Origin of the sequence: Clostridium guangxiense, assembly GCF_021043395.1 — a bacterium.
GTDB lineage: Bacteria > Bacillota > Clostridia > Clostridiales > Clostridiaceae > Clostridium_S > Clostridium_S guangxiense.
In genome coordinates this window covers 1-47846 of the sequence record NZ_JAJNKE010000034.1, presented here as the reverse complement: position 1 = coordinate 47846, position 47846 = coordinate 1, and the positions used below count along the sequence as shown (strand labels likewise).

38 protein-coding genes and 1 riboswitch are annotated in these 47846 nt (G+C 31.6%); of the genes, 7 read left to right on the top strand and 31 right to left on the bottom strand.

From position 1 onward, the window contains the following. Positions 1–248: 248 nt before the first annotated feature. The 3 genes from thiT to LQK79_RS16210 all read right to left on the bottom strand — a co-directional run bounded on the left by thiT (position 249) and on the right by LQK79_RS16210 (position 6040). Positions 249–878: an energy-coupled thiamine transporter ThiT gene (thiT, locus tag LQK79_RS16220; protein WP_053240735.1), complete on the bottom strand. Its 630-nt coding sequence runs from the start codon at positions 876–878 to the stop codon at positions 249–251. Between the two features lie 53 nt (positions 879–931). After that, positions 932–1035: riboswitch (TPP riboswitch) on the bottom strand. Between the two features lie 52 nt (positions 1036–1087). Next, positions 1088–3091 (bottom strand): methyl-accepting chemotaxis protein, encoded by a 2004-nt coding sequence (locus tag LQK79_RS16215; RefSeq protein WP_231017197.1) that lies wholly within the window; start codon positions 3089–3091, stop codon positions 1088–1090. A 297-nt stretch (positions 3092–3388) separates the two neighbouring features. Then, positions 3389–6040, bottom strand: a complete 2652-nt coding sequence (locus LQK79_RS16210) for a GAP1-N2 domain-containing protein (protein ID WP_053240737.1) — start codon at positions 6038–6040, stop codon at positions 3389–3391. A gap of 250 nt (positions 6041–6290) precedes the next feature. On the opposite strand from LQK79_RS16210, the gene LQK79_RS16205 reads away from it, so the two are divergent. Beyond that, positions 6291–7616: a replication-associated recombination protein A gene (locus LQK79_RS16205; RefSeq protein WP_053240738.1), complete on the top strand. Its 1326-nt coding sequence runs from the start codon at positions 6291–6293 to the stop codon at positions 7614–7616. 164 nt (positions 7617–7780) lie between these two features. Next, a complete protein-coding gene (locus LQK79_RS16200) occupies positions 7781–9541 on the top strand; it encodes a penicillin-binding transpeptidase domain-containing protein (RefSeq protein ID WP_231017196.1) in 1761 nt (586 codons plus the stop codon). Positions 9542–9609: 68 nt separating this feature from the next. Here the strand turns inward: LQK79_RS16200 and LQK79_RS16195 are convergent, their stop codons facing one another. The 9 genes from LQK79_RS16195 to bcp form a co-directional block, all read right to left on the bottom strand. Continuing rightward, the gene (locus LQK79_RS16195; RefSeq protein ID WP_231017195.1) at positions 9610–10401 is read right to left on the bottom strand and encodes an ABC transporter permease subunit; all 792 of its coding nucleotides are present in this window, start codon (positions 10399–10401) and stop codon (positions 9610–9612) included. Positions 10402–10437: 36 nt separating this feature from the next. Further along, on the bottom strand, positions 10438–11241 hold the full coding sequence (locus LQK79_RS16190) for an ABC transporter permease subunit (RefSeq protein WP_053240739.1): 804 nt from the start codon (positions 11239–11241) through the stop codon (positions 10438–10440). Positions 11242–11246: 5 nt separating this feature from the next. Further along, positions 11247–12128 (bottom strand): ABC transporter ATP-binding protein, encoded by an 882-nt coding sequence (locus tag LQK79_RS16185; protein WP_053240740.1) that lies wholly within the window; start codon positions 12126–12128, stop codon positions 11247–11249. Positions 12129–12140: 12 nt separating this feature from the next. Then, on the bottom strand, positions 12141–12761 hold the full coding sequence (locus LQK79_RS16180; protein ID WP_231017194.1) for a TetR/AcrR family transcriptional regulator: 621 nt from the start codon (positions 12759–12761) through the stop codon (positions 12141–12143). 231 nt (positions 12762–12992) lie between these two features. After that, entirely contained in the window at positions 12993–14216 is a 1224-nt protein-coding gene (locus LQK79_RS16175; protein ID WP_231017193.1) for an MFS transporter, read from the bottom strand. After that, on the bottom strand, positions 14203–14370 hold the full coding sequence (locus tag LQK79_RS16170) for a hypothetical protein (RefSeq protein WP_231017192.1): 168 nt from the start codon (positions 14368–14370) through the stop codon (positions 14203–14205). Before LQK79_RS16170 ends, LQK79_RS16175 begins: the two co-directional genes overlap by 14 nt. A 2-nt stretch (positions 14371–14372) precedes the next feature. Continuing rightward, positions 14373–14846 (bottom strand): MarR family transcriptional regulator, encoded by a 474-nt coding sequence (locus tag LQK79_RS16165; RefSeq protein ID WP_053240742.1) that lies wholly within the window; start codon positions 14844–14846, stop codon positions 14373–14375. Between the two features lie 94 nt (positions 14847–14940). Beyond that, entirely contained in the window at positions 14941–15645 is a 705-nt protein-coding gene (locus LQK79_RS16160; protein ID WP_231017191.1) for a M48 family metallopeptidase, read from the bottom strand. A gap of 44 nt (positions 15646–15689) precedes the next feature. Further along, positions 15690–16148 carry a thioredoxin-dependent thiol peroxidase gene (gene bcp, locus LQK79_RS16155; RefSeq protein WP_231017190.1) on the bottom strand — a complete coding sequence of 153 codons (459 nt, stop codon included), beginning with the start codon at positions 16146–16148 and terminating at the stop codon, positions 15690–15692. 183 nt (positions 16149–16331) lie between these two features. Here bcp and LQK79_RS16150 point away from each other — a divergent pair, with 183 nt between their 5' ends. The 3 genes from LQK79_RS16150 to LQK79_RS16140 all read left to right on the top strand — a co-directional run bounded on the left by LQK79_RS16150 (position 16332) and on the right by LQK79_RS16140 (position 20979). Beyond that, positions 16332–17489, top strand: coding sequence for a M20 family metallopeptidase (locus LQK79_RS16150; protein WP_231017189.1), 1158 nt, complete (start codon positions 16332–16334; stop codon positions 17487–17489). A gap of 1053 nt (positions 17490–18542) precedes the next feature. After that, complete coding sequence (locus tag LQK79_RS16145) at positions 18543–19745, top strand: hypothetical protein (RefSeq protein WP_053242260.1); 1203 nt, start codon at positions 18543–18545, stop codon at positions 19743–19745. A 61-nt stretch (positions 19746–19806) separates the two neighbouring features. Further along, complete coding sequence (locus LQK79_RS16140) at positions 19807–20979, top strand: M20 metallopeptidase family protein (protein WP_231017188.1); 1173 nt, start codon at positions 19807–19809, stop codon at positions 20977–20979. A gap of 130 nt (positions 20980–21109) precedes the next feature. Here the strand turns inward: LQK79_RS16140 and LQK79_RS16135 are convergent, their stop codons facing one another. The 8 genes from LQK79_RS16135 to LQK79_RS16100 all read right to left on the bottom strand — a co-directional run bounded on the left by LQK79_RS16135 (position 21110) and on the right by LQK79_RS16100 (position 31970). Beyond that, positions 21110–21322: a hypothetical protein gene (locus tag LQK79_RS16135; protein WP_231017187.1), complete on the bottom strand. Its 213-nt coding sequence runs from the start codon at positions 21320–21322 to the stop codon at positions 21110–21112. Positions 21323–21692: 370 nt separating this feature from the next. Beyond that, positions 21693–23009, bottom strand: a complete 1317-nt coding sequence (locus LQK79_RS16130; RefSeq protein WP_053242262.1) for a gluconate:H+ symporter — start codon at positions 23007–23009, stop codon at positions 21693–21695. Between the two features lie 674 nt (positions 23010–23683). Continuing rightward, the gene (gene ilvD, locus LQK79_RS16125) at positions 23684–25402 is read right to left on the bottom strand and encodes a dihydroxy-acid dehydratase (RefSeq protein WP_231017186.1); all 1719 of its coding nucleotides are present in this window, start codon (positions 25400–25402) and stop codon (positions 23684–23686) included. 258 nt (positions 25403–25660) lie between these two features. Continuing rightward, positions 25661–26338, bottom strand: coding sequence for a FadR/GntR family transcriptional regulator (locus tag LQK79_RS16120; RefSeq protein ID WP_053242264.1), 678 nt, complete (start codon positions 26336–26338; stop codon positions 25661–25663). Between the two features lie 38 nt (positions 26339–26376). Beyond that, positions 26377–26796, bottom strand: a complete 420-nt coding sequence (locus LQK79_RS16115; protein WP_231017185.1) for a GNAT family N-acetyltransferase — start codon at positions 26794–26796, stop codon at positions 26377–26379. 143 nt (positions 26797–26939) lie between these two features. Continuing rightward, entirely contained in the window at positions 26940–28247 is a 1308-nt protein-coding gene (locus LQK79_RS16110; protein ID WP_231017184.1) for a glycoside hydrolase family 27 protein, read from the bottom strand. 158 nt (positions 28248–28405) lie between these two features. Then, positions 28406–29239: an AraC family transcriptional regulator gene (locus LQK79_RS16105; protein WP_231017183.1), complete on the bottom strand. Its 834-nt coding sequence runs from the start codon at positions 29237–29239 to the stop codon at positions 28406–28408. 730 nt (positions 29240–29969) lie between these two features. Next, positions 29970–31970, bottom strand: a complete 2001-nt coding sequence (locus LQK79_RS16100) for an alpha/beta hydrolase family protein (protein WP_231017182.1) — start codon at positions 31968–31970, stop codon at positions 29970–29972. Between the two features lie 214 nt (positions 31971–32184). Between LQK79_RS16100 and LQK79_RS16095 the strand changes: the two genes are divergently transcribed. Together LQK79_RS16095 and LQK79_RS16090 are read left to right on the top strand one after the other, a co-directional pair. Then, positions 32185–33297, top strand: a complete 1113-nt coding sequence (locus LQK79_RS16095) for a YibE/F family protein (protein WP_053242267.1) — start codon at positions 32185–32187, stop codon at positions 33295–33297. Positions 33298–33316: 19 nt separating this feature from the next. Further along, positions 33317–34084: a YibE/F family protein gene (locus LQK79_RS16090; protein WP_053242268.1), complete on the top strand. Its 768-nt coding sequence runs from the start codon at positions 33317–33319 to the stop codon at positions 34082–34084. A 165-nt stretch (positions 34085–34249) separates the two neighbouring features. Here LQK79_RS16090 and LQK79_RS16085 read toward each other — a convergent pair whose 3' ends face one another. From LQK79_RS16085 to nifH, 11 genes are all read right to left on the bottom strand, one after another. Continuing rightward, positions 34250–36070 carry an LTA synthase family protein gene (locus LQK79_RS16085; RefSeq protein ID WP_231017181.1) on the bottom strand — a complete coding sequence of 607 codons (1821 nt, stop codon included), beginning with the start codon at positions 36068–36070 and terminating at the stop codon, positions 34250–34252. A gap of 159 nt (positions 36071–36229) precedes the next feature. Beyond that, positions 36230–37615 carry an NADPH-dependent glutamate synthase gene (gene gltA / locus LQK79_RS16080; protein WP_231017180.1) on the bottom strand — a complete coding sequence of 462 codons (1386 nt, stop codon included), beginning with the start codon at positions 37613–37615 and terminating at the stop codon, positions 36230–36232. A gap of 2 nt (positions 37616–37617) precedes the next feature. Next, positions 37618–38487: a sulfide/dihydroorotate dehydrogenase-like FAD/NAD-binding protein gene (locus LQK79_RS16075; protein WP_231017179.1), complete on the bottom strand. Its 870-nt coding sequence runs from the start codon at positions 38485–38487 to the stop codon at positions 37618–37620. A gap of 165 nt (positions 38488–38652) precedes the next feature. Beyond that, the gene (locus LQK79_RS16070; protein WP_053242271.1) at positions 38653–39300 is read right to left on the bottom strand and encodes an RDD family protein; all 648 of its coding nucleotides are present in this window, start codon (positions 39298–39300) and stop codon (positions 38653–38655) included. A 113-nt stretch (positions 39301–39413) separates the two neighbouring features. Continuing rightward, positions 39414–41456: a PAS domain-containing sensor histidine kinase gene (locus LQK79_RS16065; protein ID WP_231017178.1), complete on the bottom strand. Its 2043-nt coding sequence runs from the start codon at positions 41454–41456 to the stop codon at positions 39414–39416. A 193-nt stretch (positions 41457–41649) separates the two neighbouring features. Then, positions 41650–42888 carry an EAL domain-containing protein gene (locus tag LQK79_RS16060; RefSeq protein ID WP_231017177.1) on the bottom strand — a complete coding sequence of 413 codons (1239 nt, stop codon included), beginning with the start codon at positions 42886–42888 and terminating at the stop codon, positions 41650–41652. A gap of 112 nt (positions 42889–43000) precedes the next feature. Beyond that, positions 43001–43213 carry a DUF2922 domain-containing protein gene (locus LQK79_RS16055; RefSeq protein WP_231017176.1) on the bottom strand — a complete coding sequence of 71 codons (213 nt, stop codon included), beginning with the start codon at positions 43211–43213 and terminating at the stop codon, positions 43001–43003. Positions 43214–43227: 14 nt separating this feature from the next. Further along, complete coding sequence (locus LQK79_RS16050) at positions 43228–43452, bottom strand: DUF1659 domain-containing protein (protein ID WP_053242274.1); 225 nt, start codon at positions 43450–43452, stop codon at positions 43228–43230. A 111-nt stretch (positions 43453–43563) separates the two neighbouring features. After that, positions 43564–44844: a nitrogenase component 1 gene (locus LQK79_RS16045; RefSeq protein WP_231017198.1), complete on the bottom strand. Its 1281-nt coding sequence runs from the start codon at positions 44842–44844 to the stop codon at positions 43564–43566. 53 nt (positions 44845–44897) lie between these two features. After that, positions 44898–46415 (bottom strand): nitrogenase component 1, encoded by a 1518-nt coding sequence (locus tag LQK79_RS16040; protein WP_231017175.1) that lies wholly within the window; start codon positions 46413–46415, stop codon positions 44898–44900. A gap of 495 nt (positions 46416–46910) precedes the next feature. Next, on the bottom strand, positions 46911–47738 hold the full coding sequence (nifH, locus tag LQK79_RS16035; RefSeq protein ID WP_053243636.1) for a nitrogenase iron protein: 828 nt from the start codon (positions 47736–47738) through the stop codon (positions 46911–46913). Between the last annotated feature and the right edge of the window lie 108 nt (positions 47739–47846).

Here is a 47846-nt window from a genome sequence, read left to right as displayed (position 1 = left end):
GGAACATCATTGAAGGAATAGTTTAAATAAAATTTTATAAATCTTAGTGGCAAATTGTTAAAAGCTTTAGAGATTTCAATCTGTTTGAGCATTTTTTCAGCTAGTTATTGAAAGCTCTTAAGATTTTAACAATTTGACGCTTAGATTTATTAATTTTATTTAATATTCCAAGATGATGTTTCTTCGCAATATTTTTAAATCATGATTTAACAATTTTTAGTGCGATTGCCCCTTTTATTTATAAACGGTTAAACCGCATGATTTTTTACAGCTATAGAATACAATTGTTTTACTGGAAGTACAGCCATAATTACAAGGCATATTGCTCCTTCAATTGCTAGGAAACCACCATTTACTAAAAATGAATATACAACTGGTGATTGTCCCTTAGGAGCATAACTTCCAAAGAACACTACCCCAGAAATAAAGTGACATATAAATCGTCCAAAAACAGCAACTATAGTTGCAACAATTTTTTTATCTTTAAAATATCCTGCGAGTCCAAGTGCCATAAATGGAAGTGGGTAATCAAATAAAACCTGTACAGGTTGAAGAATATAAGGATCCATTATAAGTGTAATAATTCCGTAAAGAAAGCCCGTTAAAAATCCAACTTCAGGACCATAGAAAAGTGCCATTAAAAGAATTGGTATCATACTTCCTAACGTTACGCTTCCCCCTTGTGGAAGATGATAAATTCTAAATACTTTAAGCACAGTTGCAAGAGCTAAAGCTATACCTATTTGCGCTATCATGTGAGTATCAAGTTTTACCTTTCTCACCTTTATAGCCACTACTACAAGTATTATTAAAGCAAGAAGTGCTGCGAGCGATGTCGGGTGTTTTAATATTTCCTCCATATTTTTTGAAAAAGACATAAAAAAAACCTCCTAAAATTCGTGCTTAGGAAGACCTTTCGAAAACAATCGTTATATTACAATAATTGCTTCCCTACGCTGGTATTATCCAGATCAGGTATAAGGGTTATAAAGCAAAACTTTATATCTCAGCCTAAAGGCACCCCTAGCACTTTATTAATTCATATTATATTATACTCTTTTTTGTATTATTTTAAAGCACCATTTTTTTAAGACTTTTCTATTTTAAATTTTTCTACAAAACTATTAAGGCCTGCTGCCATTGCACTTAATTCTTCTGCACTAGCCGAAAGATTTTCAATTACTCTTGATTGTTCCTCTGCTGCTTTTGCTACTTCCGTGGTGTCATTAGCAGTATTTTTTGCTGTCTCAGCAATAGAAGATGTAAGTTCTACTATAAGCTTAGAATTATTAACTTCATCCTCCGTTATATCTACTGTATTGTCAACTGCTTTGGTTATATCTTGAACGGATTTTATTATGTCTTTAAAGGATTCATCAGTTTTGCTTACAGCTATAACGCCATTAAGTACAGTTTTCTTTCCGATTGCAGCTGATTTAACTGCCTTATCTATTTGCTCAACCATCTCAATTATAAGATTACTTATTTCACTAGCATTTGAGCTTGTCTGCTCTGACAAATTTCTTACTTCTTCAGCTACTACTGCAAAACCCTTACCATGTTCTCCTGCACGTGCAGCCTCTATTGCGGCATTTAATGCTAATAAATTTGTTTGAGAAGACACAGCATTAATTGTGTCTACAATACCTCCAACCTGCTGTGACAATTTATGCAGCACATTTAATATATTTTCAGTTTCAGTTGTAAATTTGCTTATATCCTTAATTGTCATAACTGTGTTTTCAAGTTTTATTCTTCCCTCTTCCGCCGTTTTTCTAGTATAATCAGAATTTTTCTTTGATTCTAAAGCCTTATCCTCCGCAACTTTTACAAGGTTTGATAATTCATTAATAGCCTTAGAGGTTTTAACAACTAGCTCGTTTTGTTCATCAGCATTGTTTGATACCTCCTGCATACTTGAATTAACTTGCTGATTCGACGCACTTATTTCTTCACTTGAAGCAGAAAGTTCTTCTGAAGAAGCTGCAAAGTTTCCTGCACTTTCCCTTATCTTGCTTATTATCTCTGACTGATTTTTAATCATTTTATTGAAATTTTCTCCTAATGCCTGAAGCTCATCCCCAGTATTTATGTCGGCTTTAACTGTAAGATCCCCATTTCCTGCTGTATTCATAAGTCCCATCAACTTCTTTATTGGAGCTATTATCCCCTTATTAGTTATTCTCAAAGCAAGTAAAACGCATATTACAGCAGCTACAATAGCTATTACTACTGTTCCAATTTGAATTAGTTTTAAGGTCTCCATACTTTCATTGTAATTAGCTACAGCAACCACTGACCAACCATTTACGGATTCAAAATAAACCCTCTCTTTACCCTTTTCATCAGTATACGTCCCAAAACCACTCTTACCACTTTTCATTTTAGCTACAAGTGCTTTTAATTGAAGATTTGGAGTATTAGATAAATTTTGTATAAAATTTTTAGTCTTATCTGGACTATACAGGATAATCCCTGTTTTATCGATCATGTACACATAACCTTTTTTACCTATTTTTATATTTGAAACATATTTTGATATATCCTGAAACTTTATTGTACCTATTACAGTTCCAACTATGTGATTGCCCTGTTTTAAAGGATACGCAATAGCAATTACATTTTCACCAGTAATTTCGGATATTTTTAATTCACTTCTTGATGGCATGCCATGCAGCGCATCTTTTATATAACCATCCCTATTAAGAACAATCTTTGCGTTTCTAATATCATTATTAACTATCTCCTGACCATTAATATCTGTTACAGCAAGCATTTCTATTTCGTCTCCATTTTGATTTTCTAAAGCTGCAAGATATTCATAAACCGAGTCTCTTGCACTCTCATCTCCACTTGCAAGAGCAGCAAGCTGAGGATTATTACTTAGCTGTTGAATATACTTACTCGCAGACTCTATATCCGCTCCTATGGCACTAGAAGCCCTATCTGCTGTAGCTCGAGTTAATTCATCCATTTTATCATTCAGTGATCTTGATGCCATAAATTCTGAAAATACTCCAAGTATTATAAGTGGTATAAATATAAACACAAGAAATAATAAAATCAGCTTGTTCTTTAAACTTTTTTTCATCTATGTTCCCCCCTATAACTTTAGTAATTCGTTTTATATGAATTCTATTTTATTAATAATGTCGCATATTTTTTTAATAATAATAAATATATTTGTCTTATTTTTTACCATAATGTTTATATTATTACTATTATAAGATAAAATCAAAAAAAATGCCATATAAAAAATGCGTAATATAAATTATCACGCATTTTTCTAAAATTACTTTTAATTTTTAGGCTTTGCTTTAAATGAGTACTGATTCCTACACTTATTTAATTCCTGCACTTTGCATTTCCTCTCCAACAATTCCAGCAATCACTCACCAATTTTACGTTTATATATCTTTTGCAGTTTATTGAGTATATATTTTCTCTTAATACTATCATTTAAATTTTTGTAGATTTTTTGCCACTCTCTTTTCATTCTTCTGGCTTCTTCACTTTTACTACTATTTATAATTATATTTTTCATATATTTATCATAATTTTTAAGGTAATCTAGATCTACTTTCTCTAAAGTTTCAAATATAAACTTTTCTATATCTTTAAATTGAGTTTCAGTAAACAAAGTCTTGCATTTCATTATGAAATAAATAAAGTCACAATACAATTTATAGGACTTTTTATTTCCAGAACTTCTATCACTTGTAGTAAAAATGTCACCCATAGTATTTATATACGTATTAAAATAAATAATAAAAAACTTATCATACATAAGTATATTCTTCATTTTTATATGAGCCGAGGTACTATTGAGTTTAGGACATATAATTTCAAACATAAGCTTCAATACTTTTACATACTTCTCCTCACCAATACCATGGAATTCAAATTTTTTCTCATCGCATAAAAACTTTTCTACTGAAATACTGCCAGTAAAAAGAAGCTGTGCATAGTGTATCATTTCAGAAATATTAGGACTTACGTTTATACTATAATAATTGTTTAAGAAGTTCATTTCCTCTATAACTGATTTTTGCTCTTCATCTGGTATTTCTATCAAGACTAAGTCCTGGAACCTATTTACAAGCCTAGTTGCAATAAATTTTCCTATATATTTTTCTAATTTCCTTTTTTCAATGTATTCAGTAAATTCATTATAAAATTCCATGTTAAAATCTTCAGCTTTAAAACCTAACATAAGCTCCTCAAGCGCTAAAGAAAAATACTTTCTTCTGTATTTAGGATTTTCGTCAAACACACTTAGACAATATCCTCTAAAGTAGGTTTTTCTTTTGCTGATTTTTTTCATCTTAAATTTATAAGCAAATATAAGAATTTCTCCACCATTCTCTTTATCAAGTATCTTTTTAACTAAATGAGATGCTTTATATATAGAAACTCCCTCTAAAATTTCATTATAAGCTGCTATAACAATATCATAACTGCTTTTTGAAGTGCAGATATTAGCACTTAAACTTACTAAATTTGCAAAATAATCATCATCTTGAGATACTATTTTATATAAGAAGATTAATGCATTTTTTGATTGTACCAATACTTTTAGTGAGATTTTTGTTATATCTTCAAACGCACCAATTCGCATTATGATTTCCCAAGGTATTTTTGAGTTTTGCTCTCTATCTAAGAAAATAAAATTTCCGAATACACTGCACATATAAAACAAAGCATACCGAACATTCTTGCCATTTAAGTATGCCTTAGCATCCTCAAGCCTTTTATCTTCAATAGATTTGCTTATAAAATCCTGTATATTATTTTTATTATAACTTCTTATATTGCCATAGAGCTTTATTATATCCTCTATATCTATCTCTTCAGCATTAACTACCATAAACTGAATAGCATTAAAGAAAAATTCATATGCCTTATCTATATAATCCTTTTTTTTGGTAACCTCAGCTATATTAAATAAAAACTCAAACATTACTTGAAGCATATTTAAATCTAAACTCAAAATTACAGTTCCTAAGGTTTCTTCATTTAATCTTTCCATTACCCCTTCAAGAACAGGCTCTAGAGCATATTCATTTGCAAAACTTACAGCCTTTATAACCTCTTCATTACTTAATTTTTCAAGTCCTTCATTAATTATGCTTAGCAAATTAACATAATCATCAATTCTTTCATCGACTTTTGTATAATTAAATAATTCCATAAATTCTATAATGGACCTTCTGTAATCTTTTATAACGGTATATTCAAGCGCTGCCTTTTTTCCAAATTTGCTTTTTAGATTAACTTCGGTACTCATACTTGTAAATAAATCGAACATATTAAAGTTATAATTTTTTTCCGTACCGCTTATTTTAAACTTTGTTCCTTCAGCTGCAGCACCACATAAAAATTCACTATCACTTTCAGCATCAAAATTATAGGTATTAAAGGTTATATTGTTTGCAATAGAAATCGGAAATATCATAGTTGCCGCTGCAATCCACATATGCAGGCTTGCTGCCTCATCCGCCAAAATAACTTTCTTGCCATTTATTTTAGCATCTATAATTCCATCTATTAATTTATTTAAGCCTTCTTCTCTTTTTTTATTTAAATTTGCTTTGAGGAATCGTTCAATACTGGAGGTTTGTATAAATTCTTCTTTTGGTATATTATTTAATATCGGAAGTGGTTTTATTTCTTGTGCATTTTCCTCCTCTTCAGTTAGCTCATCTTTAAATATTTTAGATGTATAAAGCTGAATTGGATAGAAAGGCAGCTCTTTATTTTCCCATATAAGTACATGGCAAAAGTAATTTCCAACCTTAGCCGAATTGTCAATTCCCCTATATTTCGTTCTACAAATACATGGTTTTCCGTTTTTCAATTTAAAGAAGGAAAATGACACTGGAGCACTAGAAAGACCTTCCGGTCGTATATAAAAACAGTGTCTTTCTATTTCACCCTTTTCTTTTTCACTTATACCAGAAGACATAGAATAAGTTTGAAAAACCTTTCCTGAAGACAATCCTTTTTTGCAGAATGTATAATACAATTGATATATCTTCATAAGTAAACTACCACTTCCTCTTTCTGCTTTTGCAAATTTATATTCTGCCTTTAATTATAAATTTATTTGATTATGTTGTCTACTTCAAAGCGCTGTAAAAGCCAAGCAAAATAGCCATTTTCGCGTTACTAATTTATTAACTTTTCATTAATTTTAATATAACAAAATTCAAGTTGAATTAATTACCTTACAATAGTATACTTTTCTTAAACATACGTTCGAGAAATTTTTATATAAAGGAGCATTAAAAATGAATTATATACAGAGTTCCTTATTTGAAAAAAGAGTTAATAATCCTCTTGCAAATCGTGTAAGGCCTAGAAACCTTGATGAATATATTGGACAGCAGCATCTACTTGGAAAGGGAAAAGCTCTTAGAAATATGCTAGAATCTGGTAAGCTAACCTCTATGATATTTTGGGGTCCTCCTGGCGTTGGGAAAACCACCCTTGCCATGATAATTGCCTCAATGACAAAGTGTAATTTTATTGAATTTAGTGCAACCTCCTCTGGCATAAAGGAAATCAAAGAGGTTATGTCAGAAGCTGAAAAAAATAGACTCATGGGAACTGAAACCCTTCTTTTCGTGGATGAAATTCATAGGTTTAACAAAGCTCAACAGGATGCCTTTCTTCCCTACGTTGAAAAAGGCAGCATAATCCTTGTAGGTGCGACTACCGAAAATCCATCCTTTGAAATTAATTCTGCCCTACTTTCTAGGTGCAGAGTGTTTGTCTTAAAGCCTCTTACAGAAAATGATATTGTAGATCTTTTAAAAAATACTTTAAAGGACAAAAGAGGCTTCGGATATAAAAATATAAAAATATCAAATGAGCTCTTGAACGTGATTGCTATTTACTCAAATGGTGATGCTAGGACTTCTCTTAATGTTCTGGAAATGGCAGTTTTAAGTACAAAGGAAATATCTAGTACTCTAACTATAACGAAAGAAACTCTTGAAGACTGTATGCAAAGCAAAGCGCTTCTCTATGATAAAAATGGTGAGGAACATTATAACTTAATATCTGCACTTCACAAATCCATGAGAAATAGCGATTGTGATGCCGCAATTTATTGGCTCTCAAGGATGCTTGAAGGGGGAGAGGATCCTCTCTACATAGCAAGAAGACTCATTCGTTTTTCCTCTGAGGATGTTGGCATTGCAGACCCTTCAGCACTTCAGGTATGTGTTGCTGCCTATAACGCAGCTCATTATATTGGAATGCCAGAATGTAGTGTGAATTTAACCGAGGCTGTAGTATATTTATCTTTAGCACCAAAATCAAATGCTCTATATGTGGCATATGAAAAAGCAAAAGAAGATGCTAAAAATACAATTTCTGAAGGTGTCCCACTTCATCTTAGAAATGCTCCAACAAAGCTAATGTCAGACCTAGGCTATTCAAAAGGCTATAAGTATGCCCATGATTTTAAAGATAAAACGACAAACATGCAGTGTATGCCAGACAACTTAAAAGACCATAAATACTATTTTCCAACAAATGAAGGGTTAGAGAAAAAAGCAGTACAGCTCATGGAAGAGCTAAATGAGTTAAAGAAAAAAAACGATAAATAAACACTTGTCTTTAAATATAAAATCAATTATGCTATCATTAAATATAAATATTTTATACTGCAAATCTAAAGGGGCGGGTTTTGTTGAAAGATAAAAATAAACGGATTAAATTAGGCAGAAGACTTTTCGCTGTATTTTTCATTTTAATTATAGTGCTATTTATTATGGTAGGAAAATTAGGTTACATAATGATCGCAAAATCACAACAATATGAACAAAAAGCATTAGCTCAGCGAACTACTGACATAACAATTTCACCAAAGCGTGGAGACATACTTGATAGAAACGGCGAAATACTTGCAACCAGTTTAAGTGCTTTTAGAGTTGATGTTGACATGAACGCTCTTACCAATTCATTAAAAGAAAAAAAGATGTCTAGAGATACTCTGATAAGCAAATTATCCTCAATTTTAAATATATCCTCAGCTAAAGTAAAAAACATATTATATCCCGAACGGTCAGATGGTTCAAAAATTAAGTATGCCATACTTGCAAGACAAATAGATAAACCTCAATCAGATAAAATTAAAGCCTTAGAACTAAATGGACTTATAATTTCTTCTGATACAAAAAGAGAATATCCAAATGATAATTTTCTCTCAAGTGTACTTGGATACACTAACCTTGAAGGCAACGGGGTAACCGGAGTAGAACTTAGTTATAACAAAGAACTTTCGGGTGTTCCTGGACGAAAAAAACTTGAAACAGATAAAAATAAAAGTCAACTTCCATATGATGAGTCTCTTTATGTTGCTCCAATCAATGGTAAAAATATAGTTCTTACCATTGATAAAAACATCCAACTATATGCTGAAACGGCGGCTGAACAGGCTCTTTCTCAAAACAAAGCAAAATCCGTAACAATTACTGTTATGGATCCTAATACTGGAGAAATTTTAGCTATGGTAAATAAACCCGATTATAATCCAAATACTCCTAATGCAAAGCCACCAAGTGGAGTATCTCAAACAGTAGATCAGCTTTGGCAAAACAATGCAGTACAAGCTAACTTTGAACCAGGATCAATATTTAAAGTAATAACTGCCTATACAGGTCTTGCTACTGGAACTGTTAAAGATATAAATGCATATGATTTTGAATGTAATGGAAGCAAAAATATAGATGGAACTGTAATCAATTGTTGGCAGGCATCGGGCCATGGTGGTGAAAACTTTATTGACATTCTTAAAAATTCTTGTAATGTTGGATTCATGGAACTAGGTGCTAAAATTGGAAAACAAAATTTATATAATTATATAAAACTATTTGGCTTCGGTCAAAAAACTGGTATAGACTTACCTGGGGAAGCCACTGGTATGGTTAGAGATGTTAGTAAGGTAACTAACGTTGATCTGGCAACGGAGGCTTTTGGACAAGGTATTTCATTAACTTCTGTTCAATATATGGCAGCTTTTAATGCCGTCGCTAATGGTGGAACCTGGATACGTCCTCATATCATGAATAAAATTACTTACACTAAGGATGGCAAAGTTGTTACTGACAAAGAATACAATAACTTTGGCAAAAAAAAGATACTTGATTCAGCCTTAGTGAACAGTTTAAAAGTCGGTCTAAGAGCAGTCGTATCAGATGAACATGGTGTTGGTCACAACGCTGATATCGCTAATTATAACATTGCAGGAAAAACAGGAACTGCTCAAATAGCAGATCCTAAAACAGGAGGATATAACCACAGTAAATACATGGCTTCCTTTGCAGGAATGGCTCCAGTAAATAATCCAAAAATAACTTTACTAGTTTCAGTCAATCAACCTAATGCTGAAAATGACAGCTACTATGCTTCAACTGTTGCTGCTCCCGTAGCTAAAATTTTATATCAACAAATTTTTAACTACCTTGCATCTAAAGGAGAGTTTCAGTTACCTACACCAAGTACTCAGACTACTCAAACACCAAACAACTAAATAAAAAGTGAGAAACAGCGCATAATAAAATCTGTTTCTCACTTTTTTTAATCCTTCAGCTATCCTACTTATACCCTAAGGTCTCGCCTCATGTAGAAAAAGTAGGTTAAACTAGAAAAAATAGTAATTAGTACAAGCGAAATAATACTAATACCAACACTTATTCCATTTCCATTTACAATATCCTGATAGCTAAAATACTTAAAAGGAGAAAGTATATTAATTACATTGATTTTATCGGTAAAATCAGTTATCTTTGATATTATAAATGAACCAAACAATATTCCTGCAGCAATGGAGCCTGAAGCTTTTGGATTTTTCATAAAAGCAGAGAGCAATGCCCCAAGTGATAAGAATATTAATTGAACAATAAACATGCTCAAAATAAACATTGCTATTTCACCCGAAACGTCTTTTCCCTTATTATAGGCATTAACCATAACTATAGAAGAAAATAAAGTTACTATATTTAAAATTACTATATTAAAAAAAGCAGCAAGTAGTTTTGAAGTTAATATAGTTCTTAGTGATATTGGCTTTACCATAAGGAATTCAGTGGTTTTATCTCTCTCTTCCTTTGCGATAATACCACTTCCAAGAAGTACAGCATGAATAGCAGCTGTAATTTCGATATAAGGAAATAAAAATGCAAAAAAGCCACTCATTTTTGCCACATCAAAAGAACCAATTCCAAGCAGTGCTTTTAGTGAATATGGCATCTTATTAAAAACTTCATTGCCATTTCCTGAAGAATAAACTGTATACTTGCTCATGCCACTTACAATTAGCAAAAACATGCATACACTCCATATTATTAATGCTTTTCGATTAGCCTTTAATTCTCTTAAAAAAATATTCATAATGAGACCTCCATATAATTTAAAACTTAGAACTTATCAGCTCACCGCGTGTATATCCTTTTTTGTATAAATGATATAACTTAAAGCTACAGCGGCAATCACAATAATTGCACTAGTAATAAGATATTTAGTTTCGTAGCCTGCATTTTTAATGATATACGTTATATCAAAATATTTAAAAGGTGAGATAAAACGAGCTGCCTCATTGTTTTTGTCGGTAGAAATCAAAGCTCCAACCATGTATAATCCAAAAACCACCCCAAGTGATATTGGAAGAACCGACTTAAGCTTATTGAAAAATACTGAAATAGCAACACCAATTGCAAGAAAAATAAGCTGTATAAAAAACAAAGTAAGATTTATCATTAAGAATAACTTCATACTGTAATCTGCTGTCTTAGCCGCATTAGCTATAATAGTAGATGCAGCACAAAATAATACATTTGTAACTATAAGCATAGTGAAGGCTGCAAGGAGCTTTGAAGTTACTATAGTTGAACGTGAAATGGGTTTAACAAGAAGAAAATCTGCTGTACGTTCTCTTGATTCCTTTGAAAGTATTGAGATCCCCATATTCATAGCTTGAATAGCTCCACAAAGTATAATAAAAGAAAAAACCATTGAATAAAATCCTAAGATTGATGTAACATAGTCAATATTAATACCAAGCATCGCCCTTATTGAAGCTGGGTAATTACTAAGAAGCTTTTTAAATTCCGCTGCATCACTTGCCATGCTAGGATAAATCGAAAGAAACAGCCCAGCTAACGCTATTAACGCACATACCCAAATAATGACTGATTTCCGTAATGACTTAAGTTCATGAAGATATATATTCATAGTACTCAATCCTCCTTTACATAATAATGCATAAAGATTTCTTCAAGATCAGGTTCATCAATAGATATATTGCGAAGCTCTAGCTCGGCTATTTTTTTCGTAATGGAGTTTATGTCACCCTTAAACATGAAATTTACAGTATTACCTTTTAACTTAAAATCACTTATACCGCTAATATTAAAAGTATCTTTACTAATTGGAGATTTAGCTTCAATACTGATTTTTTTGTAACTATTTTCCTGAAGCGTGCTCATCTTTTCAAGTTTTATAATCTTTCCTTCTTTTATAAATGCAACACGACTGCACATCTTTTGTACTTCACTAAGAATGTGTGAAGAAAAGAATATAGTAGCACCTTTTTTATTTTCTTGCCCAAGAAGTTCAAAAAATCTTTGCTGCATTAACGGATCAAGACCACTTGTAGGCTCATCTAAAATAATTAACTTTGGTTCATGAAGTAATCCCTGAACAATTCCTACTTTTTTCTTATTACCGAAAGAAAGATCATTGATTTTCTTTTTTAGGTCCAAATTCATTACTTCTGCAAGATCGTTTATCCTCTTAGTACAATCCTTTTTATAAAAGCTAGCCGAGTATTTAAGTAGGTCTATAACTTTCATGTTGTCATAATAAAATACTTCCGATGGTAAATAACCAAGTTCGTTTCTAACTTCAGGGTGTTCAATACAGCTTTTACCGAAGATAGTTGCACTTCCACTTGTTGGATGAATTAACCCCAAAAGTGTTCGAATAGTTGTCGATTTTCCTGCACCATTAGGACCTATAAATCCAAAAACCTCACCCTGCTCTACACTTAAGTTTACATTACTTATACCCCTTGCCTTGCCATAATTTTTTGTAAGATCCTTAATTTCAATAACACTCATGGATGTAACCTCCTATATATATTTTTCTTTATAAAAATTATTTTTAATTAAATTCACGCATTCGTAGTATTCCTTAAAAAGCTCATCAAAGTCAGCTTCTGTATTGATTTTATTTGATAAGTCACTAGCGTATCCTTCAGCTAACCATACAAGCATTTTCATAACAAGTTTTGAATCAATGCCAGCTTTAAATTTTGAAGTATCAGTTCCATCAAAAGCAATTTTATTTCTAAAACCCTCTCCTTTTGCAAAAATACTTTGTATATCTTCTTTAACTTCTTCAGCAGCTTCGAAATATGCATTGGTTAAAAATAAAAATATAGCAGGGTGTTTCTTCATAACTGAAACCTTAATATTACCTGAAATTATTATCCTATCAAAAAAGTCAGTAATAGTCTTATCAAATTTTTCATAAATTTCATTCATAATAAGGTCGCTGCACAAATCAATTAAATAAAGATATAAAGCTTTTTTTGTACCAAAATAATGAAACACCATTGCTTTGGAAATTCCAGCAGCAGAAGCAATATCACTAACAGATGTTTTTTTATAGCCATTAGTACCAAAGCACTTAAGTGCTGCATCAATAATTGTGTTTTGTTTTTCTACCGATAAACTTAAAAATTTTTCCAAAATAATCACCTCGTAAATCAGTCGACCGAATCGGTTTATTTAAATATATCACCATAGACCGATTCGGTCAATACACTTTTAAAATTTTTTTATTATCGGCTGACTCTTTGCATAAAAAGTTTAGACAAATAGGGTTTCAGAACTTGTCTCTAAATTCTGAAACCCTATTATTATATGTTCTTAAAAACACCTGTTATAAAGGTGGACACTTGCCTGAATAAAGTATATATTTTACATATTTACATGTGTCCCCTTATACAAAACTGGTATTGCCGCTGCTATAAGGATTATACCCATAAAAGCAGGTGCTACATGACCAAGTGATACATAGACTTGACCTCCAATGATAGGTCCAATCATTTTTGCTAAAGATTGAATAGCTTGGCTACCTCCCTGAATCCTTCCTTGTTCACTAGAATCGGCAGACTTAGAGAGCATCCCATTGAAGGAAGGTCCGAAGATCGAATCACCAAAACCAAATATAAACATTCCAGCAATAAAAAGAGGATAGAATGAGAACAAAGCCGATGCTGCAATAAGGCTGTAACCTATAATTTCTGAAGCCATTCCAAGGATTGCTATTTGTTTATCACTAAGTTTTATCAAAAGCCTTGGCATTATGAAACCTTGTGAAATGATGTCTTGAAAGCCTATAATTGAAAATATAAGTCCGATTAGTGCAGGCTGAAAGCTAAAAGTATCTATTGTAAATTGTGAAAAAACCGCCTGTAAAGATCCATTGGGTATCCAAAGTAAGAATGCTGAGACAAGTAACCTTTTTAAATTTTTCATAGAAAGCACACTTGCAAGCTGTGTAAATGGATTCAGTCTTACAAAGGTGATCTCTTTCAGTCTATTATTCTTGTCAAGGCTCTCAGGCATAAAAAAGAACCCGTAAACGACATTCAATAAAGTTATTATTGCCCCAAAATACATGGGTACAGAATAACCAAACTTGGCAAGTAATCCTCCTAAAGTTGGACCAATAACGGTGCCTACACCTACAACCGCACTCATCCATCCAAAGTATTTGGTTCTCTGTTCTCTAGGAATGATGTCTGCAAAGTATGCGAAGATAGTGCTTATGGTCCCGCCTGTTATACCATCTATTATGCGCCCAACAAATAGTACCCATAGAGCTCCTCCTATACCAAAAACTAAGTACCCGATTACGGAACCCAAAAGACATACTAAAAGCACTGGACGACGACCATATTTGTCGCTCAAAGCTCCAAGCCCAGGGGCTGAAAAAAACATGCAAATTGCATAAACAGAGGTAAGCAGTGTAACAACTATAGCTTGATCTCCTGGATTGCTTATATAAGGCTTCACTAAGAATGGAATAACAGGTGCTATGATAGTGAAGCCTATTCCGCAAAGAAACACAGAGATAAGACCGAATATTAAAGCATGTTTATCTATACTTTGTTCATTGTGTAATCTAAATTTCAACATTTGAATTCTCCTCTCGCAGCAAATGATTTTGTTTCCTTGTCAACAAAATCATCATATCATTATTTTGTTTCCTTGTCAACAAAATAGTAACAATAAAATTGCAGCCCATTCTCAATAGAACTAGGCTGCCTGTTGTTTCATTTTTATTATTCAAATTTATTCCGACTTAATATCTATACCCAGTTTCCTTATTTCTGCATCCAAATGCCTGCTATACTTTTCTATAAAGCTGAGCATACTGTCAAATTGTTCTTCAGTTATCTGCTCAAATACAACTTTATCCCGCTCCTGAAACTTTTTGTGCAGCTTTTCATGTAGTTTATAAATTCTTTGACCTTCCTTAGTAAGCCGAAAATAAATTTCTTTCTTATTATTTGACTTCTGATAGCTTTCAATGCTCCCCTTTTTTATGAGCTTCTTGGTAATTTTGCTTATGGCTCCCCTAGTCATATAAAGAGACTCTGCAAGTTTTGTAACATTGGAATCTACATTTCTTCCAATGCATTCGATGTAATGTACTTCAGAAGGCTTATAACCCTTAAGACTGTCTTCCATCTTAAGCTTATTAAGCCAAGTCATTTTATCAAATAATTCTCTGAAATCTATTATTAGCTGTTCTTCTTTGTTCATGGCATTTCCTCCCGCCAGTTGGTGCATTAACAATATTATATTAAATTTTTGTTTCCACTTCAACAATATTAAAATAATCCATTGATTTTTTTACTTAAACACTTGTATACCTATTAAGTTCTTGTCTTCTAAGCTTCCAGTCTGGCAAAAAACTTTCAAGAAAGTCGTAAAATTCTTTTTTGTGGTTTCTATGCCTTACATGACAAAGCTCATGAACTATTACATATTCTATGCACTGCTCTGGTACCTTTACAAGTTGAGAATTCAATAGTATTTTGTTGTCTATTGGACTATAACTTCCCCATCTAGCTTTCATTTTTCTAAAATACAATTCAGGTTTTTCACTGTATATTACATCAAATTTACTGCAAACCTTATCATAAATATTTTTAAGCTTTCCATAAGCCATTTCTTTATACCACTTTTCCATGTGCCTTTTCTTGTAAGCAACATCTTCTTTCTTCTTTGTATACATAAAAATATCACCTTGAAAAACCATTATCCTATCATGATCGCTTTGGACAACCCTTAAATTATAAGGATTACCCATAATATAAAACTTTTCTCCATCTTCATATTTCCTTAAACTAGGAACGTTTATATTTCTCTTCATCCTTTCCCTATGGATCTCTATCCAATGTTTTTTACTTTCTATTATCTCTCTTATATATCTTTTAGACGTTCTTAATGGCGCAACGATTTCCACATTTAGATCATTTTTGATAGATAATTTTATAGTTTTTCTTTTCTTGTATTGAACAAATATTTCCACCAAGTCATTTTCAAATTGAATAAACATTAAAAATCACCTAACTCCCCTCTTATAACTTGAGGATACCATTTTTATTTCAAACTTTCAATGACTTGTTCAATATGTCCAGTAACTTTTACTTTTCTAAATATTTTTTTCAAAATTCCACTTTCATCTATTATAAATGTACTTCTTTCTATTCCCATATATCTTCTGCCATACATATTTTTTTCTTTAATAACATCATATAATTTACATACCTTTTCCTCTTCATCAGATAGTAATATGAATGGCAAATTAAACTTATCTATAAATTTGTCGTGAGATTTTAAAGAATCTCTACTTACACCAAGTACTACAGCATTTAAATCATCTACTATTTCTATATTATCCCTAAAAGAGCAAGCTTCTTTTGAACACCCTGCTGTATTATCCTTTGGATAAAAATAAAGAATAACCTTTTTACCTCTGTAATCACTTAATCTATGTTCCTTACCATCAGAACCAAATAGTGAAAAATCTGGCGCTGCACCATTTTCTTTTATTTCCATAAAAATCACCTCTTATATTATTAATTATAAATATTATATAATAATTATTATCAATAATCAAGATTATATATTTATAACTACAAATTTACACAATTTAATTATATAATAACTATACAAAGAAACTTTTGCCTTAATTTAAAAAATTCTTTTATTTTATTATTAAATTTAACTAGGAGTGATATTATGGATGAACAAACGAAAAATATTTCAAATTTTGTAGACGCAAACCGTGAGGAAATGATTGACCTATGGAAAACCTTAGTTAACATAGAAAGCGGTTCGCATAACAAAAAAGGAATTGACACTATAGTAAATAAACTAAAGACTATTCTTGAAGATGAAAACTTTAAAACTGATATTCTTGATTTTAAAAATGCTGGTGCATCATTGATTGGGAAATCTACATATGAAAACAGTAAAAAACCTATTTGTCTCACGGGCCATATGGATACTGTATTTAAAGACAGCGCTATAGAAAAAAATCCTTTTAAAATTGAAAATGGCAAAGTCTATGGTCCTGGAGTTGTAGACATGAAAGGTGGAATCGTAGTTTTAATTTATGCAATTAAAGCCCTAAATTCTATCAATTACAAAAAAAGACCAATAAAAGTTATACTCATAGGCGATGAAGAAGTTGGACATGCCAATTCTAATTTAAGTGAAGTACTCCCAGAAGAATTTAAAGAATGCTACGCAACATTTAACTGCGAAACCGGTAGAACTGATAACGCTATAGTCATAGAAAGAAAAGGTTGTGCTTCTTTTATACTTGAAGTCAGGGGAATTGCTGCTCATGCTGGAAATCAGTATGAAGAAGGAAAAAATGCAGTTTTAGAAATTTCTCATAAAATTATAGATATTCAAAACTTAACAAATATAGCTGAAGGAACAACCTTAAATGTAGGCATTGTAAATGGAGGAACTGCTGGAAATGTGGTGCCTGAACATGCTGAAGCTATGATAGATGTAAGATTTTTAAAAGAAGATATGCTGCCTAAAATAGCCAAGGAACTAGAAAACATAACAAAAAAAACTTACGTTGAAGGCACAAAATCTCAATTAAAGCTTGAATCTGTTATGCATCCTATGGAAGTTATTAATGGTACGAAAGAATTATTTGAGGTTGTAAGGAAAACCTCATTAGAACTTGATTTAAAGGAACCTTATGGGAAAACAGTAGGCGGCGGTTCTGATTCATCTTTTTCAACAATGGTTGGAGTACCAGCTTTATGCGGTATGGGTGCTCAAGGTATGTATCAACATACAAATAATGAATTTGGATATTTAGAATCCTTATTTGAAAGAACTAAGCTCCTAGCTTCAAGTATTTTAAACCTCTAAACCTTATTTTTATCACATTTGACTCCTTTATTCATATGTATAAAGTTTAAGGGAGTTTTTCATGTCAAAATCACAATATGCATATAAAAATTATACTAATTCATATTCTTAGCACAAATATTGATAAGTTTAATTGTAAATATTAAAATATAATAGTACAAATACCTATATATCTTAATCTTCACCATAGTAATATAAAAAAATTAATATTTTTTTATATTATTTTTTTGAATTTTTTCATTTATATTTTTACCTTTGATTATGCATAATTGATAAATTTATTACTTTTTGCTTTTCTATTAATTGAATATTTTATTCATTTAAGAAATATCCTTCATATTTCTTAATAGTTATTTTCTAATATTACCCCCAATATTTTTTTACATTTTCATTTTATATCCTTCTAAAGATATTTTTTTATTATATCGTTAATAATATCAAATAACTTTTTCTATTTTATCATTCATAATATGTATATATTAATCAATGCATTATGAATAAAAATATTCATATTGTATCCTTATTTTACGACAAAATTCTCTCAATTATTTGCATTTAATAGCTTTACTTACCCATTGACACCTAATTTCCCATATGATATAAATAACCTTGTAGACAAATTTGATGACAGGAACAGTAAGGTATATCATCTAATCCAAAGAGAGTTGGTTCAAGCTGAAATCCAATGTTTAGACTATATCATAAAATCATCCTAGAGAAGTATGACTGAAAAAATATTGTTTAGAATTTTCAAAATTATACAATATTTGAGTAAGTTATATCGGTATTCTACCGTTAAAAAGAAATCGAATCAATTTACTGAAACGTATCTGAGGTGTTAAGAATAATTTAGTTCTAAAATAATTTATTCATAAAATTAGGGTGGTAACGCAATCAAAACTTGTCCCTTTTGGTGATAAGTTTTTTTATTTTTTGTTTTAATGCTTTGCTGTGTTTAAAAAATATTAATGCTTACATTAAGCTTTGTCCACATTCTTTTAAATCACAGCTTTTGAACTAATTTATAAAATAACTTTTAAGGAGTGAATTTTTATGAACTTTTCTTCTCCAGAATGCTTTTTAATAGTAATAGCATTCCTACTTATAGGTGAAATAATCTCTAACAAAACTAAGGCCTATATACCTTCTGTTTTTGTAACCGCCGCTTTATTTGTTGTCGGTTACTGGACATTCGTTCCAAAAGACGTTGTTACAAGAGCCTCCTTTGGCAAGGAATTTGTACCAATATGCATGGGTTTGCTCTTAGTGCACTTGGGTACACTTATGGATCTAAAAAAATTAATTGCTCAATGGAAAGCTGTAGTAATAGCCTTAGGCGGTGTATGTGGTACAATCCTTCTTACAATGACTATTGGGAGATTATTATTTGATTGGCATACAGTTGTTGCCGCAACTCCTCCATTAAGCGGTGGATTAGTAGCAGCCCTGCTTATGTCCGAAGGATTAAAAAGCCAAGGAATTACAAGTTTAGTCGCTTTACCTATAGCAATGTTTGTTATGCACAGCTTCTTTGGTTATCCTTTAACATCCTTTTGCTTAAAAAGAGAAGGAAGAAGATTAATCGAAGATTTTAGGAAAAACAAATCCGATTCTCAGAATAGTGATAAAGAAGTTTCTAAGCAAATTGCTGCAACCACAACAGTCGTAAGAAAAAAATTAATCCCACCTTTACCTGAGAAATATCAGACAGCACCAATGATACTTGTCAAATTGACAATAATATCACTTTTAGCTGGATGGCTTTCTAATTTAACTCATGGTACTGTAAATCAATATGTAATTTGTTTAATATTAGGTGTAATTTTCTGTGAAATAGGCTTCTTAGAAGAATCTGCCCTTGTTAAGGCTGGCGTTTTCAATTGGCTCATAGCTGGTTTACTTGTTTATGTTTTCTCTGGTTTATCAACCATAAGTCCATCACAGCTTATAAAAATTTTAATTCCAATAATAGTTTTAATAATACTAGGAATACTTGGCATGTTCCTCACATCTCTTATAACTGGAAAACTCGTTGGTTTTTCAAAAGAAATGAGCTTTGCTTGTGCACTTACAGCCTTATTTGGCTTTCCAGCAGACTACATAATAACTACTGAAGTCTGCAAATCAGTAAGCAAAACCGAAGAAGAAGAGGCTTATGTTACAGATATACTCCTTCCTAGAATGCTTGTTGGAGGCTTCGCAACTGTATCTGTTGCTTCTGTAATAATAGCAGGTGTATTTTTAAAAATATTATAATTTCAGTGAAATAGTGATATAATTAATAATGTGTTAAAAAATGTACTTAGGAGGAATCAAAATGGAAAATAGTACTTTGAATTTAGCTAAAAACATTCAAAATTGGCTTATTAAATATAGAAGGGAATTTCACAAACATCCAGAACCTTCCTTTGAAGAAGTTTGGACTTCAAAAACCATTAGCGATGAACTTGAAAGACTTGGATTAGAAGTACAACGCATTGGTAAAACTGGTGTTATTGGAATTTTAAGAGGCAAATTGGAAGGAAAAACCATAGGTCTACGTGCGGATATAGATGCATTATCAGTTACAGAGGATACTGGCTATTCATTTGCTTCTGAAAATAAAGGTTATATGCATGCATGCGGTCATGATAGCCACATTACAATGCTTCTTGGAGCAGCTAAACTTTTATCAGAAATGAAAGACAAGCTTAATGGAACCGTAAAATTCATATTCCAGCCAGCTGAAGAATTAGCTCTTGGAGCCAAATCAATGATTGATGGAGGTGCTTTAGAGAACCCTCATGTTGATTATATATTTGGAATGCATATTTGGTCTGACGTGCCCGTTGGACAAGCAGTTATTCAATCAGGTCCATTTATGGCAAGTGCAGACATATGGGATTTAACTATAAAAGGTAAATCTTGTCACGGTTCATCTCCTTGGCAGGGTGTGGATGCTATTACTTGCTCAGCTGCTGTAATTCAAGGCGTTCAAACTCTTGTAAGTAGAGTAAATGATGCAAGAAATCCTATCGTAATGAATATAGGAACTATAGAAGGTGGAGAAAGATTTAATGTAACTCCTGGAAGTGTAAAAATGTCTGGAATGAATAGATCTTTCAGCAAATATTCCCGTGAGCAAATGCCTAAATGGGTTGAAAACATGGTTGAGAATGTATGTAAGGGTTACAATTGCGACTATGATTTTAAATATGATTTCACCTGTGCAGCTACAATAAATGAAGAAAAAGCAACTGGAATGCTTAAATCTGCTGTTGCAAAGCTAATAGGTGAAGATAACATAAAGCAAGTTTCAATGATAATGGGATCAGAAGATTTTTCTGAATACCTTGAAAAAGTCCCAGGTGCATTAATGCTTTTAGGCTGTAGAAATGAAGCTAAAGACTGCTGCTATTCACAGCACTCAAATCACTATAAACTTGATGAAGACGCTCTTCCAATCGGAGTGGCAAGTTATGTACAAGTTGCTTTAGATTACTTAAAATAATGCAAAGTAATAGTGCTTTTTAAATTATTCCTTCAGCATTGTTACTTCGCTCACACGGTAGTATAAGGAAAAAATTTGAGGTCACTGAAAAACTGGCTGTTTTTTAAGAAAAAATGTTTCAAAAAAATATTTAAAGCAAATTTAAGGTATAATCTTTAGTATTTTCCTTAAATTTACTTTTATATTTAAGTGTTAATTGATCTATACCATCTTCAATAGATTTACTTTTCAAAACACCATTTTCTATTGCGATACTAACCGTTTTGCTTAATGGAATGTTAAAACAACTGCATATTACAAACAATGGCACATTTATTGACGGTGATAAAGCATCTGATATCACTTTAAAGGATATTGATATAAAAAGAAAGGAATTAACTTTTAGAATTGCAGTTTTAGAAGATGCCGCTCACGTTGGGGGACTAACTATATTCGGTAAAGGTTTCGGTAATTATAATCAAGATCTAGTATTTAAATTATACTATAGTTAATATTTCATTATTGCATAAAAATTTTAGGGAGAACACCGAAATTAAACTATTATAACAGCTAATGGAGGAAAATTAAATTCTGAATGGTTCAAGCAGCACAAAGCCATTCGATATTCCTTATACCACTGTTGGAGTGAAGTAATAATGCTGAAGTAACGATTTTTTCACCTTAGATTTATGGATTTTTTTAATGTTACAAAGCACTATTACTTCGCAATTTATTTAAACAAATGCACTTACAATTAATACTCCAATTAATCCCATAACAGAAATTATAGTTTCTAAGGTTGACCAAGATGCCATTGTTTCTCCAATAGTAAGACCAAAATATTCTTTAAATAGCCAAAATCCTGGATCGTTTACATGTGAAAATATAACACTTCCTGCTCCTGTCGCCAAAACCATCAGTGCTGGATTTGCATTTGTTGAAGAAATGATAGGAAGCACTAGACCCGCAGTAGTCATAGCTGCAACTGTCGCTGAACCAAGGGATAACCTAAGTATTGCTGCAACTAACCATGCTAAAATTAGTGGAGAAATATTACTTCCAGCCATTACTGAAGCTATATATTTTCCAACGCCACTGTCTATTAACACCTGCTTGAACGCACCACCACCTGCTACTATTAAAAGTATCATTGCAATTTCACTAGCTGCCTCAGCTAAAACTTTCATTATTTCTTCCATTTTCCTGCCTCTAGCTATTCCGAGAGTATAAATTGAAATGATAAGTGATATGAACATTGCCATTAATGGGCTTCCCACAAATTCTGCAAATTGCCTTACACTTGATGTCTTTGGTAAAGCAATCTCGCATACAGCTGAAAACGCCATTAGTATTGGTGGTACGACCGCAGTTAACACACTTGCTGAAAAGCTAGGCATTTCTTCCTCTGTGAATATCTTAGCCTTAAATAAACTTTTAGAGGAATTACGGTCAATCTTCTTCAAAAATTTTGTTAAAACTGGTCCAGCTACTATAACTGTTGGTATTGCTATTATTATTCCATAAACTAAAGTCATACTAATATTTGCTTTATATATTGTAGCTATCGCTACAGGTCCTGGATGCGGTGGTAGAAAAGCATGAGTAACTGAAAGAGCCGCTGCCATAGGAACTCCAACATATAAAAGAGGAAGTTCAGCAAATTCAGCTATTGTAAAAACAAGTGGTATAAGCAGTACAAAACCAACCTCATAAAACATCGCTATGCCAACAAGAAATCCTGTTAATAGAACTGCCCATTGAATTCTTTTTACTCCGAACTTATTTATTAAGCTCCTAGAAATTCTCTGAGCTGCACCAGAATCTGCTATAAGTTTTCCAAACATAGCTCCACAGCCCAAAATCAGTGCGAGACTACCAAGTGTGCCTCCAACACCATTTTGTATTGATGTAACCGCTTTTGATGGATTCATACCTTCGGCTATACCTACCACTAAAGAAACAAGAATCAATGATATGAAACCATTTACTTTAAATTTAATCATAAGCAACAATAACAACATAACTCCAATAAAAACAATAAACAAAGGCATAATTTTTTCCTCCTAATTTTCCTAAAATTCAGATAATTTTTATATGTACTTAGTTTAAATAAAGCTGAACAGCCTAGAACCCAAAATTGTAAATTTCAGGTTTATCCTTACAAATCAGAATTTGTAAAGTAACAATGCTTCGTCGCGTTAAAAAGATCCTATAAATCTAAAGTTCAAAAATCATAAAATACTAAGATATTTCAATAACTCGCTATCGCTCAGACAGATTGAAATATCTAAGCATTTTACAATTTTTGAACCAAGATTTATTAGAATTTTTTTAAATCGTTCCTTCAGCATTGTTACTTCACTCCCACAGTAGTACAAGGAAAAAGTTCCTCCGTTCCTACAGAATTTTAGCGTGAATCTTTATATTCCATTATTTAAACGATTTATTATTACTTTTATTGTAAAATCTCGTTAACAGTGCATTTTTCGTAGAGAAACGGATTATAGAAAGTACATAACATTTTGTTCATGAATCACATGGGCTTACGCCCAAACTCCAATATGTGTATCTTCCTTGCTTTCCGGGCATAGTGAAGTAATGTTGATTTGGGATGGTTTAAATAAAGCTTTATCATCTTAGATTTATTAGCTTTATTTAATATCCCAAATTAATATTACTTCACAAATTATGATTTTTAAGCTTCACACTATATACAAGAAAATTATTACTCCATATATCCACCTTTCATAGGTGATGTAGCACATCTAGTATAAAGCCCTAAAATTCCCTTAGTATATCTTGGCAAAGGCTTTACCCAATTTTTTTTTCTTTCATTAAATATATCTTCAATTTCTTTTTCAGTTTTTTCTACTCCAGCTGCCCCTATTACATCAATTCTTCTTGCTGGTATATCTATCTTAATCAGATCTCCTTCTTCAACAAATGCTATTGGACCACCTTCGCTTGCCTCTGGAGAAACATGTCCTATTGCTGGTCCTCTGGTCGCTCCTGAAAATCTTCCATCAGTAATTAGTGCTATAGATTCCACTAATTCTGGATCAGATGCAATTGCTTCTGTTGTATAAAACATCTCTGGCATTCCAGATCCCTTAGGTCCTTCGTATCTTACGAATACAGCATCTCCGGGTTTTATATTTTTAGTCAGAACAGCTTTAATTGCATCCTCTTCACAGTTAAACACTCTAGCCTTTAAAACTACCTGCATTAATTTTTTAGATACTGCTGAATGCTTTACTACTGCTCCTCCTGGTGCCAGATTTCCCTTTAAAATGGCTATAGCTCCCTGTTTTTGAATTGGAGTTTCTTTGGATTTTATTACATCTTCCTTTTTTACTCCAAGAGCAGCTATAAGCTTTTCATGTTCTTTATAATATCCACTTTTCCTTATATCTTCTAGATTTTCTCCCAAGGTCTTTCCTGTAACTGTCATCACATCTAGATGTAAAAATTCTTTAATTTCTTCCATTACTGCTGGAACTCCACCTGCATTCCAAAAATAAGAACCTGGATAAAATCCACTTGGCCTTATGTTAAGAATATACGGAACTTTTCTATGAATTTCATCAAACAATTCAGGCTCTATGTTTATGCCAAGCTCATGAGCTATAGCTGGAATATGCAATAAACAATTGCTTGAACCTGCAATAGCTGCATGTACCATTATTGCATTTTCAAAAGCTTCTTTAGTCATTATATCTGATGGTTTTATATTTAACTGTACAAGTTTAAGTGCTTGTTTAGCTGCCTTTTTAGCGGCTTCTTTTAATTCCTTTGAAGTTACTGGTATTAATGCTGTACCTGGAAGTGCTATACCAAGTGCTTCTGCCATAACCTGCATAGTAGAAGCTGTTCCCATAAAGGAACAAGCGCCACAGCTTGGACATGCATTATGTTTGTAATACTCATATTTCTCTTTAGTTATTTCTCCTCTTTCATACTGAGCACTATACGTACCAATTTGTTCAAGTGTAAGCATATTAGGTCCTGCATTCATAATTCCACCAGGAAGCATTATAGCTGGCATGTTTAATCTTGCTATTGCCATTAAATGAGCAGGCATTGCCTTATCACAACTTGCTATAAATACACCAGCATCAAAAGGAGTTGCTTGCACATGTATTTCCATAAGATTTGCCATAATATCTCTCGAAGCAAGTGAATAATTCATACCATCATGTCCTTGAGTCTCTCCATCGCATATATCTGTAACAAAATATTTAGCACCTCTACCGCCATTTTCATTTATTGAATTAAATACCTCATTTACCAAAGTATCAAGATGTGCACTACCAGGATGGCTATGTCCAAAACTACTTTCAATTATTATTTGTGGTTTTCCAAGTTCTTCAACTTTCCAACCTGATCCCAATCTAAGAGAATCAATCTCAGGAGCTTTTTGTCTTATTTCTTGACTTTTTAACAATTAAATCACCTCATAATCAAAATTTGTATTACAGCTTTCGCTTATTTTTATTGTAAAGTCACATTTATGTAAGTTTTATCGTATTATATTCTTAAAGTTGTATTACAACTTTAAGAATATAATACTCTGAAAACGTTTTTTAGTCAATAGCTTTTTTGCAATATTTTAAAAAATATCCATACTTTAAATAAGTGTAAAAATCAACACTTATTTAAAAAAAATAAAAAAAAACAGAAAGCATTTTTAACTTTCTGTTCTTTATTTCTTTAATTCCTTCAAATCATTTATAGTTCTAATAGCATGACGTCTTGCATAAATAAAAGCTAACTCTGAATCTCTATTTTTTATAGAATCTAAGATATATTTATGTTCATGAATTCCCCCTTCTGGTCCAAGGTTTTCATATAAGCCCCTCTGATGACTTTCAAGTATATTTGAAAGAAGTTCATTTACTTTTATTATTAATGAATTCTTAGTTCCTTCTGCAATTTTTGTATGAAAATTCAAATCCTCTTCAGTAAACCTTTTTATATCGTTCTTATAATTAACCATATTCTTATATGCCATATCAAGTTCCTTTATAAGCTCATCATTACATCTTTCAGTACATAGTTTAGCTGCTTCTGGTTCAATAATTAATCTAAACTCCAATATTTCCATATAACTATCTCTATCTAAAATTAGCATTGGGAGCAAGCTGTTTAAATATACGGAAGGTCCTAAATCATTGACAAATGTGCCTCCACCTTTTTTTTTGCTTACAATATTAAAAGCTGCCAATTTCTCAATAGCCTCTCTCACTGATACTCTACTCACATTTAACTCTTCAGCAAGTTTTGTTTCAGACATAATTTTTTGGCCAGATTTCCACTCTCCATTTAAAATCTTCTCCTGGATTTTATTTAAAACCTTGTCACTTGTTCTGCCGTCTTCCATAAATTGATCTCTCCTAAACTTGGTTTTGTAATTGCATTTTATTCTATTATATCAAATCTATTTTGTCTTTTAAAATTTCTTATAATCATTCCCTGCGATTTAAACATATCAAATTTTCTATAAAAGCCCACAAGCTTTTCATCACAAATCAAATCAACCATATAATAATCCTTAAGAGTTTCTTTCATACGTTTAAAAAGTTCCGTACCAATACCTTTATTTTTATAATCAGGAAGCACCTCAAAAAGTGGAATATATGCACTTATTACTTTGTCAGAAATAGCATTTATAAACCCTACTACTTTATCTGTTTCCTCATCTATTGCAAGCCAAAAATAAGTGCTTCCTCTTAAAATATCAAGATGCCTTTTAGGTGATGGCGGATTTGACCAATCTACAAAAAAACCTTTAATATTGTCTTCGTTTATATTTTTAATTGAATTTACATACTTAATCATATATCCTTATTCCCTCCGCACTCATTTAAAATAATATACTTTAAATTTATTCAAGACCATTTATTTTGATGAATTAATGTATAAATATAATAAAAAGACGTCAAATTTAAATTTTGCCGTCTTTCTTACAAGCATATTTATTTTCAAGCTTTTGCTAGCTTATATAATACTGCTCCATGAGCTGGAATACTAGGCCTAAGACTATTTTCACTAGTTAACACCTTAACCCGCTTCCATAAATCACGCACAGAAACTACATAATTAATTCCAAGCTTTTCAAAAGAAATATCGAAAGTTTGTGCTTCATCAGATAAATTAAAAATTGCTGCATAGCTGCTGCCGTCATCATTATTGTCCCTACTAACCCATACCGCATGGTTATCATCTCGCTCTATTTGAGCTGCTCCATGTGAAGCAGTTACTAAATGAAGTACTTCATCATTAGTTAAAAGTGCCAGCGTCTTTTCATCCAGCTTTGTAAGTTCAGCCCCAAGCATTAAAGGAGAACGGAATATGCACCAAAGTGTCAGCATTGTAATTTGCTCATCACAAGTAAAATTTGTATAACGTTCTTTACCAAAACCCTTGCCAAGCCAGCCAACAGGAAGCATATCACAATCCGGATAACACCCTTCAGATACATGTTTTTGCCAAACCTCACAGCGTTCAAACATATTTTTTAGCAGCTTCCAATCATCCCAGAAATCATCTGTAATACGCCACATATTTGCATGCTTTTCCAAATGCCAAGCTTTTTCTATAACAGCAGGTCCAGGTGAAAGGCTCAGTACAATATTTCTATTAGAATTTCCAATAGCCTTATGAATCATTTCAATTTCTTTTTCTGCAGAATACGGATTGTTTTTATAAAAATTAGTATTACATATATCGTCCACCTTTACAAAGTCAACACCCCACTCTGCATATAATTCGAAAATTGAATTATAATATTCCTGAGCTCCCAGCTTACTGTAGTCAACACCATACATATCTGGATTCCATCTAGATATAGAATATGGGTTTGCAATCTTATCCGCCGTCACATTAGTGCCCTTAATCTTCATATGCATATGTGCAGCGTATCTTGGAATTCCTCTCATAATATGTATACCAAACTTTAAACCTAAACTATGGATATAGTCTGCCAGAGGACGGAAACCAGCACCATTTTTAGAAGAAGGAAAACGATTTTCAGCCGGAAGCTGCCTTGAATATTCATCCATATTGAAATGGCTAAAGTTAATATACTGATAATTTTCTCTATCAGTACCAGCATTAGGGTCCGACCATTGAATATCAACAACTACATATTCATATCCGTGTGGTTTTAAATATTTTGCCATATACTCTGCATTAGCTCGTACCTCAGACTCATTTACAGTAGTATCATAATAATCAAAACTGTTCCATCCCATAGGCGGAGTTTTTACAAATGAATTCTTTGAAAACATAATTTTATTCCCCTTTTCAAATAATATATTCTTATATTTATATCCATTTTATAGCTTTTACTAATCTAATGATATGGAATAATGTATACTATTCATATTATGATGTTACTTATCGCTGTCTTTAAACCCTGAAAATCAGCTTTAAATACACTTAAAAATCACTTAATTGCAACTGGTATCCATATTTCAACCTTACAAATATCTGCTGCATCATCCCATAAGACATATTTTTCAATAGTAGGTAAGCCTGATTTTCTATACTTGCTTTGAGGAAGAAATTCCTGATTAATTCGCTGCCATACATGATTTAGCACTTGCTCAGATATTTTTCCACTTGCTTCAAAAGTTAGCCATGTAGCAGCTGGATAAATGTATTTATCGAATTCTGGTATATCTTCTTTTTCCCACTCTATACCACACATATAATCATTACTGCCATCCTCCCCAAAACCAAAGCATAAGCCCAAGTCACATATATGACCACTTAACTCCTTCATGGTTTCGGCACTTCCATCTCTTTTAACTATTGCCCAAGTACCTCCTCCATATGGTGTCGTGCGCCTTATTCCGATTACTTTGAAAGGTGCTTTATTAACTATCTTATAATCCATTTTATCAACTCCTTTAATAGTAAGTGCGAAGTATAAACGGCAATAAAATGTGAGCTTTACGTTATTTTTTCTTATCACAGATGGCGCAGCACCATGCAAATGCTTAAAAGCTGCACTGAATGCATCCGATGATTTATAGCCATACTTTAAAGCAATATCAATTACTTTATCATCCGTATTTTGCAATTCATAGGCAGCGCAGGTAAGTTTTCTACGGCGAATGTATTCTGACAATGGTATGCCAGTAATTTGAATAAAAGACCTCTGAAATACAGTAAAAGGACATGCCATAATTCTACTTATCTCATTAGAATCTATTTCGTCATTCAAATTATTTTCCACATAATCTATTACTTTGTTCATTCTATTAACCCAGTCCATTACTTCACCCCCCTAAAACCTATTATAGAATACTACACTATCTTCTTCCCGTTATTTAATGAACGGATATTAACGGATTATAAATTTTATCACTTATCGCTATCTTTAAGTCCAGAAAACCCTGCATACATAAAAAATGATGTGCTCTTATTTTTAACATACTATTTATACCCAATTCATAGCATCAATTATATCTGCATTACTAATAAGGCATATTTTCTTTCCAGCCTTTTTTACATTTAAAAGCACATCAAAAATTACAGAATCCACATTCATTAATGAGTTTTTTAATCTTATATCTTCATTCCAAGTACATCGTTTTCATTTCTTGATTTGCTATATTTAGGTGTTATAAGTGTAAAAAACAAATCAAAAAATACAACTTCTATATGATTATTCATTATTTAATACCACCCCCGAAATTACGAGTATATATAAGCTGAAAAGATAAAATTACCAATACCAAATTCATCCTACTAAACTAGAAGTTGATTCAGAGCACAGAGTACAAAGTACAGAGTACAGTGAAGGTGGATTTACCTTTCGTTTCTCTCAGGTAAATCTTAGAACTTAATAGTGTCAGCTGCGCTGAGCACTATATTTTAAGCGCTTTGCGTGCATTAAGTTTCTAGATTTTTCGAAGCATAGCTGAGAAAAATCATCCTTCACTGTACTCTGTCCTCTGTACTTTGTACTCTGAGTTAAATTCCAGTTTGCCTATCTATATTTTTTACTTCAAGTATTTATCAAACCATTCTGTTATTTCATTAAGTCTTCTTATTTTATGCTTTGGTTTTCCGCTTCTGCTAAGCTCGTGATTTTCTCCTCTAAACATTATAAGTCTTGAATCTACGCCATTATATTTGAGAGCTGTAAACATTTGAAAACCTTCAGCAATCCAACATCTATAATCCTCTTCTGAATGAAGAAAAAGAGTTGGAGTCTTTACTTTGTCAGCATATTTAAGTGGTGAATGCTCCCATAATTTTTCTTGATTGTCCCATGGGGTTGCAAGGTTTTGATCTTCTACAAAGAAATATCCTATATCAGTTGTGCCAAATTTAGATACCCAGTTAGCTATGCTTCTTTGGGATGCTGCTGCTTTAAATCTATCGGTATGTCCTATAATCCAATTTGTCATGAAGCCACCATAGGAACCGCCTGTAACTCCTACTTTATCTTTATCAATAAAAGTAAATTTCTCCAAAACAACATCCATAAACTTCATTATATCATCATAATCTATAGTGCCATATTTTCCTCTTATATCAGAAAATTCATTTCCTTTTCCATCGCTTCCTCTTGGATTGCAGAAGAATACAGCATATCCATGACTTGTCCAATACTGCATTTCATTAAAGAATACTGTTCCATAAACAGTCTTAGGTCCACCATGTATATCAAGAATTGCAGGATATTTTTTATTTTCATCAAAATCACAAGGCTTCATTACCCAGCCCTTTATTGTAACTCCAGATGCTGTTTCAACAGTTATTTCTATAGGTTCTGATATCTTTCTCTCAGTATAAACCCAATCATTAAATCCAGTTAATTTAGTTTCAACTCCATTTTGTAATTTAAATAACTCTTGGAGCTTATTTGGCTTCATACTTATGATTAATGTATTTTCTGCTGCTACGCTTATGCCATCTACAGAACCTTTGCCAAAAGTAACCTTAGATATTTCACCATTTTCATCAATTCTATTTAAGAAAGAACTGTCATCTTCTGTAGTAGTAAAATACAAGTAATTCCTATAAACCTGTACTGAGCTTGAACCACCGTACCTACAGTCTGAACCAACAGAGTTTCCAATTGAACGGTCAAAATCTGGTGTTATGCATTTTGCTTCCTTTGAATTTAAATCAATCAAATAAAATTTTGGATTTTCATTAAGTCCAAGCTTTTTCATATCAGTAGCTGCAAATATAATGCTCTTTTCTGATATAAACGCAGCATAATGATATTCTAGCTTGTTTTGCTCATTGATCTTAACTACTTTTTTGGTTTCAAGATCTAAAATGCTCATATCATCTATAAGCTCCATTTTGTCCTTAAAAGTATTACTTATGATTAAAACCTTTGTTTTTTCTGGGCTAATTTCAAAGTTTCCAACATTCTCATACTCCCCTGTAATTGGCTCAATTTTATTAGTATCTGCATGATATATGTACAGCCTAGTTCTCTTTTTACTTGTAAATGTTCCTCCATTTGTCCAAAATGGTATTTCCTCTAATACTTCATAGTCCTTTTCTTCTTTTCTTGCTTTAAGTTCTTGTGATTTTTCATCATCATTCAAAATATATAATTCTTTTTCATTGAAATTGTATTCAGAAGTAAAGATATATGTATTTTTATCTATTGCCTTTATTGAATTTACATTTTTGTTTATTCTTAAAAATTTTTCTGCTTCTCCTCCATTAATATTGATTTTATAATATTGAGTAAACTCTTCCCCAGCTTTCTTTTTAGCTTTATCTTTATCATCTCTTACATCTGGAAAAATTATATTATCATTGTCTAGCCATAAAAAACTTCTTTCAGTATTAAAACTAGTTAATTTGTAACTTTTTTCACTTTCAAGATTTATTACATATAAATTGGATAAATACTTATTTTCTTCTACATCACTTTCATGTACAACAAAGCATGCATTTTTTTCGTCTGGTGAATGTTTTATTCCTGATAAAAACTTGTAACTTGCTAAATCTTCTACTTTAAAATTTCCCATAAAAAATCCCTCCGCGTAAAATTTAATTGTATATACTAGATTATAATACAAATTTATTAAACTTTTGCATAATAACTAAAAAAATTCTAAATAAATTAATAATATTAATAAATCATATATAATTTATTAATTCACCTCAATATGTTAACATAAATATGTTGTAGAATAATAACTATAAAACAAATCCTAATGAAAAGGAGCTATATAAAACATTATGCAGAGTTCATTATTAAAAAAAAGAAAGTTCTTAATAATTTTTATACTAGCAGTATTTTTCACGTTTATAGGCTTTTATATAGTGACAAATAATGAAAGCTTTTACAAAAGAAATATTGCAAGAATAGTCTCAATATCTGAAAAAAGCATAAATGGAACAGATTCAAACGGAAATACAGAAAAGGTTATAAATCAAAATATTACCGCTGTAATAATGAATGGAAGTCATAAAGGAGAAAAAATAAACCTTCAAAACAGCATATCCTACTCAAAGGTTAATGATTTAAATTTAAAGTTAAAGGATGAAATATTCGTATCAATTAATGTAAATAAAAATAATAAAATAATTTCTTCAAAGATACTTGATTTTAAGCGAGATAAATATCTTTTTTACATTGTAGTAATATTTTTAGCTTTAATTATAATAGTAGGTGGACTAAAGGGATTCAGATCTTTGATAAGTTTAGCTGTAAATACAGCAATATTTTTTATTGTTATAGAACTTTTTCTTAACAACTTTAGCTTACCATTTATATTTATAATTTCAATTCTGATGTTTATTCCATTATCTATGTTTATAGTTTGTGGACTAAATAAAAAAACACTTTCTTCAACAATAGCGGCAATAATCTCAACCGTTATAACTATGCTTATTGCCATAATTATAATTAACATTAATGGTTCTAAAGGAGTGCACTTTGAAGAACTGGAATTTTTAACTCATCCACCTGAAAAAATATTTTATATTGAACTTCTTATAGGTACTTTAGGTGGAATAATGGATATTGCAATTTCAATTTCAGCACCAATAACCGAAATATACATAAAAAATCCTGATATCGAAAAAAAATCACTTATTAAAAGTGGAATGGAAATTGGAAAAGATATAATGGGAACAATGTCAAATACACTTATTTTTGCATATATGAGCGGAAGCATACCAACCATACTGCTGCTTCTTAGAAATAAATTGCCAATTTACAATATCTTTGGTGAATATCTTTCTTTAGAAATTATGAGGGCTCTTACTGGAAGCATTGGAATAGTATTAAGCATTCCAATATCCATTTTTATAACAGTTATTCTTCTAAAAAATGAAGAAATAAAATGATTGGAGATTTTATAAAATTATGAATGTACCATTTATATTATTAATCATTCTTTTAATTTTAATGACTTTAATAGGCGGACAAAGGGGGACAAAATCCTTTTTTACATTACTTTTTAACTTTATAATTATGTTTATATTTTTAATACTCATAGGTGCAAGACTAAATCCAATTACTGTGACTATAGTCGGGTGCATTATCATAAGTTTTACAACCCTTTTTTTCATTAATGGAGTTAATATAAAGACTGTGTCTTCTTTAATTTCAGTTGCTATAGTTGTAATATTGACAATGCTTATAACCTACAACATAGGCAGCAATTCTAACATACAGGGTTTTTCAAGTGAACAGGTTGAAACAACTGCATATTTGTCTGTTTATGTTAACTTGGACTTTACTAAAATAATTGTATGTGAAATTTTATTTGGCCTTTTAGGAGCTATAATAGACGTATCAATTTCAATTTCATCTTCAATGAACGAAATATATAAGTCAGATACTTCCATAACTCGTATAAATCTATTTAAATCAGGTATGTCCATAGGAAAAGATATACTTGGTACAATGACAAACACTCTACTTTTTGCATATATAGGCAGCTTTATGAGTCTTATAATATACTTTAATGAGCTTCATTATTCTTTATCTCAAATATTCAACGGGAAAGTATTCTGCTCTGAAATATTCCAAAGCTTATGCGGCGGAATAGGAATTATTCTTATAATACCTATTACAGCTTTTATATGCTCAAAACTTTTGTTTTTAAAATTACAGCCTAAAGCGAAGTAACAATGCTTCGTTGCGTTAAAAAAATCCAATAAATCTTAGAGAAAAAATCTTAAAATACTTAGATGTTTCAATCTGTCCAAATGACAGTGAGTTACTGAAACTTCTTAGGATTTTAAGATTTTTCCCCTTAGATTTATGGATTTTTTTTAATGTTCCAAGACGCTATCACTTTGCTGTTGTCCCATAATATTGTCCTTGAATGATTTTATCCGAAATACTAAATGCACTGGAAAGATGTTTTAAATCATCTTGGGTTGGATTACCTATAACCTTTCCGTTATCTAGAAGATCATAGTCTTTATTAGTATTTAAAAGATTTCTTCCCATAACATTGTCTTTATAATACTTTTTATCAGCACCCATTAAATATAAAACCGTAGGCATTAAATCAATTTGTCCTCCAGTTACAGTTTTTTCTTCTCCCTGCATTTTGCCACTTCCATCATATATAATTAGGGGGATCTTGAGTTCATCATCTACCATCCAATCTTGAACTCCTGGAGTTTTAGGTATTTCATCTTGAAAATACTTATGTACTCCAGTATGATCTCCGTAAATTGCAACTACAGAATTTTTAAGAATTCCATCCTTTTGAAGCTTATCAAAGAATTCACCAAGCTGCTTATCTGTGTAATGAACACACTGCATATATCCACCTATTTTACTGTCATTAAATGCTTTACTCATCTTAAGTTCTTTATACTTATCAGGAAGAACAAAAGGACTATGACTTGTAAGAGTAACAATAAAGTCGTAAAATGGCTGTTTCTCCTTAGATAACATAGGTTCTACTTGCTTAAAATAAGCACCATCTGATATACCAAGATTTATTTTTTCATATTCATTAAAATGTGAAGAGTCTATCCTGCTATCAAAGCCACCCATAGCGGTAAGCGCAGGCATCCAGTTCCAGTACATAGCCTTATCAGGATGTATTGCCATAGTACTATAATTATACTTTTTCATTATAATTGGCAATGAATTGTACTCATTATCTGGAAATCTAAAAAATGTACTTCCTTTTCTAACGGGATATACTGAAGCATTTGTCATAAGATCAGCATCAGAGCTTACTCCCAAATTTACATTTTCATGATAGTTGGAAAAGTATATACTATTTTTTAATAACTTATTTAGATTTGGTGTAATTTCTTGTCCATTAATCTTTTCGTTAATAACAAAGTTTTCAAGTGATTCAAGCTGTAATACAATAAGATTTTTGCCCTTGAACATTCCACTATACTTGTTATCTGGTAAATTTTCTTCATTGTCTTTATACCATTTCTTTATGTCATTTTTATCCTTAGCTTTAAGCTTCTCTGGTTGTAAGTCTTTAAAAAAATCAACAGCATCATATACATGATATCCTATTGGAGATATCCTTTGCATCGTATATATAGGATTCCATCTTTTATCTACCCAATAGCTGTAGGTATAATTATGAAAAACATTTATACAAGTTGGTATATATAATATTGCAACTACAGTTAAGCATACAAACGCTTTTACATTTCTTTTACAAGAACTGCATATTTGTTTGAAATAGATATACACAATTGTTACGATCAAAATATCAAATACAAATATTACATCTATACTTCTTCCCATAGCAAATATGCTCCCCTGAAGGTTGTCCAAATTTGCTGTTTCTTTTAAAAGATGTAATGATATAAATGAATTAAAACCCCTGAAGTACCAAAGATCCGCCAAAATTAATATAGATATAATAAAGTTCAAAATTATCAAACAATATCCCCTGGCTCTGCCTTGAAACAAAAACGAAATTGATAAGTATCCTAAAATAAATATCAAAAAGATGGCATATGAAGCTACTTTAAAAAAACCATCAAAGATTTCTACTAAACTAGAACCGCTTGCTGTAACAAATCCAACAAATATTGAAAATTTTAAAATTAGAACTAAGAATGTATATATAAAAAACAAGTCTGGTTTTACATTTTTAATTTTCCCAATAAATTTATTCATTTTTTCTCCTCTCATGGTAACTCCTACTCATTTGTAAAATGCAGCTTATTCTAAGCTGCATTTTATATATTTACAACATTAAATTATATCAAAGTCCCTGAGAACAATCTATAAATAAATAGTTTCATTTTGTTTACAAAAATTATAGGATTAATGACTCTATTTTTGCTCCTTAAATTCCGCATCTATAGCTTTTGCTGCTTTTCTTCCAGCTGCCATAGCTAAAATTACAGTTTGTGGTCCTGTAACATTATCTCCACCAGCATAAACATGCGGTTTTGATGTTTTTCCTGTTTCTTCATCTACAACAAAACAATTTTTTCTATTTACCTCTATATTATCTGTAGTTAATGGAATTAAATTGCTTGCTCTTGTACCAATTGCCATTATGACCATATCTGAATCTATTACAAACTCTGAGCCTTCTATTTCCACAGGTCTTCTTCTTCCAGATTCGTCTGGTTCACCAAGCTCCATCTTTATACATTTAACACCCTTTACAAATCCATTTTTGTCTCCGATGATTTCAATTGGATTTGTAAGCAAGTGGAATTGTATTCCTTCTGCTTTTGCGAATTTTATTTCCTCAACTCTTGCTGGCATTTCTTTTTCAGTTCTTCTGTAAACAATATGAGCTTCAGCTCCAACTCTAATTGCGGCACGTACAGCATCAATTGCAACATTTCCACCGCCTACTACTACAACCTTCTTACCAGCTATAAGAGGTGTATCATATTCAGCGTCATAATCCTTCATTAGATTATTTTTAGTTAAAAACTCATTTGCAGAGCATACTCCATTTAAGCTTTCTCCTGATATGCCCATAAAGTTTGGCACTGCTGCACCTGTTCCTAAAAATACAGCACTAAAGCCTTCTTCATTTAACAAGTCATCTACGCTAAGAGTTCTTCCAACCAACACATTTTTTTCTATTTTAACTCCAAGTTCTTTTAAATTGTCAACTTCGTATCTAACTACCTCTTTAGGAAGTACAAATTCTGGTATACCCCAAGCAAGTACTCCACCAAGTTCATGCAAAGCTTCAAAAATTGTAACACCATATCCAAGCTTAGCTAAATCTCCTGCACAAGCAAGTCCTGCTGGTCCACTTCCGACAACAGCAACCTTTTTTCCTGCATCCGGTGCTTTATCCATAAATTTAACATTATTATTTCTGCACCAATCTGCTACAAATCTTTCAAGCTTTCCTATTGATGTAGGTTCGCCTTTTATACCAAGAACACATCCGCCTTCACACTGCAATTCTTGTGGACAAACTCTTCCACAAACTGCTGGAAGTGTGCTTGTTTTTGATATTATTTCGCCAGCCTTCGCATAATCACCCTCTTTTATGCACTTTATAAATGCGGGAATATTATTTGAAACTGGGCAATTTTTTACACACCTTGGATTTTTACATTGAAGACATCTTTCTGCCTCTATTTTAGCTTCGTTAGGACTATATCCAAGACAAACTTCATTGAAATTTTTTATTCTATCTTTAACTTCCTGTTCTTTCATAGGTGTTCTTTTCATTCTATCCAAGGTTAGCACCCCTCTTTCTCTACTGCAGCTTCATTACCTGCATGCTGCGCTCTGTATTTCTTTTTTGCCTCAAAACTTGAGTATATGTTTTGTCTTATCATAACTTCATCAAAGTCTACAAGATGACCATCAAATTCTGGTCCATCTGAACAAGCAAACTTTATCTCTTCTCCTACATTTACTCTACATGCCCCACACATTCCTGTTCCATCAAGCATTAAAACATTAAGACTAACTATTGTTTTTATGTTTTTCTCCTTTGTTACCTCACAAACTTCCTTCATCATTTTAACAGAACCCATACAAACAACCAAAGTATAGTCTTCATTTTCTAGTATATGTTTTGCAACCTTATCTATATTGCCATTGTATTCTCCATCCTCATCTTGGAAGGATATATATGTTTTATTTGCTATTTTACTTATTTCTTCTTTAAACATCAGCCTATCCTTATTTTTAAAGCTCAACAAAGCATCGGCATGTACATTATTACCATGAAGACATTTTAATTCAGTATAAATTCTTAGAGATGCAGAATCTTCAGATATAAAAAGAACCTTCTCCTTTGATTCATTTTTTATCTTTAATAACTGAGATGGCTGCCCTAAAGGTCCAGTTGCATCTAAAATAAACTGACCACTTTCAAGTTTTGACATATATTCAGTAGTTTTTCCCACTTTTCTGAAAACTATAGTTACAGTCCCTTTTTCCTTATCTACATCACAAATCGAAAAAGGTACCTTTTCTCCTCTTTCATGTACTCTAAGTATAACAAACTGCCCTGGTTTAAAAGCTTTAGCTATTCTTGAGGCTTCAAATTCCATAATATATACATCATCAGCAGCTTTAAGCATTTTTATAATCTTATGCATATTCATCTCTCCTAATTTTTAAGAATAACACTATAATCATATATTTTATCATAAAAATAAATAATTATAAACAAAAAACCTACAGGATTAATATCCCATAGGTCTTATCATTTATGGTTTTGTTCTAAATAAGAGTTAATTTTTACACTTATTTAAAACATATCTTTATTTATTTACAACATAAGTTTTTGCTAATTTATCATGAAGTCCTTGCTTATACTCTGATGAAAGCATAAATATAAATATTACAATAGTGTATGCAAATCCTACGTACGATACTATTGATGCTGCGCTAACACCAGCATTTAATTTTGGTGGTCCTTGAATTATATACAAAATATCAGTAACTATTGAAAAAACATAAAATATTACAAATCTCTCCAAAGCAGTTACTATAGATATTCTCCTACCATCCTCATTGGTTATTTTCATTCCAAGCAGCATCTTTCCAAGGGAACCTTGTTTTGGTGAACTTTCTAAAAATATAAAATATGCAATTGTTATTATTAAAGTTATTATTGTATAAGTTCTAAATGCTTGAACATCAATAGCTTTACCAGATGCAATATTTAATGACGCTGTAAGAGAACTATATCCCACTAACTTTCCTATAATCATCTCAACTATAAATAAAATTATACTGTCAATAATATAGGCTAAAATTCTTTTAAAGACTCCAGTGTACTCAACTTCATATTCATCACTAATTTTACTGTTACCTACATTTTGAATGTCTTCTGTTAAACTTGCTCCACATTTTTCACAAATCTTTGCTTCATCAGGATTCTCTGATCCACATGTTGGACAATACATAAATAATATTCCTCCTTAATTTTTAATTAGTGTAACATTTTACCATATAATTTTATCACACAACACACAAATTTGCTATATACATATCTACAATAAACTTATATAATAATTGCCTAATTGCATATATCTGCAAACTCTATATTGACCTTTTCTTTCGTATTATCGATATTGCTATCAGATATAGATTTAACACTGTTATAGTCATCAATTACTTGATTATCATCTGATGGAAGTTTTATTATAAATTTCGTCCCTATATTTTCTTTACTTTCAAATCTTATTGTTCCAGAATTCATTTCAATTATGGACTTTACAAGAGATAATCCAATTCCACTTCCCTTAGATCTTCTTATTAAGGAATTATCTACCTGAGTAAATCTTTTAAAAATCAAATACTGCTTTTGTTCAGGAATACCTATACCATCATCTTTCACTTCTATTGTTATACTTCCGTCTCTGGTATCGTGTATATTAACCCACACATGTCCATCATTCTTTCTAAACTTTACAGCATTTGAAAATAAATTAAGCATAACTCTCTCTATCATATCTGAATCACAATCAACATATTTTTCTTCTACATCTGTATCAAATATAAGATCCATATTTTTCTCATGAAGATATGTAACTATAGACATTGATATATTCTCAACCAAACTTACAATTTCACGCCTAGCTACATTAGGTTTTAAAAATCCAGCTTCAATTTTTGTTATATCAATTAAATTACTTATAATTCTTAAAAGTCTATAGCAATTTTGTTTTATAACCTTCATATAACATTCAATTTTATCATCTTTTATATTATCCTTTTCCATATGCATTTGCATAACTTGGAGTGAACTATATATAACGTTTATTGGAGTCCTAAGTTCATGAGACACATTTGCAAAGAATTCCCCTCTTAATTTGTCTTTATTTTTTGCTTGTATAAGTTCCTTTTCATTTTTCTCTGCTTTCATCTGCTTCGAAAGGTTCTTCACAACACTCAGTATCATGTCTTTACCATCTATATTCACTTTTGTTGAGTTAACCTCTACCATAATTCTATTGCCGTCAAAGCAAACTATTTCTTCCTTAATACCACTTATTTCTTTACCTTGGCAAAGTAATTTGTTATATTGATTAAATTTTTTAATATATTCACTTCCTATAAGTTTTATGACGTTAAACCCTTTAAATTCTTCACATGAACAAGCTTTTGTCATTTCTATCATAGAATTATTTGCAAAAACAATATCATTATCACTTCTTATGATAACTCCATCTGACATAAACTCAAAAATATTTTTATATGCATTTTTTAAACTATTAATTTCATTACTTTTATCATTTATCTGTTTACGTAAATTACCCACTTGGTTTTGTAGTGTAGTTTTAATTATAACATCACATATAATAGCCGTTCCTATTAAAGAAAAAAACTCACTATACCCGTATAAATAATAAAAAATCGGTATGAATTTTAGAGATATTATATGTGAAACCATAAGTATAATATCAGCTGTTATAAGGCTTCTTAAAATTCCAACATTTCGAAGCTTATTTGAATTCTTATATATTATAATCAAACATACAAAAAGCATTAATAAAAATAGAAGTTTACTAAAGCCTATTATATCTTGTAGTTTTAAAGTATTATAAGAATTAAAATATTTTTCTTTAGCCACTATTATTGCTACAATCAACAAAGGTATTACCCCATATATGATCTGGACTTTTTTTAATATTTTATCATTAACTGAAGTTTTTAATATTTTAAAAAATACAATTGCTGATGTATATACTATACTCTGCATTATAAACTTGAGTGCATAAAAAGTGTTTGGAACATCATTTACAATATTTCTATCCTTAATAATTGCAATGAAAAAAACAATATTTATTATTGAAATAACTCCAAGAATTATTTCTAAATACATAAATACTGCTTTATGAGAAATTTTGTAGGCAATTGTAACCGACATAAGCATACACAGTTTTAATAACAGATTAAACAGCTCTATAGTGCCCACATATATTTTGCTATTTGTAAAAATGGCTAGCAATGCCATATACAACAATGCCGCTGCCCCCAAAAATAAAAGCATTGTACTTATTTTACATAAACCTTTCAACTCACCTTCATTTCCTTTATGACTATTATTGCTATCCATTTTAATCCCCCGCAATCAAAAATATATAATAAAACTACCCTAGTCTCATAAAAGCACCTTGTTAAAACTTTAATTATCGGTACATCACATATAACTTTTTATAATAATACAATAAAAAGTGCACAAATTGAGCACCTTTTATTGCATTTACTGTTATATTTATCTCTTTTGTATCTAATTATATAATTATTATTTACATATTTATGTAATCCGGATTAAAATCTATACATAGTATATATTCACTGCTATCTAAATTTTTAAATGCGGCTGATATTGTTATACATAAATTACCTGTCGCAAGAGATATATACGGTTCAGTAACATATTTTTCAAGGCTCATACTCTTCAAGTAATAATAATATTTCTTCAAGGAATGATCGGTTCCATTTTTTGCAGGCTGAAATATGAGTGCTCTTTGTTCACGCATATTAGTACATTTTGTAGATGTATCACCAATTTGGACTCCATTTTTATCTAATATATATGCACATTCTAATTCACTGTATTTTTCAATAACTTTATCAATGATTTCTTGGAATTTACCCTCTTTAGATTGCGAAAGTTTTTCCAGTACTTTGCTAATTATATCATCATAACTTTTGTGAATATCCTCTCTTGCATGTATTTCTTCTTGCATATAATCTTTATACTTTGCTGCTGTTTCGCTTATAAACTCTTTAAGTTCACCTATATTGCTGTCGGTAATATCATTATTATTTCTAAAATATTCTCCTTCAAGCATATCAGCGCCAAGCTCCATTATTATCATGGCTTCTTGTTCAGTCTCTATTTCTTCACATACTACAAGAGCCCCTATTTTCTTTGAAAGATTAACAAGAGATTTAAATATTTCTTGTTTGTAATAATCCAATTCTATTCCTTTTGTTATAGCTTTATTTATTTTTATTATGTCTGGTTCTACATATGATATTTTATCCATATTTACAAAACCAGCGCCAAGATTTTTAAGTGATATGAGAAACCCTTTGCTTCTATATAGATATATGAATTGCTTTAGAGATTCAACATTATCTATTTTCTCTTCTACAATTTCAAGGACAACATTTTTAGCTGATATATTGCTATCTGATATTTGATTCATTATTATTCCAGAACCAATATACTTATCAATTATAGCTATATTTATGTTTATAAACAAAAGCAGTTCTTTGTTATCTTTGCAAAGATTCTGAAATCTTTCGATAGCTTTTTCCCTATATAGCCTATCAAGTTCTATTGCAATTCCTTCCTTTTCAGCGAGTTTAAAAAGTTTTGATGGGGGTATATTTTTACCTTTTTCATCGGAGACTCCTAAAAAAATCGCTTCAAGTCCTATTACTGACTTTTGTATTACAGATACTACTGGTTGAAATCCTATGTTTAGATTTTTATCAGCTACTATTTTTTTTATATCAACTGCACTTGCTTTCATCAATAGATCACCTTCCCTTAATCTTATATCTTATTATACAGTATATTTATAAATAAAACAATAAAAGTCGGGCTACACCTTACGATGTAATCCGACTTATTTAAAATTATTTTTATATTAAAGAAGTAGAATTTTTTTCATCTATTCTAGCAGAATCTATCTTAGCAAACTTACCATTAGATGTGTCAAATATACCTTTAGTAATTATAGTATTCATTGCATTTGAAACTTCATCCTTAGTAATATCGTCCCTTACATTTGAAACATTTAAAGATGCCTTTTTACCTGTATCAGTTAAAAATGTCATAACTAAATTTTTAGCCATTTAAATCCCTCCTATTATCCATTTATAATCTTACTATGATCTACCTTTTCTACTCCAGTTACTGAAACTGACATAAGTGACGCTAGAACATTTGCAACTGCATAAATATCATCATCTGTAGCTGTAATATCTACATTTGAAAATTTAACTGTCTTTTCTTTATCTTTTCCGTCTGCTCCTTTACCTAATGAATATACAAGTTGAATTGCTGTTTGAAACTTCGTAGCATTTGCTGCCATATTATCAACCCCTTTCACCTTGTATATATGGTTAATTTTTAAAAGTGCTAAGAAAATTTGAAAAAACTAAAAAAAGTACAGATTTGTTATATACCATTACCTCACATACAATTAAGCACTTGCACTAACTATAGTAGTATATATTTTTTCAAGTAAAGTAAGTGCTCCTTTATATCCTATATAAGATTTTGATATAACAACTTCATAAGACGCTGGAAATCCTATTTCAACTATAGAACCCTTCAATTCTTTTGCCAAATCTCTTTCCCACGTAGTTCCAAATATAATTGGTGGTTTATGTCCAAAATCAGTTTTTCTTATTTTGTCATGAATTGTGTAACTATCTTCTTCAAATTCCACATCTAATGAAACATCCTCTGCTATATGTTTATATTCTTCTCTAATTATATCTCTATATTTTTGAGGGGGATTTTCAGTTATAATTTGTTTTGCAGGTATCAATCCAAGCTGATTCACTAAAAACTTTGTTATAGCTAAGTTATATGCACTATCACCTACAATGGCAAATTTAGCCGGAAGCCCCCACCAATACTCTGCATAAAAATCAGAAAAATCCTCTAAATACTGATAATATCTTTTTTCCTCAGCTTCAATAAATTTCTCAGCCTTACTTTTATCAATTCCCGCAAAATCAACAACTTTTCTTAAAAATTCACTGGTTTCCTTAGCTCCTATTGGTATCACAGGAATATGCAAATATGGCTGATTGTATTTAATTTTTAGATGCTCAGCAGTTTTAAGTCCAAGCCATGGGGATAAAACTAAATTGAATTGTGCTTTCTTAATATTTTTCCATTCAGAAATGCCTTTGCTTTCATGACCAAATAAAATATTTACCTCAAAGCCTACGCCTTCTAAAATCCTCTTGATTTCTGTAAGATCACCTCTCCAAAAAGTATTGTGATACGGAAGAAGTGACCACACATTTAAAAGACCCTTTTGCTTAGGGCCATCATAATCTCCTACATATTGATTAATAATGGCCTCTGTCACCAATTCATGTCCTATAAAATTATTTCCTTTAAACCCTCCCGTTTCCGCATATACTACTGGAAAATTCTTGTCTTGAAATTCACCAACTACAGCGCCAACATCATCTCCTACAATATCTGGAATACAGCCTGTCATAACTACAAATAAATCTGCATCTAAAACCTTGAAGGAAGCTTCAATTAATTCTCTAAGTCTATTCGCACCTCCAAATACAACTTCTTTTTCATGTATATTAGTACTAGGCACAACAGAAGCCCCTCCGTATCCTCCACCTTGAAATCCATTATAAAAACTTATATTTGCAGTTTGCTTATCAGCACAACCTGGTCCACAGTGGGTAATTGGAATTACTCTTGGAATTGCAAAGACACTATGCATTGCCCCAATAGCACAGCCATACCTAACCTGCTCAATTGAATTAGACACTATCCTCACTCCTTCCCCACAGCATAATTTTGCTTTTCAAGTATATATGGATCTGTTTGCTCAAGCCACCACTTTGTATATGGCAGTTTTACATGCTTAGATAAATCTTCATGAAATTTTTTATGTGCAAGTATTTCAAGAATTGTTTCACCTAAATTTAGAATTCCCTGATAACCTACAGCATGATGTTCATCACCAAGTGGTGCAGCTGGAATTCCCATACGTGAAGCAAGTGGAGCAAGACCATTATGTCTTATAAGAATAAAATCTGGTTTTACTTTTTTAAGTAATCCATAAAACTGATATTGCTGTTTGTTGCTTACACTAAAGTTTGGAACATCATCGTAGTGCTTTACCAAAAAAGCTAAAGAATCCTTACTTTCATCATTATTGTCATACACAGGATCATGATGAAATACAAGCGAGCCATCAGCCTGAATTCCAAGCTCTTTAAGCACTGCAATAAGCCCATGTGCATATGCAGAACCTGTTGCAACATAGCCTTTTTTACCATTTAAAAGTCTTCTAAGTTCTCTCAATTTTGGAGCTATTCTTTCATGTTCTCTTTCTATATAAGCCTCTGCCTTTTCCTCCCTATGTGTCACCTTCGCAAGTTCTCGTATCCAGGCATCTGTACCGGCAATTCCATACGGCTGTGGCGCTTTAACCTCTGGTACTCCGAATTGTTCTTCTAAAACAGCCCCAATATAAGATGATAAAGTATGACAAAATGTAACAGTAGCTGCTGCTTCCGAAAGCTTTTCAAGGTCTTCAACCTTTGCTAGGTCTACAGCATAATTTACCCTAAGACCTAGTTCTTTAAGTATTGGTGTAAAAACATCACTTCCCCAGAGATTTATTACATTAACCAAATCTTCTTGTTTTTGGGGATGCTTATTAACTATCTGCCTTAAGATTCCATGCTGTGTTGCATCAAAACCTGTACTCCAATGTTTTGACATAAATCCTTCGCAGGGTATTGGAATGATTGGTATCTTAAGTTCTTCCTGCATTTTAGTTGTTATGCTATCTATATCCTCTCCAATTATTCCTGCAGCACAAGAGGTCCCAACAAAAATTGCTTTTGGATGATGTCTATCCCACGCATCTCTTATAGATTGTTCTAATTTATCAAGTGCTCCAAACACTGTATCTGTTTCCTTCATATTAGTATTTATTATCTTTATATTTTCAATTGGCAAATTTCTAATAGCTAAACCATTTCTATATATGGAATTGTATGATATTTGACCAGCTCCACAGCCTATTGGTGCATGCTGAATTAAAACTGCATCTCTTACATTTCCAGCCTGACACTCCACCATCTGCTCACTACACGTTGAACCTTGTGTAAATGGGCCTACAGCTTCACAAAGCCTCTTTCCTCCGTTGCCCTTACATCCAGCGCAGGTAAATGCAGAATCTTTAGATAACTCTGAAGCTTTTCCAGTTCTCCAACCAATTATAGTTCCAAGACGCTTTTCACGGGTTTTTACCACTGAAGTTTTAAGATCAAATTTCATTAACTTTACCTCCTCATCAATTTAAATAAAAATTTTATAGATAGACAACTTGAAACTTTAAAATTGCAATCTCCAAATTTATCCTGATAAACTGGAATTTAACTCAGAGTACAGAGTACAGAGGACAGAGTACAGTGAAGGATGATTTTTCTCCGCTGTCGCTACAAAAAATCTTAAACTTAATGCACGCAAAGCGCTTAAAATATAGTGCTCAGCGTAGCTGACACTATTAAGTTCTAAGATTTACCTGAGAGAAACGAAAGGTAAATCCACCTTCACTGTACTCTGCACTTTGTACTCTGTGCTCTGAATCAACTTCCAGTTTGTAAGGATAAATTTGGTATTGGTAATTTAAATATTTCAGCTTGTTTATCTATAATATATATAGTGAAACCATTTCAACTATTAAAATTCATGTGCACCATAATGCCCAGAAGACGACGGCATTTTGGTACAAGTAAATTTCAAGTTTCAAGGTGATTTATCTTTAGCAGTTTATATTGCCTGTTCTACTAACCCATGTGTCAAAACTATCTCTTCAAGTCTCCTTTGTGTCATTGGCTTTGGAATCACAAAATTTTTATTTTTTTCTATTGCCTCTGCCAATGACCTATACTCATTTGCTTGATTTGACTCTGGAGAAAATTGTATTACAGTTTGCTTATTAATCTCTGCCTTTTGAACTACATTATCCCTTGGTACAAAATAAATAAGCTGTGTACCTAATTCCTCTGCAAATGCCTCCAGCAGTTCCTTTTCGTTGTCTACCTTTCTGCTATTGCATATAATTCCACCCAATCTAACTCCGCCCTTATTAGCATATTTTTGTACTCCCTTTGATATATTATTTGCTGCATAAAGCGCCATCATTTCTCCACTAGCCACAATATATATTTCTTTTGCTTTACCTTCACGAATTGGCATAGCAAACCCACCACAAACAACGTCACCTAAAACGTCATAAAAAACATAATCCAAATCTTCTGTATATGCTCCAAGGCTTTCAAGCATGCTTATAGACGTTATAATACCTCTCCCAGCGCATCCTACTCCTGGTTCAGGTCCACCCGATTCTACACATCTAATTCCATTAAATCCTCTTTTCATTAAATAATTTAAATCTACATCCTCTCCTTCTTCCCTCAAGGTATCTAAAACCGTTCTCTGTGCAAGTCCACCTAAAAGCAATCTTGTAGAATCAGCCTTTGGATCACAGCCTACTACCATAACATTTTTTTCTCTTTCAGATAAGCCTGCAGTCAAGTTTTGTGTTGTTGTAGATTTACCTATTCCACCTTTTCCATAAATAGCTATCTGTCGCATAATATACACTCCTCCTAAATTTATTTGCCTTTATAGATAAACAAGCTGAAATATTTAAATTACCAATACCAAATTTATCCTTACAAACTGGAATTTGTCGAGCACTAT

What these genes read in the sequence shown, in the direction of transcription:
- thiT (WP_053240735.1), bottom strand. Translation starts at nt 878, where the DNA reads ATGTCTTTTTCAAAAAATATGGAGGAAATATTAAAACACCCGACATCG.
- LQK79_RS16215 (WP_231017197.1), bottom strand. Translation starts at nt 3,091, where the DNA reads ATGAAAAAAAGTTTAAAGAACAAGCTGATTTTATTATTTCTTGTGTTT.
- LQK79_RS16210 (WP_053240737.1), bottom strand. Translation starts at nt 6,040, where the DNA reads ATGAAGATATATCAATTGTATTATACATTCTGCAAAAAAGGATTGTCT.
- LQK79_RS16205 (WP_053240738.1), top strand. Translation starts at nt 6,291, where the DNA reads ATGAATTATATACAGAGTTCCTTATTTGAAAAAAGAGTTAATAATCCT.
- LQK79_RS16200 (WP_231017196.1), top strand. Translation starts at nt 7,781, where the DNA reads ATGGTAGGAAAATTAGGTTACATAATGATCGCAAAATCACAACAATAT.
- LQK79_RS16195 (WP_231017195.1), bottom strand. Translation starts at nt 10,401, where the DNA reads ATGAATATTTTTTTAAGAGAATTAAAGGCTAATCGAAAAGCATTAATA.
- LQK79_RS16190 (WP_053240739.1), bottom strand. Translation starts at nt 11,241, where the DNA reads ATGAATATATATCTTCATGAACTTAAGTCATTACGGAAATCAGTCATT.
- LQK79_RS16185 (WP_053240740.1), bottom strand. Translation starts at nt 12,128, where the DNA reads ATGAGTGTTATTGAAATTAAGGATCTTACAAAAAATTATGGCAAGGCA.
- LQK79_RS16175 (WP_231017193.1), bottom strand. Translation starts at nt 14,216, where the DNA reads ATGTTGAAATTTAGATTACACAATGAACAAAGTATAGATAAACATGCT.
- LQK79_RS16165 (WP_053240742.1), bottom strand. Translation starts at nt 14,846, where the DNA reads ATGAACAAAGAAGAACAGCTAATAATAGATTTCAGAGAATTATTTGAT.
- LQK79_RS16160 (WP_231017191.1), bottom strand. Translation starts at nt 15,645, where the DNA reads ATGTTTATTCAATTTGAAAATGACTTGGTGGAAATATTTGTTCAATAC.
- bcp (WP_231017190.1), bottom strand. Translation starts at nt 16,148, where the DNA reads ATGGAAATAAAAGAAAATGGTGCAGCGCCAGATTTTTCACTATTTGGT.
- LQK79_RS16150 (WP_231017189.1), top strand. Translation starts at nt 16,332, where the DNA reads ATGGATGAACAAACGAAAAATATTTCAAATTTTGTAGACGCAAACCGT.
- LQK79_RS16145 (WP_053242260.1), top strand. Translation starts at nt 18,543, where the DNA reads ATGAACTTTTCTTCTCCAGAATGCTTTTTAATAGTAATAGCATTCCTA.
- LQK79_RS16140 (WP_231017188.1), top strand. Translation starts at nt 19,807, where the DNA reads ATGGAAAATAGTACTTTGAATTTAGCTAAAAACATTCAAAATTGGCTT.
- LQK79_RS16130 (WP_053242262.1), bottom strand. Translation starts at nt 23,009, where the DNA reads ATGCCTTTGTTTATTGTTTTTATTGGAGTTATGTTGTTATTGTTGCTT.
- LQK79_RS16120 (WP_053242264.1), bottom strand. Translation starts at nt 26,338, where the DNA reads ATGGAAGACGGCAGAACAAGTGACAAGGTTTTAAATAAAATCCAGGAG.
- LQK79_RS16115 (WP_231017185.1), bottom strand. Translation starts at nt 26,796, where the DNA reads ATGATTAAGTATGTAAATTCAATTAAAAATATAAACGAAGACAATATT.
- LQK79_RS16110 (WP_231017184.1), bottom strand. Translation starts at nt 28,247, where the DNA reads ATGTTTTCAAAGAATTCATTTGTAAAAACTCCGCCTATGGGATGGAAC.
- LQK79_RS16105 (WP_231017183.1), bottom strand. Translation starts at nt 29,239, where the DNA reads ATGGACTGGGTTAATAGAATGAACAAAGTAATAGATTATGTGGAAAAT.
- LQK79_RS16100 (WP_231017182.1), bottom strand. Translation starts at nt 31,970, where the DNA reads ATGGGAAATTTTAAAGTAGAAGATTTAGCAAGTTACAAGTTTTTATCA.
- LQK79_RS16095 (WP_053242267.1), top strand. Translation starts at nt 32,185, where the DNA reads ATGCAGAGTTCATTATTAAAAAAAAGAAAGTTCTTAATAATTTTTATA.
- LQK79_RS16090 (WP_053242268.1), top strand. Translation starts at nt 33,317, where the DNA reads ATGAATGTACCATTTATATTATTAATCATTCTTTTAATTTTAATGACT.
- LQK79_RS16085 (WP_231017181.1), bottom strand. Translation starts at nt 36,070, where the DNA reads ATGAATAAATTTATTGGGAAAATTAAAAATGTAAAACCAGACTTGTTT.
- LQK79_RS16075 (WP_231017179.1), bottom strand. Translation starts at nt 38,487, where the DNA reads ATGCATAAGATTATAAAAATGCTTAAAGCTGCTGATGATGTATATATT.
- LQK79_RS16070 (WP_053242271.1), bottom strand. Translation starts at nt 39,300, where the DNA reads ATGTATTGTCCAACATGTGGATCAGAGAATCCTGATGAAGCAAAGATT.
- LQK79_RS16065 (WP_231017178.1), bottom strand. Translation starts at nt 41,456, where the DNA reads ATGGATAGCAATAATAGTCATAAAGGAAATGAAGGTGAGTTGAAAGGT.
- LQK79_RS16060 (WP_231017177.1), bottom strand. Translation starts at nt 42,888, where the DNA reads ATGAAAGCAAGTGCAGTTGATATAAAAAAAATAGTAGCTGATAAAAAT.
- LQK79_RS16055 (WP_231017176.1), bottom strand. Translation starts at nt 43,213, where the DNA reads ATGGCTAAAAATTTAGTTATGACATTTTTAACTGATACAGGTAAAAAG.
- LQK79_RS16050 (WP_053242274.1), bottom strand. Translation starts at nt 43,452, where the DNA reads ATGGCAGCAAATGCTACGAAGTTTCAAACAGCAATTCAACTTGTATAT.
- LQK79_RS16045 (WP_231017198.1), bottom strand. Translation starts at nt 44,844, where the DNA reads ATGCATAGTGTCTTTGCAATTCCAAGAGTAATTCCAATTACCCACTGT.
- LQK79_RS16040 (WP_231017175.1), bottom strand. Translation starts at nt 46,415, where the DNA reads ATGAAATTTGATCTTAAAACTTCAGTGGTAAAAACCCGTGAAAAGCGT.
- nifH (WP_053243636.1), bottom strand. Translation starts at nt 47,738, where the DNA reads ATGCGACAGATAGCTATTTATGGAAAAGGTGGAATAGGTAAATCTACA.